This window comes from Sphingomonas sp. (genome assembly GCF_030145815.1).
In the GTDB taxonomy this organism is placed as follows: Bacteria; Pseudomonadota; Alphaproteobacteria; order Sphingomonadales; family Sphingomonadaceae; genus Sphingomonas.
Genome location: NZ_JAIXHL010000001.1, coordinates 225742 through 280749 on the forward strand (window position 1 = coordinate 225742; position 55008 = coordinate 280749).

A 55008-nucleotide genomic window follows, 5' to 3' on the forward strand; every position below is an offset into this window, starting at 1 on the left:
GATGACGAAGAAGCTCGCTTCCTCACCCTCCAGAAACTCCTCGATCACCGCTTCCCCGCCGGGCTTTTCGAAGATCGCGGCGATCGCGGCCTGAGCTTCCCCTTCGGTCATCGCGACGGTGACGCCCTTGCCCGCGGCGAGGCCGTCAGCCTTGATCACCACCGGACGCCCGAAGTCGCGCGCCAGCACCGCGCGCGCGGTGTCGAGGTCTCGCACGCGGACATAACCTGCGGTCGGGATATTCTCGCGCGCGCACAGATCCTTGGTGAAGCCCTTTGATCCCTCCAACTGGGCTGCTGCCCGCGACGGACCGAACACCGGCACACCGGCGGCGCGCAGTGCGTCGCTGAGGCCGTCGACCAAGGGCGCTTCGGGGCCGACCACCACGAAGCCAATGGCGTGGGCGCGGCAAAAGGCGATCACGGCGGCATGATCGGTCAGCGGAACGTCGTGGCAGGTCGCATGATCGGCGATTCCGGGGTTGCCGGGGATCGCATGCAGGCTATCGAGCCGGGGCGATTGCGCGAGCTTCCAGGCGAGCGCATGTTCGCGGCCACCCGACCCAAGCAACAGGACGTTCATGTCAGACCCCTTCGACGACTTCGATAATCCGCGGCTGGTAGCCGAGGGGCAGGAAGGGGACAATGATGCGCCGCTGTCGATCGGCGAATTGTCGCACCGGCTGAAACGGATGGTCGAAGGCGAGTTCGGCCATGTCCGGCTGCGCGGCGAGATTTCGGGGTACAAGCGCGCGGCGTCGGGCCATGTCTATCTGGCGCTGAAGGATGCCGATGCCGTCATCGACGGCGTGATGTGGCGCGGGGCCGCCGACCGCCTGCCGTTCCGCCCGCAGGACGGGATCGAGGTGGTCGCGACCGGCAAGCTGACCATCTATCCCGGCCGGTCGAAATACCAGATCGTGATCGAGCGGATGGAGCTGGCGGGCGAAGGCGCGCTGATGGCGCTGTTCGAGAAGCTGAAGGCGCAGCTGGCGGGCGAGGGGCTGTTCGATGTCGCGCGTAAGCAACCCTTGCCCTTCGCGCCGCGCGTGATCGGCGTCGTCACATCGCCCACCGGTGCGGTGATCCGCGACATCCTGCACCGGCTGGCGGACCGTTTCCCGACCCGCGTGCTCGTCTGGCCGGTCAAGGTGCAGGGCGACGGCGCAGCGGCGGAGGTTGCGGCGGCGGTGCGCGGGTTCGATGCAATGCCGCTGGACGGTCCGGTTCCGCGCCCCGAACTGGTGATCGTCGCGCGCGGCGGTGGCTCGATCGAGGATCTGTGGGCGTTCAATGAGGAGCCAGTCGTGCGTGCAGTTGCTGCGTGCCGCATCCCGGTGATCTCGGCGGTTGGGCATGAGACCGATACCACCTTGTGCGATTTCGCGGCGGATGTGCGCGCGCCGACCCCCACCGCCGCCGCCGAGATGGCGGTGCCAGTGCGCGCGGACCTGTCCCACCATGTCGCGACACTGGCGCTGCGCACGGAGCGGTGCGCACGCCGTTACCATGAGCGGGGAAATGAACGGTTGCAGGCGCTGGTGCGCGTGCTCCCGCGGCGCGACGCGCTGCTCGGGCCGCAGCGGCAAAAGGCCGACGACCTTGCCGCGCGGCTCGATCGCGGGCTTGAGCGGCGCGTGACCGTCGCGCGCGGGGTGCTCGACCGCGCCGCCGGGGCACTGCGCCCTGCCGTTCTGGAGCGCAAACTGGACGGGCTGCGCCATCGGCTGGAGGGCGCGAGCAAGCTTCTTGACGCGGTCAATCCCGACAATCTGCTTCAGCGCGGCTATGTCCGCGTCGGGGCGAAGGTGACCGGCAAGGTGATCGCCAGCGCTGCCGACGCACGCGCCGCCGGGGCGCTGACGCTCCAGTTCGGCGACGGCACGGTGGACGCGCGGGTTGAGCGTGGCAGCGGCAAGGCCTATGCTGACGACAAGCCCGAACAGCCCGGCCTGTTCTGACCCGACCCCGAAGCGAAGAGTGAGCGTAGCCATGCTGATGTCGTCCAATTCCGCCCGTCCGGCACGGCTTCATTATATGGCGAACGGCTTTCGCGTGCTGTCCTCTGGCGATCATGTCGTGTGCGCGGTGAGCGGGGAGAAGATCCCGCTCGACGCGTTGCGCTATTGGAGCGTGGCGGAGCAGGAAGCCTATGCGACCGCGGAGATCGCGACCAAGGCGATGACTGCGACGTGAGGCTGGTCGGGGGGACGATCTTCGTTGGCGCGATGTTCGCGCTGCTGGGCGCTGTCGGTGTGGGGGCGGATCCGTCGGCTGCATCGCCGCCGCAATCGGCGCAGGCGCGTAACGCGTTCCGCTTCGACGGGCCGATGATCCAGGGTGGCGCGGTGCTCGGCACGGCACCCGCGTTGACGAGCCGGGTAAGGCTCGACGGCCGGGACGTGCCGGTTGCGCCCGATGGTCGGTTCCTGATCGCGTTCGATCGCGATGCCCCGGCCAGCGCCGAACTGGTTGCGATCCGGGTCGATGGCAGCAGCCTGCGCCAGACGCTGGCTGTTCAGCCGCGTGCCTGGCGGATCGAGCGGCTGAATACGCTGCCGCGCTTTGCCCAGCCCAGCGCCGAATTTCAACGCCGCCGCCCCGCCGAACTGGCGCAGATTAATGCCGCCCGCGCCAAGTCCCACAACGTGCAGGGGTGGCGGCAGGAGTTCATGTGGCCGGTGACCGGGCGCATCTCCGGCCTGTTCGGATCGCAGCGCATCTACAAGGGCGAGCCGGGTTCCTATCATTCCGGCGTCGATGTCGCACGCCCGAGCGGCACGCCGATTATCGCCCCTGCTGACGGCATCGTCGTCCTTGCCGCGCAGCAGCCGTTCACCCTGGAGGGCAAGCTGCTGATGCTCGACCATGGCATGGCGCTCAACAGTGCGTTTCTGCATTTGTCGCGGATCGATGTGAAGGTCGGCGACATGGTACGGCGGGGACAGCGGATCGGCGCGATCGGCACCACCGGCCGCTCGACCGGGCCGCATCTCCACTGGGGGATGAAATGGGGCGAAGCGCGCATCGACCCGTTGCTGATCGCCGGGTCAATGCCGGTCACGGCTGACTAGGGCCGAGCGCCCTACGCCCACTATGTGACGTTTTTGTCACGGCATGACGACTTTGCGACAGTCCGCGTGTCAAACACTTGTGCGGCATATCGTTACAGACGTATCGATACCCGATCTGCGCGGCGTTTGCCGTGCGTGAACGATGGGGTGTCCAACGCGATGCCCAAAAACGGGGAGCTTCCAATGGTATCAAATGTTCGCAGGCACCTGCTTACCTCGACCCTGCTGATCGGCACTGTGGTCGCAACGCCGGCCTTCGCTCAGACTGAAGAGGCTCCGGCCGAGGGTGAGGCCATCGTCATCACCGGTTCGCGCATCCTGCGCCCGAACCTCGAGGCAAACAGCCCGGTCACGACCGTCACCGGTCTTGAGACCACGCAGAATGCCGACGTGACGCTCGACACGTTCCTGAACACGCTGCCGCAGGTCAATCCGGCCGGCACGACCACGTCGAATAACCCCGGCAATGGCGGTCAGTCGAACATCGACCTTCGCGGCCTGGGCGCCAACCGCAACCTCGTGCTGGTCGATGGTCGTCGTCCGATGGTGTCCGCGTCGAACCAGACGGTCGACCTTAACACCATCCCGCAGGGCCTGATCGAGCGCATCGACGTGCTGACCGGCGGCGCGGGCGCGGCCTATGGCGCCGACGCAATCGCGGGTGTCGTCAACATCATCCTGAAGGACGATTTCGAGGGCGTGGATCTGCGCGCCAACTATTCGAACTCGATGCCGCAGACCGACGCGCGCGAATATCAGATCAGCGGCACGATCGGCGGCAACTTCGCCGAGGACCGCGGCAACTTCGCCCTTTCGGTCGAATATGCCGAGCGTCAGGGTCTGATCAAGGCGCAGCGCCCGTTCGCGGCGCAGGCGACCTCGACCACCGGTTCGTTCCCGACCGGCTCGCTCGTCAACAGCGCGAGCAACCCGTATAGCCAGACGGTCGTCAACTCGATCTTCACCGCCTATGGCGTCCCCACCGCGCAGCTGCCGCTGACCAACCAGCTGGCGTTCAACTCGGATGGCACCCTGTTCGGTGTCGGCACGTTCAACAACCCGCGCGACGTGGTCAACTTCCGCTACGCGCTGAACTCGCCGGCAAACCCGAACCTCAACTATTTCCCTGACTTCTACTCGTACAACTTCGACATCGTGAACATCCTCGTGCTGCCGCTCGAGCGCTATTCGGCGTTCACCCGCGGCAACTACAAGGTGAACGACTCGTTCGAGTTCTTCGTCCAGGGCGCATAAACCAACTACAAGTCGGCAACTGCGCTGGCGCCGACCCCGGTTAGCACCGGTATCGTCAACACCACCAGCACCGCGTCGGGCCTGAACGCCCGTTCCCCACTGGTTGCGCCGGGTCAGCGTATCACCGGTTTCGTCGTGCCGGTCACCAACCCGTTCCTGCAGGCCTCGCCGGATCTGGTCGCGCTGGTCAACTCGCGCACCGGTGACGATCCGCTGCTCACCGGTTCGGGCGCCGCTGAAGGTGTTCGTATCGGCTATCGCTTCCTCGGCACCGGCCTGCGCGAGCAGCAGCTCGAGAACGAAGTCATTCAGGGCCTCGCCGGCCTGCGTGGCGAGATCGCGCCGAACTGGCGTTACGAAGCCTATTACTCGTGGGGCAAGACGGTCATCGACCAGCGCGCCACCGGTAACGTCAACGTCCAGCGCGTCCAGCAGCTGCTCGAAGCGCCCGATGGCGGCGTGAGCCTGTGCGCCGGCGGCTTCAACCCGTTCGGTATCCAGCCCTTCTCGCAGGACTGCGTCGACTTCGTCGACGAAGTGGGTGTGACCAAGACGACCTTCACCCAGAAGATCGCCCAGGCGTACATCAGCGGTCAGCTCGCCGAGCTGCCGGCTGGCCCGCTCTCGGTCGTGTTCGGCGCCGAGAAGCGTGACTTCCGTTACGAGTTCGATCCCGGCGCCCTGTTCGGCCCGATCGCTGGTTTCAACACCAGCACGCCCGACCTCGGCACCAACAGCTTCCTCGACTTCTTCGGCGAAGCGTCGATCCCGATCCTGAAGGACGCTCCGCTGGCCGAAAGCCTTGAGCTGACCCTGACGGCGCGTCATTCAAAGAGCGACTTCAACGATATCCAGAACGGTGTCGATGGTTCGCCTTCGAACGACTGGTCCTATGGTGGCACGCTGACCTGGTCGCCGGTGCGTGAGCTCCGCTTCCGCGCCAGCTATCAGCACTCGGTCCGCGCGCCGAACTTTGGCGAACTGTTCTCGGGCGGCGGCAGCTTCCCGCAGATCTTCGATCCGTGCTCGAACAACTCGAACTTCCGCACGACGCGCGGTGCTGCTGCTGCGGCCATCTGTCAGGCGACCGGTGTGTCGGCGGGCACGATCAACACCTTCGTCGCAACCCCGGGTGCGCAGGCCTTCATCACGGTGACGGGCAACCCGAACCTGAAGCCTGAAAAGTCGGACGCGTTCACGGCAGGGTTCGTGTTCAACGCGCTCGGCTTCACCGGCTCGATCGACTATTACAACATCAAGGTCAGCGACACGATCTTCTCGCCGGACGTCAACGAGATCATCGCGTCGTGCTACGGCTATAACGACATCAACCCGAGCCTGAGCGCGACCAACCCCTATTGCGGTGGCCTGTTCCGCTCGAACAACAACATCGCGGCGATCTTCCTGCCGCCGTCGCTGGGTGGTGATCCGGCAACGGGTTATTTCCAGGCAGTCAACCAGGGGTCGGTCAAGACCTCGGGCATCGACTTCCAGCTTGGTTACAACCTGCCGACCGAGTTCGTCGGGCCGGAATCGTCGATCAGCTTCAACCTGCTGCTCAACTATCTGTTCGACTTCAAGGTCACCGGCCTTGGTGGTCTGCAGACTGACTATGCGGGCACTGCCTCCTATTTCGGCGCTGGTCTCGGCACCAGCTTCCCGGAATGGAAGGGCACGATGAATGTCGGCTTCAATCTGAACAAGGCGTTCTCGCTGCAGAGCCGCGTGCGCTACATCGACGCGATGGAGAACCGTGCGGCGCGTCAGTATATCGGCGAGACGTTCACCGGCCCGGGTTCGGTCTGGTATTTCGACTTCGCCCTGCAGGGCCAGGTCGAGAACATGACGCTGCGTCTGGGTCTGAACAACGCGTTCGACCGCAAGCCGCCGACCTATGCACCGAACGTGCAGTCGGGCACCGATCCGTCGACCTACGACGTCATCGGCCGCCGCTTCTACGTGTCGGCACGGCTCAAGTTCTGATCCAGCCGGATCAGCAGCTTTGGAAGGGCGAGGCGATTGCCTCGCCCTTCTTTTTTGGGGCAAGGTGCGCCGCTTAGGTTTGACAGACCGTGCGCGCGGATGCGGGCACGGTCGCGGTGCGCGGGTTCGGGTAACGGCATGAATATCCAGCAGACTCTGCAACAGGCAGCGGCGCTCTTCGGGCGCGGTGACCCGAATGGCGCACGGCAATTGGGCGAACAGGTGCTAAAGCAGGCACCGAACAACCCGGCTGCGCTCCAGATCGTCGGCATCGCTCATTGCCAGCTCGGTGAGCCGAAACTGGGCGTGCCGCTGCTGCGCCGCGCGCTCAAGGCCGGCGGCGACAATCCCGGGTCGCGCTTCAATCTCGCGCGCGCGCTGGTCGATGCCGGCGAGCTGGCCGAGGCAGAGGCGCTGGCGGGGGCACCGGGTCAGCCGGACGCGATGCGCCGTCTTCATGCCGATATTCTGAAAGCGCTTGGCCGCCCGTGGGAGGCGGCCATGGCCTATCAGCAGATCGTGGAAGCCAATCCGCAGGATGCCGATAGCTGGAACAATCTCGGCAATATCCGGCATGAACTTGGCGAGCTGGAAACGGCCTTGGCCGCGTTGCAGCAGGCCCGGACCCTGCGCCCGGACTCGGCCATCATCTACACCAATATCGGGCGCGTGCTGGCGTCGATGTCGCGCTACGACGATAGCGCACTGGCGTTTCAGGAGGCGGTGCGGCTCGATCCGCGCAATCCGGCCGTGCTGATCGAATTCGGGCACGCGCTGACCCGGCTCGACCGTTCGCGCGAGGCGCTGGTCGCCTATGCCGATGCCGCGCGGATCGATTCGACCAATCCAGAGACGTTTGTTGCGATGGGTCTTGCGTTCATGGACCTGGAGGATCGCGCGCGGGCCGAACAATCCTATCGCTTCGCATTGAATGCCCGGCCCGATTTTGGGCCGGCTTCGCTCAATCTGGGCATCTTGCTCGAACAGGGCAATCGCATCGCGGAGCTGGAAGCGCTCTTGCGCCAGACCGAGTCCCGCGGCGCGAAGGGCGCGGATATCGATTATCTCAAGGCGATGGTGTTGCGGCGTCAGGGGAAGCTCGATGCGGCGCTGGCACTTGCGCGCGATGCGCGGTCGGCATCGATCAACCCGGCGGTGCGGTCGCATTTCGTCGGGCAGGTCGCCGATCAGCTCGGCGAGACCGGGCTGGCCTTTGCGGCGTTCGAGGAGATGCACTGGGCGATGGCGCAGTCCCCGCTGGGGCAGGGAGTCGATCGTCGCGCCTATCAGGCCGAGGTGGAGCAGCTGGCGGCGCGGACGACGCTTGAGTGGTTCGCACGCTGGCCCGCGATCACCCTGCCGACCACGCCAGCCGCGCCGACATTTATGGTCGGTTTTCCGCGTTCGGGCACGACGCTGCTCGACACGATCCTGCTCGGGCACCCGTCGGTCCATGTGCTGGAGGAGGTGCCGATTCTGGCACAGGTTGCCGACGAACTCGGCGGTTTCGATCGCATCGCCGAGATTGGTGAGGACGAAGCGGACCGGCTGCGCGGGCGCTATTTCGAGGAACTGGCGCGGGTTGCGCCGGAGTCAGCGGGCAAGCTGATCGTCGACAAGAACCCGCTGTCGATGATGCGCGCGCCGTGGATCCATCGCCTGTTCCCGGATGCCCGGATCATCTTCGCGATGCGGCACCCGTGCGACGTGGTGCTGAGCTGCTTCATGCAGAATTTCAAGCTGACCCAAGCGATGGCGAGCTTTCTCGACCTCACCAGTGGCAGCCTGCTTTACGATCGCGTGATGGCCTATTGGCAGCAGTGTCGGGGCATTTTTCCGCTCAATGTCCACGAAGTGCGTTATGAAACGATGGTCGCGGATGTTGAGGGCACGGTGCGGCCGGTGTTCGACTTTCTCGGCCTCGAATGGGATCCGGGGGTGCTGGACCATCAGCGCACCGCGAAGGCCCGCGGCTTCATCCGGACGCCGAGCTATGGTCAGGTGACCGAACCGATCTACACCCGCGCGACCGGACGTTGGGAACGCTATCGCCCGCAATTGGCGCAGGTCCTGCCGATCCTGGAGCCCTGGGTCGCCGCGTTCGGATATGGGAGCACCGCGCCGGTCGAGCTTGGTGCGGACGGTTGAACTTGGCACGGAAGTGGTTAGCCTGACCGCGTTTCCAGAGCTTTACGGAGTCGCCCGATGATCCTCACCACTATGGCCCTGTTCGCAGCGGGCATCTCGGACGACCCCGCCAAGCCTGATCCGCAGAAGCGCGTGTGCAAGCAGCAGAAGCAAACCGGCACGCGCTTTACCAAGACGACCTGCCGCACCAGTGCGGAGTGGGAGGCGATTGCTGAAGCGGCGCGCAAAACGGCCGCGGAATCCTTCAACAAGCCGGTCATCAGCATTGAAAAGGGCAGCTAAACGCCGCTGCGGCCGATCAGGACGGGGCGAATGTGCTCTTTCCGATCCAGTCCGGATCGGGCTGGTCGAGATCATAGTATTCGAAGATCAGATGTGTGCGATCGGTTGCGCCGGCGTTGGTCACCGAATGCACACCCATATTGTCGACCTCTGCAGCCTCGCCGATCGGCAGGTGATGCCCGGTGTCGCCCGTATAGAAGGTGACACCGTCGTTGGTTTCGAGCGGCACGTGGATCTTGTGCGGCCATTTCGCGGCCGGATTGGCGTCGCGATGCGGGCGGATGACCCCGCCCGAGCGCATCCGGGCGAGCATGACGCGCGGGAACGCGCCGCGTGCGTAGCCATAGGGTGCGGTGGCAGCCGCCAGTACCGGGTCGAGCAGCGGCTGCCACTCGGCCCATAGCGGGCGATCATGGCTGCGGCGCCAATCATCCACTCCGTCAACGAAGCGGAACACGATGTGGCGCGTCGAATCGAGCGCTTCGAACCGGTTCGGCTTCCCCGCATTCTCCGCGTCCCACAGCGCCTCAGGGATGGCGGCGACGGCAGCACGCAGCGCGGACACATCGACCGGTCCCAGTCGGCGGATTGATGTGGTCTTGCGGGGGTTGGGATACATTGCCGATCCCCTAGAATTCATAACCGAACAGCTCGAGGTCGCGGGCGTAAAGCCGCGCGACGCCGTCGATCAGCGTCTGGTCGTAATAGCTGCGATAATCGCGATGCTCCGACGTATTGGCGCGCCCCAACGGGGTCGAGGGAATGCCGATACGGGCGCAGATCGCGTCATAGCTGCCCTGCATATCCTCGACCCGGCCCAGCTGATCGGCGAGCAGCGTCCCGTCGGGGGCGGTGACGAAACTATGCTGGGGGCGGAAGATTACGTGATGATGCGGCGGGGCGGTGAACAGGAAATGGCGCATGACACCCTGGGGGTCGTGCTTGAACGTCCCCTGCTGGCTGGTCGCGAACGCGCAATAGGACACGAACCGGTCGAACGGATTGCGGACGAAGGCGAATTTGAAATAGTCGGCGAACCGTTCCTCACCCAAAGCGGGGCGCAGTTCCGCGAGGCTGATATGGCCATGTCCCAGCCGGGCGAGTTCGGGCGCAGCCATGCGCTTTTCAACGAACAGCCGCACCTGCTCCTCGTCCGCCTCGCCCAGATGTTCTCGCAAGGCCTGACGGATCGAGTGGGTGCCGGTCTTGGGAATCGCGGTGAAGACGAAGCGGTGACGGTGCGATACGATCATCGGATCACGATGCCAGCGCGATCGGTGCGGATGGAGCCGGATTGGGGGCGGCGACGTCGAAGATGAGTTCGGTCAGCGCGCGGATCAGCGGCACCTGGTTGCGCAAGGGCAGGCTGCCGCCGCCACTCGCCATCAGATCCTGCCGTAGCCCGGCGATCAGTCGGCGATAGTCCGGAAGGCCGGCGGGGTCGGTTTCATACTCGCACCACACCGATGTCCAGGCCGAGGCAAAGCGTTCGAGCCGGTTGAGCACGCCCTCAAGCCGTGGGTCGGGGACGGCATATTCGGCGAGGAAGGCGATGTGGCAGCGCACTTCCCAAGGCGACATGATCTTGTTCATGTCGACCTTCTCGAACCGCAGCGGGCGTGGCGGACGCGGCGCGGGCGCGGGGGCGCCGTTCTGGGCTTCGTCGATCAGGTCACACATCTCTTCGCCATCGACCGTGTCGAGCACGAGATGGACCCGCTTCTCGCTGCCGCCATTGTGCACATTGTGCATGCGGAAGGAGTCGAACAGCCAGCAGCTGCCCGCCTCCATATGCACGCTTTCGTCGCCACAGGTGAACAGCACGCGCGGGTTGGTGATAACCGGGATGTGGATGCGCATATGCGTGCGCCAGTGATAATTCACATCGACATGCGGCGGAACGCTGGCACCCGGGCCGAGCCCCATCAACCGGCTGCGCCCCCACACCGCGCCGATGTCGCCCATCACCTCCATGATATAGGGGCAGGCGCGCAGATGGTCGGTCGCCCCCATCTGTCCGGTGAAGCCGTTGGTCATCTGCCCCTCTGGCGTCACCAGCAGCACGGCATCATTGCCGGGGTAATTGCCCAGATGCGGTAGCCATGCAGCCGCCGGGAGCGCGCGAATTTCCGCGGCGAGTCGATCGGCGTCGAAGGATTTGTGGAGCTTCAGAAAGGGCTGCTTCAGGCGCATGGCGCGTTTTCCGTCATTGGGCGCGGTGAATCAAGGGAGTGCGCGCAGCCAGCCCGTGATTGACAGCCGGGGCCCACCGGCCCAGGGCGTGACCTGGCTGACGCTGTGCTGCTGCGGCACGGCGAACAGGCTGAGCGTGTTGAAGGCCGGGACATAGCCCTCCGCAATCCCGCCGTCGCCGCCGTGGAACAGCAACAGGCCACCCCATTCGGCGCGCCACCGCGAGGTAAGACCGAAGACATAGGCGGCGCGGCGATTCTTGCCCGCCACGCCGTCGTCATGCCCGGTCAGGAAATCGCCTTTGTCGTAATTCGTCGCCTGCGCATCCGCGAAGTTGATGTCGGTCGCGCCGGTAACACGCGCCAGCAGGTCGAGCAGCGGCGCGCTCGCCATGAACCGGGCGAACGCCGCCAGCGGGTCGTCCAGTGTTGCGCGCGCAGCCGCATCGTCGGGCACCCGGATCGACTGGTAACGATACTGGAAGCCATCGCGCGCTGCTGCGTTCATCACCTCTTCCAACCGCGCACGCTGTGCATCGGTGAGCGTTGCGAGGACGGCGGGGACGGACTCATACACCTTCTCCCCCGCATTCATCACCTGCCGCCAGTCGTCGCGCGCGAGCAGATGCGCGGCGAGCGCGGTCGCGTCCGCCTCATCCAGAAACGGGGCGATCTGCACCCGGCCTGTGCGCGCGAAGCGCTCGGCGAGCGCTTCGGCGTCGATCGATGGCGCGAGCGTGAACCCTACCTCGCTCATGCCGGAGTCAGCACCAGACCGCCGTCACCCTCGCTCACCTTGACGGTGGCGCCGTCCTTGACCTCGCCGCGCAGGATCGCGTCGGCGAGCGGGTCCTGGAGGTAGCGCTGTACCGCGCGCTTGAGTGGGCGTGCGCCATAGACCGGGTCGTACCCGACGCGGCCCAGCCAGTCGCGCGCTTCGGGCGTCAGGTCGAGCGTGATCTTGCGGTCCTTGAGCAGCTTGCCCAGCCGAGCGACCTGGATGTCGACGATCGGCGCCATCTCGCTGCGGCCGAGGCGGTGGAACAGCACGATCTCGTCGAGGCGGTTGAGGAATTCCGGGCGGAAATGCGCGCGGACGATCTCCATCACCTGAGGTTCGACGCTCGACACATCCTGTCCATCCTCCAGCTGCGTCAGGAATTGGCTGCCGAGGTTGCTGGTCAGGACGATGATCGTGTTGGTGAAATCGACCGTGCGGCCCTGTCCGTCGGTCAGGCGGCCGTCGTCGAGCACTTGAAGCAGGATGTTGAAGACATCGCCATGCGCCTTCTCGACCTCGTCGAACAGCACGACCTGATAGGGGCGGCGGCGGACGGCTTCGGTGAGAACGCCGCCTTCCTCATAGCCGACATAGCCGGGAGGAGCGCCGATCAGGCGCGCGACGCTGTGCTTCTCCATGAACTCACTCATGTCGATGCGCACCATCGCAGCGCTGTCGTCGAACAAGAATTCGGCTAGCGCCTTGGTCAGCTCGGTCTTGCCGACGCCGGTTGGGCCGAGGAACAGGAAGCTGCCGAGCGGGCGGTTGGGATCCTGCAGCCCGGCGCGGCTGCGGCGCACGGCGGTGGAGACGGCCTTCACCGCCGCCGCCTGTCCGATCACGCGCTTGCCGAGTTGCTCCTCCATCGCAAGCAGCTTTTCGCGCTCGCCTTCAAGCATGCGGTCGACGGGAATCCCGGTCCAGCGGCTGACGACGCCGGCGATGTCGTCGGCGGTCACTTCCTCACGCAGCATCGCAACGCCGGTAGTGGCCTGCGCCGCCTCCAGCTGCTTGGTCAGCGCCGGAATCGTGCCGTAGTTGAGCTCGGCCATCTTGGCGAGGTCGCCGGCGCGCTGGGCCTGTTCGAGTTCGAGCCGGGCGGCGTCGAGCTGCTCTTTGATCTTCGCTTCGCCCGCGATCTTGTCCTTCTCCGCCTGCCAGCGGCCGGTCAGTTCGGCGCTCTGCTGTTCGAGATTGGCGAGTTCGTGGCGGAGGTTGCCCAGCCGATCCTGCGACGCGGCATCGGTTTCCTTGGCGAGCGCCATCTCCTCGATCTTGAGCTGGACGATGCGGCGGTCGAGATTTTCGATCTCCTCGGGCTTGCTCTCCACCTCCATCCGAATGCGGCTCGCCGCCTCGTCCATCAGGTCGATCGCCTTGTCGGGCAGGAAGCGGTCGGAGATATAGCGGTTGGACAGCGTCGCCGCCGCGACGATCGCCGCGTCGGTGATCCGAACGCCATGATGGAGCTCATATTTCTCCTTGAGCCCGCGCAGGATCGAGATCGTGTCCTCGACCGTCGGCTCGCCGATGAAGACGGGTTGGAAGCGCCGCTGGAGCGCGGGGTCCTTTTCGACATATTTGCGATATTCGTCGAGCGTGGTCGCGCCGATGCAGTGCAGCTCGCCGCGCGCGAGGGCTGGCTTGAGCAGATTGCCCGCGTCCATCGCGCCTTCGCTTTTGCCCGCGCCGATCAGCGTGTGCATTTCGTCGATGAACAGGATGATGTCGCCCTCGGCGGCCTTGACCTCGTCGAGCACGCCCTTCAGTCGCTCCTCGAACTCGCCGCGATATTTCGCGCCTGCGATCAGACTGCCCATGTCGAGCGCCATCAGCTTGCGGTTCTTGAGCGTATCGGGGACGTCGCCATTGGCGATGCGGAGCGCCATGCCCTCGGCGATCGCGGTCTTGCCGACGCCGGGATCGCCGATCAGCACGGGATTGTTTTTGGTACGGCGGGCGAGGATCTGGATCGTGCGGCGGATTTCCTCGTCGCGGCCGATCACGGGGTCGAGCTTGCCGTCCTTGGCCGCCTGAGTCAGGTCGCGCGCGAATTTCTTGAGCGCGTCATAGCGATCCTCGGCTCCCGCAGTGTCGGCGGTGCGGCCGCCGCGCAGCTGGTCGATCGCGGCGTTGAGCGCTTCGGGCTTCAGCCCTGCCGCAGCGAGCGCGCGCCCGGCATTGGTGGTCGAGGCGAGCGAGAGGGCGAGCAGCAGCCGCTCGACCGTGACGAAGCTGTCGCCTGCCTTCCCCGCAATCTGTTCGGCCTGATCGAGCACGCGCACGGCGTCATTATCCAGACCGGGGGCCTGCTGCGCGCCGCTGCCGGTAACGGCGGGAACGCGGGCCAGCGCGGCGTCGGTTTCGGCCACGGCGCGCTTGGCATCGCCGCCCGCAGCTTGGATCAGGCCGGCGGCCATGCCCTGTTCGTCTTCGAGCAGTGCTTTGAGCAAATGCTCCGGGCTGATCCGCTGATGGTTCATGCGGATTGCGACGGCTTGCGCCGACTGGAGGAAGCCCTTGGCGCGGTCGGTGAATTTTTCGAGGTTCATGATCGTCCCTGTCTTCTTTCGCCGCCCAACATGGTGTTGCATTTCTGCAACACAAGTGGCGACGACGCAATTCTGTGTCGCGCCGTCCGATGCTGCCGCGTCTATACCGCAGCGACAAGTTGGGAAAACAACGCAGGGTTGCGCGGTGTCGGCAGACCGGTATGTTGTTGCGGTCGATACCTTCCATTGTGGGAACTCTCCGCACCATGAAATCAGCTTTTGTCAGCCTGACCGCGCTTGCGGTCGTGCTCAGTGCCCCGGCCTATGCCCAGCAGGCACCGGCTCCTGCGGTCGCCGCCGTGCCCGTCGCCGACCTCGTGAAGCGCGTGGACATTCCCTATGAGCAGTTCGTGCTGGCCAACGGTCTGCGCGTCATCGTCCATACCGATCGCAAGGCGCCGATCGTCGGCGTTGCCGTGTGGTACGATGTCGGGTCGAAGCACGAGCCCAAGGGCAAGACCGGCTTTGCGCATCTGTTCGAGCATCTGATGTTCAACGGCTCCGAGAACTCGCCGGGCGAGTTTTTCGAGCCGCTCAAGGAAGTCGGCGCGACCGACTATAACGGCACCACCAATTCCGACCGCACCAATTATTTCCAGACCGTGCCGCGCGCGGCGCTGGACCGCGCGCTTTTCCTGGAAAGCGACCGCATGGGCTATCTGCTCGGCGCGGTGACGCAGGGCAAGCTGGATGAGCAGCGCGGCGTGGTGCAGAATGAAAAGCGTCAGGGCGATACCCAGCCCTATGGCCTGCTGCGCTACAAGATCACCGAAGGGCTGTTCCCGGTGGGCCATCCCTATCACCACTCGACCATCGGTTCGATGGCGGACCTCGACGCCGCCAGCCTGGACGATGTGAAGAACTGGTTCCGCCAATATTACGGCCCGAACAATGCGGTGCTGGTGCTGGCTGGCGATATCGACGCCAAGACCGCTAAGCCGCTGGTCGAGAAATATTTCGGCGCGATCAAGGCCGGGCCGAAGACGGTCGAGCCCAAAGTGAAGGTGCCGACGCTGGTCGCGCCGCAGAGCGAGGTGATGAAGGACCGCGTTGCGGTGACCCGCATCTATCGCATGTGGGCGGTGCCGGGCATGCGCGACGCGGATTCGACCGTGCTCGACGCGTCGATCGGCGTGCTCGGCGGCCTCGCCAGCTCGCGGCTCGACAACATCCTGGTCAAGCAGGAGAAGCTGGCGGTCGGCGTTGGCGCGTTCAACCAGAGCCTAGCGCAGGCCGGCATGGTGCTGATTTCCGCGGATGTCCGTCCGGGTGTCGATGCGGCGACGGTCGGCAAGCGGCTGGATGAGATCATCGCCGATTATCTGAAGAACGGCCCGACCGCAGAGGAGCTGGAACGCTACAAGACGCGCACGGCGTCGTCGCGCATCCGCGGGCTGGAGTCGGTCGGCGGGTTCGGCGGCAAGGCTGTGACGCTGGCGTCGGGCGCGCTCTACATGAACGACCCGGGCTTCTATAAGAAGCAGCTCGCCCAGCTGGCGGCGGTGACGCCGGAACAGGCGCGCGACGTGACCGCCAAGTGGCTGTCGCGCCCGGTCTATGCGCTGACGATCGAGCCGGGGCCGCGCGCGGCCTATGCCGAGGCGGCGACTGCGCCGAAGGCAGCGGTCAAGGCGGCGGACGAAGTGGTCAAGGGCACGCGCGGCGAGCTGCCCGGTGTGGCCGAGGTCAAGGACATCGACTTCCCGGCGGTAACCCGCTCCAAGCTGTCGAACGGAATCGAACTGGTCTACGCCCAGCGCGACGCCGTGCCGGTGACTCAGGCGATCATCACCTTCGACGCAGGCACTGCGTCCGACGTGGCGAGCGCGCTCGGCACCGAGGGCATGACGCTGTCGCTGATCGAAGAGGGCACCAAGACCCGCAATTCGGTGCAGATCGCCGAGGCGCAGGAGCGGCTGGGTGCAGGGATCAATGTCGGCAGCAGCGCTGACCGCGCGACCATTTCGCTGTTCACGCCGAGCCCGAACCTCAACGGATCGCTCGACCTGATGGCGGACATCGCGCGCAACCCGAGCTTCCCGCAGCCCGAGATCGAGCGCGTGCGCGGCCAGATGCTGGCGCAGATCGCGCAGGTCCGCGCCAATCCGGCTGGCCTGGCCCAGATGGCGATGCCCGCGCTGATCTATGGTCCGGATTCGCCCTATGCGAAGACCGCCGCGATTGGTGGCGACGCCGAGGCGGTGAAGAAGCTGACCCGCGACGACCTGGTCAATTACTACAAGGCGTGGATCCGCCCGGACAAGGCGAAGATTTTCGTCGTGTCGGACCGTCCGCTGACCGAGGTGAAGGCCGCGTTCGAGGCGAAGTTCGGCGACTGGAAGGGTGAAGGCGCCGCCGGGACGAAGGATTTCGCTGCCAAGCCGCAACAGGCCGCGCCCAAGATCCTGTTGATCGACCGTCCGGACTCGCCGCAGTCGCTGATCCTGGCCGGCCAGATGACTCCGGTCGATCCGTTCGGCGATCCGATCGCGCTGGGCACCGCGACCGAAGTGCTCGGTGGCGATTTCCTGTCGCGCATCAACATGAACCTGCGTGAGGACAAGGCTTGGTCGTACGGCGCGCGCGGCGGCCTGAGCCGGCTGGAGCATGCGGTGCCGTTCATCGTGTCCGCGCCCGTTCAGGCCGACAAGACCGGTCCGGCGATCGCCGAAATCCAGAAGGAGCTGAAAGCGTATCTGGGCGACAAGGGCATCACCAAGCTGGAGTTCGACCGGTCGGTGGTCAGTGCGATTCGCCGTCAGGCGGGCCAGTATGAAACCGCAGGGGCCGTGCTGGGCGCGATGCAGTCGAACGACTTCCTGCGCCGTCCGGACGACTATCAGGAGCAGATCGCGAAAAAATATCGCGCGCTGACGATCCCGCAGGTTGACGCTGCGGCACGCGCGGCTCTGGACCCCAGCAAGCTGGTCTGGGTCGTGGTCGGCGATGCGTCGAAGGTTCGGTCGCAGCTTGACAGCCTCGGCCTGCCTGTCGAGGTGGTGAAGCCCGAAGCCGTCGGCCCCGGCGGCAAGTGAGGCGCAACGGATTACAGGAGAGCAGAACATGGCGAATGTCGATGGAAGCTGGGATACCGTAACCCACTCGCCGATGGGCGATCAGAAGGCGACCCTGACGGTCACCAGCGCTGGTGACAGCTTCACCGGCACTTATGCCGGCGCGATGGGCACGACCGATATCAAGAATGGCAAGGTCGATGGCGACAAGCTCAGCTGGTCGCTCGACATCACCGTGCCGATGCCGATGACGCTGACCTGCGAAGCCACGGTCGATGGCGACGCGATCAAGGGCACCGTTACGGCCGGTGCGTTTGGCAGCTTCCCGATGGAGGGCACGCGCGCCTGATCCGGGCGATGCCGTGAGGTGAAAAGGCCCGCTGCCCGTGAGGGTGGCGGGCTTTTTCTTGGGCGCGGGGCAACTCCAGGCGGTTGGCGCGTTCTCCCGTAGAGGGAGATTTCAGATGCTGCGTGCCGCCTTCATCTTCGCGATCATCGCGCTCGTGCTTGGCCTTCTGGGCTTTGGCGGGATCGCAGGGTTCGCCTGGGATATCGCCAAGATCCTGTTCTTCATCGCGCTGGCGGTGGCCGCGCTGTTCCTGATCCTGGGCGTAACGATCTACAAGAAGGTGACCTGAGCCTAGCGCTTTACCCGGGTTACATGGCCCATCTTGCGACCGGGCCGCGCTTCGTGCTTGCCATAGAGGTGCAGGTGCGCGCCGGGCTCGGCGAGCAGGCCGTGCCACGCATCGACATCGTCGCCGATCAGGTTGCGCATTTCGACCGCCGCGCCGGTCAGCGTGACCGGGCCGAGCGGGAGGCCCAGCACCGCGCGGACATGGTTTTCGAACTGCGAGGTTTCGGCCCCTTCGATCGTCCAGTGCCCGCTATTGTGGACGCGCGGAGCCATTTCGTTGAATACCGGGCCGTCGGGCGTGGCAAAGAATTCACACGTCAGCACGCCGACATAGTCCAGCCGCTGCGAAATCCGGGTGGCAAGCGCGATGGCTGCGGGCGCGTGGTCGAGGATCGCGGCGGGCGCGGGCGCGGTCGAGCGGTCGAGGATGCCGCCGACATGCTCGTTATGCGGCGTTGCGTAGGCGATGCTCGTGCCACCCACGCCGCGCACCAGTAGTACCGAGAACTCATGCGTGAAGCTGACGAACCCCTCAAGCACGCATTCGCGACCGCCGAGCGCATCCCACGCCGCATGGGCATCGCCGGGTGAGGTCAGGCGGAACTGGCCCTTCCCGTCATAGCCTTCGGTCGCGGTCTTGAGGATTGCGGGCGTGCCGATGGTGGCGAGTGCGGCGTCGAGATCGGTACGCGATGCGACCGGATGCCACGGAGCGGGGCGCCCGCCGCATTCCTCCGCCAGCCTTTTCTCGTTCCAGCGATGCGCGGCAGTCTCGAGCGCCGCGCGGCCCGGGCGCACGGGGGCATGAGCCGCAATCGCATCGACCGCGGCAAGATCGACATTCTCGAACTCATAGGTCACGACGGCGCAGTCGCGCGCAAAGGTAGCGAGCGCGGCCTGATCGTCATAGGCGGCGCAGGTGAAGGCGGCGGCGACGTCGCACGCCGGGCCGCTTTCGGGCGCGTAGATGTGGCAGCGATAGCCGAGCTGCGCGGCGGCGACCGCGATCATCCGGCCGAGCTGGCCGCTGCCAAGGATGCCGAGGGTGCTGCCGGGCGGAACTGCGGTCATTCGGGGTCCGTTGCTACGCTCTCGGTCTGGCGCGCGCGCCATGCCTTGAGCCGCTCGGCGAGGTCCGCGTCGCTGGTGGCGAGGATCGCGGCGGCGAGCAGGCCGGCGTTGATCGCGCCCGCCTTGCCGATCGCCAGCGTGCCGACGGGGATACCGCCGGGCATCTGGACGATCGAGAGCAGGCTATCCATGCCCTTCAGCGCCTTGGATTCGACCGGCACGCCGAGCACGGGGAGATGGGTCATCGCCGCTGCCATGCCCGGCAGATGCGCCGCGCCGCCGGCGCCCGCGATCACGATCTTGAGGCCGCGATCGGCTGCGTTGGTGGCGTAGTCGTAGAGGCGCTGGGGGGTGCGGTGTGCGGACACCACTATGGTCTCGTGCGGCACGTCGAGCGCGGCGAGCGTCTCGGCCGCGTGGCGCATCGTCTCCCAATCGGAGGTGCTGCCCATGATGATGCCGACCAAAGGTGTGTCCGCCATTCGCCTGCCCTGAAAGCTGCGGGAAAGCGTCCCCCTAAAGGCGTCGCGCTTTGGACGCAATGCGCGGGAAGCACCGCGCGGAAGATCGGCTATATCGGGGGACATGACCGACGCGATCCTCTCCGATGACGAAGCCTGGGACGCCTTCCAGCGCCGCGACCGCGCCTATGACGGGCGGGTGATCGCGGGGGTGCTGACCACTGGCATCTATTGCAAGCCGAGCTGTCCGGCGCGGCATCCGTTGCGGGCGAATGTCCGCTTCTTTCCCGATGCGGCGAGCGCGCGCGCGACGGGGCTGCGCGCGTGTCTGCGCTGCAAGCCCGATGAGGTCGGACGCGAGCGGGTGGCAGTGGCGAAGGCAGTGGCGCTGCTGGAGGGCGCGGAGGAGGCGATCGGGCTCGACGCACTGGCGGCGGAGGTCGGCTATGCGCCGCACCATTTCCAGCGGCTGTTCAAGCGCGCGACCGGGGTGACGCCGGCCGCCTATGCACGAGGCGTGCGCGCTCGCCGCGCGGCTGCGGCGTTGGATACGGAGGAAAGCGTGACTGATGCGATTTATGAGGCGGGCTATTCCGCGCCCAGCCGCTTCTACGAAACCGCCGCCGACCGGCTGGGCATGACGCCGAGCGCGTGGCGCAATGGCGGGGCGGGGGTGACGATCCGCTGGACGGTCGCGCCGACCAGCCTGGGGCCGTTGCTGATCGCGGCGACCGACAAGGGGCTGTGCCGGGTGGCGTTCGACGAAGATAGCCTGGCGCTGGCGGCGCGTTTTCCCCGTGCGGAGATCGTTGCGGGCGGCGCGGCGCTGGCCGATCTGGCGGAGCGCGTGGTGGGTGAGGTCGAGCAGCCGGGACGCCATGTCGACCTGCCGCTCGACGTGCGCGGGACGGCGTTTCAGGAAGCGGTATGGCAGGCGCTGCGCGCGATCCCGCCGGGCGAAACGCTGAGCTACACCCAACTCGCCATAGCGGCTGGGCGGCCCGGTGCTGTGCGCGCGGCGGGAACGGCATGCGGGGCGAACAGCGTCGCGGTCGTCATCCCGTGCCACCGTGCCCAGCGCAGCGATGGCAGCATGGGCGGCTACGCCTACGGCATCGAGCGCAAGAAGGTGCTGCGCGCGCGGGAAGGGGTGGATGAAGCCTAATCGATGGCGCGGCGCATGCGGTAGGTGTCGGGGCCATATCCGCCTGCTTCGACGATGGTGAACCCTTGAGTCGTCCAAAAGGCTTCGGCACCGTTGACCGCGACCAGCGTCACGTCGCGAAACCCTGCCTGCCGTGCACGTTCGAGGACGAGCGCTGTTGCGGCGCTGCCCGCGCCCTGGCCGCGTGTCTCAGGCAGGAGCGCGATGTCGTGGAGGTAGAAGCTGTCGGCGTCGGGCGGGATTGTGCCGAGCAGTGCGCCGAGCGCGGGCGAGCTGGCGCGATACCATGGATGCGTGACGAGGAAGCCGGCGACGGCGTCGCCTTGCTGCCAGACGAAACAGCCTTCCGGCCACAGTGCCAGCCGCTCGGCATAGACCGCCTCCGACTCGGCATAGCGACCGTGGACCGCCGCCGAAATCTGCGTGACCGCCGAAAGGTCGGCGGCCGTCATCGCGCGCCAGCCCATCAGCCCGCCGGCTTGCAGCTATAGACCAGGCGCTCGTTGAAAATCTGGGGCAGGGCGGTGCGGATCGACTGCTGGCGCGTGGCGAGGTCGGCGCGCGCGGCGGGATCGGTCGAGCAGGATTTGACCTTCACATCGGCGCGGCGCTTGCGGGCCGTGTCCATCTGCGCGGCGGAGAGCAGATAGCGCGTGGTGGAATAGGTCCGCGTGGTCGGGGCATATTCTAGCACCGATACGGTCGCTTCATCGTCCGGGACCAGGATGCGCTGCCAATTCTGCCCGGCCTCGGCATATTGGGTGCGACCGTTGACGCAGCCATCGGGGTTGATGTCGATCGTCACATCCTTGGTGTCCGACACGGTCACGCGCGAGCGGACGGGATCGATGGTGCAGACCATCTTGCCAAGGCCACCCGGCTGCGCGACGGGCGGGGGCACGGCGACGCGCGCGGCGCCATCGATCGCGCTGGGGTCGAAGGCGGGGCGCAACACGAAGGTCGCGATCGACGCGACGATCAGCGCGCCGCCGCCGACTGCAGTCATGATCGCCTCGCGCTTCTGTTCGCGGGTCAGCAGCAATCCGGCGACGCCCAGCGCAAAGGCGCCCAAGACCAGCAGCAGCGCTGCCCCGGCCATATAGTTTTCGCGCGTCACGATGTTCTCGCTGCGCGCCTGCTGAATGGCATCCTCGCGATCCGCCGCAGCCTTGGCGGCGGCCTCGCGCGCGCGCTGTTCGTCGGCCGCGCGCGCCTGTTCAGCGGCGGTGCGGTCCTGCGCTAGCCGGTCGGCGATGCTGGTGCAGACGACGCCGTTGGAGGGCATGGGCTGCTTCGCTTCGCGCAGGAATGCCGCAACCTCTTCATTGCTGATGGCGAAGCCGAAGCTCGCATCTCCATCGTCGGCGCGGGTCAGCGCGGCGTTGACGCCGAGCACGCGCCCGCACGGATCGAGCAGCGGACCGCCCGAATTGCCGCGCGCGATTCCCGCCGTGTGGAGCAGCACTTTCACCCCCTGCAGGTCGCGACGGCCGGAGAACACACCCTGTGACCGGACCGGAGTAAGCGGAGTGATGAAGTCGGCGGCGGTGCGCGCGGTGGCCAGATCGACATTGCCCGGATAGCCGAGCGCGATCATGGCATTCCCCTCGCTGATCGGCCCAGAATAGAAGGTCAGCGCGGGCAAGCGGATGCCGGTGAATTCGATCAGTGCGAGATCGCGGTCGCTGTCGATCGCGATCAGGCGGCCCTGAAACGACTTGTCGCCCTCTGACGGCACGACGCCGATCAGGACGTTGCCGGGATAGCGCTCCGCCGCCTCCACCACATGCGCGTTGGTCAGCACGCGATTGGGCGCGACGGCAAAGCCGCTGCCATGGCCGAACCCGACGACCTCACCCTCGACCGTGGCGATGGTGACGATCCGCACTACGCCGCGCCCGGCGGCGGAAATGTCGTCGTCCGCGTGTGCGGGGCTGGCGGACAGCCCGACGACCAGCGCAAGCGCCAGCAGCAGGCGGTGAAACAGAGTGATCGTCGGCATCACCCGCAGTCCTGCGCGAAACCGTGTGCCGCGCGCAAGCCCGCTATTGCGCAGCAGGCTTGAGCGGTTTCGCGCCGTCGGCGGCTTCCTTCTTGGCCAGCAAGCGCACGAGCATTTCGCGCGGGGTCTCGCGGTCGATATCTTCGCCCGCCTCGCGATATTGTTCCTGCACGCGTTCGCGCCGCCGCTTCTCCCGGTCGGTCTCGTCCGCGATGCCGAACGCGAGCGGGCCGATCGTCGCAATCGCTTCGTCGATCATGCCGCGCTGCTCGAAATCGGCGGCGACCATGTAGCGCAGCGTGCCTTCGCGCGGGATCAGAAACATCGCGTCGACCAGCGCATTCTGAGCCGTTGCCGGGGGCAACATGCCGCGCCGCGAATAGCTCTCATAATAAGCGCGGGCGAAGCGCGGCTCGGTCGGGATCGCCTTCATTGCAACGGCGATGCGTGCCCGCGCGGCGGCCCAGGCCGCGTCGTCGGTCGATTTGGCCTTGACCAGCATGGACGTCTCGATCTCGCCCTTGAAGTAATTCGCCCACGGGTCAGCCGGTTGGGTGGCGAGCCAGCGATCGGCCAGCGCCATCGCCGCCGCGTCGTTCCCGGCCAGATACTCGGCATCAATCAGGATCCGCCGCGCATAGGGATCGTCGGGATAGGGTCGGGCAAGGTCGCGCACCCGGTCAGCAAAGCTCTGCACGCGCTTTGCCGCGACGCCCGAGCTGAGTGAGATCTGGATCGGAAGCAGCGCGTCCTCCGCCGGCGACAGGGGCCGCACGTCAATCGGTCCGACATCGAGATTTTCATAGCGGATCGCGGTCGCATCCAGCGTCGAGCGACGCGAATAGGCGCGGACTTCGCGATCGAGCGCGTCGATATCGCCGAACACCTTGAGCGCATCGCCAAAGGTCGCGCCGCGGCTGATCGCGGTGAGATAGGCGTTCAGCATCTTGCGCCCTTCAGGAGTGCTGTTGAGGTAATGGACCGTGATCCAACCCTGCGAATAGACGGCAAAGCCAGGGCCGGGCTTGCGCGGATCCGGGTTCATCAACTGGCGCAGCGGGACCCATTCCGACGTCCGCAGCGATGCCGCGCGGTCCTGCAGGAACAGGCCGAGCTTGACCACATTGGCGTCGTCGATCTCGATCGCCCCGGCATAGTCGGCAAACCCTTCCGTGTACCAGGCGGGATAGGCCGTGGTGAAATATTGGAAGGTGAAATGGTGGGTCAGCTCATGCTGCAGAATCGCCTTGGCAGACAGGGTGAGACCGCGCTGGCGGCCATCGCTCGGCGCCCGCGCGCTGATCCGCGGCATGACCGTGAACGGGCCGCGCATGGTCGTGTTGTAATAGCCAGCCACGCCATACGTCGGGAACGGCAGTGTTTCCTGAACCTCCTCCGTGGTGCGCATGAAATAGACGGTGATCTTGACCGGCACCTCGCGCGGACGCTTGGCGCCGGTCAGCGCCTGAAGGATTAGCCCGAATTTCTCCAGGTCGGCGACGCGCTTCTTGAGATCGTCCGCACTGCCCTCGCTATAGGCGATGAAATTGCGGGATTCGGCGCGGGTCCATTCCGCCTGCGCCGTCATCGGCGTGAGCAGGGCAAGCAGGATCAGCATATGGCGGAACATTGAATCGGCTCCCTTTTGACCGGAACCTAACCGATCGACCGGCACGGACAAGCGGGCATAGGCCACGCTCCATCGGTCGATCCAGCGCCGCCGCCATGCGCGCTGCGCACGGCCGCGGCGCTGGCATCGTCAGCCGCGCCGTTTGTCTTCCGGATCGCGATAGTTCGGATCGGCGAGATAGGGCTGCAGCTTGGCCATCGCCCCGGCAAGGTCATTCTTGTCGATCAGGTCGATCAGTTTGTTCGCGACGGATTTGCCGGTTCCGTGCGGGTTGTAGGCAATGACCTGCAACGCCGAGCGGGCGGCCTTGGGATCGTTGCGGCCCAGCATCACATAGGCCACGTCAAACAGCAGCGTGCGATCGTGCGGCACGAATTCGGCCGCCTGCAGCAGCCCCTCCTCAGCATTTTTGGTCGGCCGTTCGCCTGCGGCCAGGAAGCTGCGATAATAGTGCAGCAGCGGCTCGGCATCATAGGGGTCCGCCTTGTTCGCGCCGACGAACCATGACCGCGCCTCGCGCCAGATCTTGACGTCGGTCGTCTTGGCCGCCCGGGCGAGTTCGAGCTTTGCGAGGCCGAGATAGATCAGCCCCTTGGTCGATTTGGGATTGGCGTCCACGACGCGCTGTGCTGCGGCAGCGGCCTCGGCATATTTCTTCGCGTCATAAGCGGCTTCCGCCAGGACAAGCTGAGCAGCGGGGTCATTGGGATAGGGCGCGGCGGCGCGGACGGCAGCCTCATAGACTTTAGGCGCCTCATTCTCCGAAACCCCGGCCTTTGAGCGGATGCGAACCGACATCGTCGCGGCTTCCGCCGGCGAGAGCTTGCGCATCACCGGCGCTGCAGTGTTTAGCGACGCTGCCGGGACGGCGAACACCGTGCGGCTCTTGGCATTGAGATAGCGCTGCATCTCGCCGGCTAGCGAATCGACATTGCCGAACGCAGCGACCGCTTTTTCCAGCGGCTCGCCGCGGTTCACCGCGCTGATGTAATCGCCGATCAGCTTGGGCCCGCCGGGCGCAAAGGTGAAATAATGCGTCGCGAGCCAGCCATAGGCATAGATATGCGAAACCTGGCATCCGCCCAGTTTGCGCAGGTCCGAGGTCCGCAACACCAGCCCGACCGAGCACGCATCGGTATATTCGAAGTTTGCCGCGCGGTAGAGCGGGATGCGGCCAAAGCGCACGCTACCATCGGGCAGGTCTTCGGCCGTGGCGTGGAACTCGGCAAAGCCTTCGGTCAGCCACATCGGCAGGGCGGCGGCGCTGAAATTGTTGAACATGAAGTGGTGGCCATATTCATGGCGCAGCACCTGGGTCGGGTTCAGCTCGAAGCGTTCGTCCACCCGCATCCGCGATCCGGGGTTGGGCTTGCTCCCCTCCTTGATCGTGAAGGCGACCGAACCGCCAGCGCGCGGAATATAGAAACCGGCGGCACCATCGCGGCCAAGATCGGCCATCGAACTGATGCCGGGCAGCATGTAGATGGTGACGCGATCGACCGGCGCGATCTCGCGGTCCTCGACGTTGCGGAATTTGCGCATCGCCAAATCGAAGCGTTCGAGCGCAGCGGTATAGCGTTCGATGAACTTGGGATCGTCATTGGCATAGAGCACGAAATGCTTGGTACTGGCCTCATACCATTCCGCCGATGCGGTGGCGGGAATGAGGAATAGCGCTGCGCACACTGCGCCGCGCAACGCGGCGCGAACGCCGCGAATGGAAAGAAGCGACATCACGAACCCCCTATTGTTCGATCGGTCGATGCTAACGCGCCGAAACCGGATGTCGAGACGTTACGCGCGTAACGATCACAGGAAGTTGTAGGGATCGACATCCACCACCACGCGCACCTTTGCCGGCCAGTCGAGTGCGCCGAGCCAGTCGCGGATGACGTCCTGCACATCCAGCGCGCGGCGGGCGTGGACCAGCAGGCGGAAGCGGTGGCGGCCCCGCAGCATCGCGAGCGGGGCGGGGGCCGGACCGAACACCTGCATCGCCTCCACCTGCGGCGCGCTGCGGCCGATCAAGCGGGCGGTGTCGAGCGCGGCGTCCTTGTCCTCGCTCGACACGATGATCGCGGCGAAGCGCCCAAAGGGTGGCGCGCCGGCCTCCCGCCGCGCTTCGGTCTCGGCGGCGTAGAAGCCCTCGGCATCGCCGCTGACCAAGGCGCGCATCACCGGCGCCTTGGGGCTGTGCGTCTGGATCAGGACATGGCCGGGTTTCTCGCCGCGCCCGGCGCGCCCCGCGACCTGACAGATCTGCTGGAAGCTGCGTTCCGCCGCGCGCAAATCGCCGCCCTCCAGGCCGAGATCGGCGTCGACCACGCCGACCAAGGTGAGGTTGGGGAAGTGATAGCCCTTGGTCACCAGCTGCGTGCCGACGACGATGTCGATGTCGCCCGCCTCCATCCGCGCGACGAACTCCGCCGCCTTGGCTGGGGACCAGATCGTGTCGCTGGTGACAATGGCGGTCTTGGCGTCCGGGAACAGCGCGGCGACCTCATCCGCGATACGTTCGACGCCCGGGCCGCACGCGACCAGGCTGTCCTCGCTGTCGCATTCGGGGCAGGCGCGCGGGGTGGGGATGGTGTGGCCGCAATGGTGACAGGCGAGACGGTTGATCAGGCGATGCTCGACCATCCACGCGGTACAATTGGGGCATTGGAAGCGATGCCCGCAGGTGCGGCACAGTGTCAGCGGGGCATAGCCGCGGCGGTTGAGGAACAGCAGCACCTGTTCCTTGCGCTCCAGCGTCGCGTCGATGGCGCGGACCAGCTTGGGGGCGAGCCAGCGGCCGCGCATCGGCGGGTCGGCGAGCAGATCGATCGCTTCGATCGCTGGCATCTCGGCCACGCCATAGCGGCCGGGCAGCTTGAGTTCGGTATAGCGGCCCAGCGCAACCTGTTGCCGGGTTTCGATTGCCGGGGTGGCGCTGGCGAGCACCACCGGACACCCCTCGAAATGCCCGCGCATCACCGCGACGTCGCGCGCGTGATAATGGACGCCCTCCTCCTGCTTGAAGCTGGTCTCGTGCGCCTCGTCGACCACGATCAGGCCGAGATTGGGGTAGGGCAGGAAGAGGGATGAGCGCGCGCCGACGGTGACCAGCGCTTCGCCATTGGCAATGGCGCGCCAAGCGCGGCGACGTTGCGACTGACGTAGCCCCGAGTGCCAGGCGACCGGCTCGACCCCGAAGCGGGCGTGGAAGCGTTTGAGGAATGGCTCGGTCAGCGCGATTTCGGGGAGCATCACCAATGTCTGGCGACCCGCGCGGATCGCTTCGGCGACCGCTTCGAAATAGACTTCGGTCTTGCCCGATCCGGTGACGCCGTCGAGCAGGAAGGGCTGGAATTCCCCGTCGCGCACTGCGGTGCGGAGCGTTGTCGCAGCGTCGGTCTGTGCATCCGACAATTCGGGCGGGCCGAATGCCGGGTCGGGCGCGGGATAGGGGGTGTCGAGCGCGACCGTCACCCCTCGGATCGCGCCGACCTTGACCAGCCCGCGGATCACCCCGTCCGACACATCAGCGATCGTTGCGAGTTCGCGGATCAGGCCCTGTCGGTCGCCGATCCGCTCGAGCGCCTGTTCGCGCTGCGCGGTCATGCGTGACGGCACTTCGCCGGTCGCGCGATATTCGACGATGGTCTTGCCGCCCTCCAGCGCCGAGGTCGAGCTGAGCGCCATGCGCAGCACCGAGGCGAGCGGGGCGAGATAATAGTTGGCGGTCCATTCGACCAACCGACGCAGCGGCGCGGGGATCGGCGGCGCATCGGCAACGGCGAGCAGGTTGCGCAGCCGGTTGTCGCCAATCTCCTCGGTCGGCAGCCGTTCGGATTCCCACACCACGCCGATCAGCTGGCGCGGCCCCAGCGGCGCGACGACGATCGACCCCGGCTCGACCGTCATTCCCCGGGGAACGCGATAGTCGAGCGGGCCGAGCGCTGAGTTGAGGACGATGACACGGGCGCGGGACATGTACGACCCATATCGGCATTCCCGAGTCTGTAGGAAAGCGGTATCGCACCGACAAAGGAGATCGCCGATGTTCCTCGCCGCCGCCCTGCTGCTGCAAGCCACCCCGCAATGCACCGCAACCGATACGGCGCTGCCCGCCAATCTGTCGGGTTGGACTGCTCCCGCTGACGGGTTCGGGGTCAACAAGGCGGTGATGCTGGACGCGGGCGATGTCGCGAAGCTGCCCAGTTTTCCTGCGGAGGTAAAGCCGGGCGGTGCAGTGATGATCGGCTTTCGGATCAAGACCGCGGGGCGCTACGGCATCGCGCTCGACCAGCGTGGCTGGGTCGACGTGGTGCTGAGTGTTGCCGGCGGCGAGGCGCTAAAATCGACCGTCCATGGCCATGGTCCGGATTGTTCGTCGATCCGCAAGATCGTGCGCTTCGACCTCCAGCCCGGAATCTACCGGCTTTATGTCACCGGGTTGGCGACGCCCTCCGTCAAAGTGATGCTCGTCGCGCCTTAGAGCTTGACGGCAAGGCCGAGTGTCAGGGCATGCTCCATCCGGTCCGGCGCGGTGCGGTTGAAGCGATATTGGTTGAGGTAGCCGACTGCCGCGTCAACCTTGCCGGTCAGCGGAAAGCCGATCTCGACGAAATTGCGCATCCGCTCATGCCCGGCGCGTTGGCCGAAATCGGTGGTGTTGAGGTTGAAATAGCTTTCATGCCCCAGCTCCAGATCGACCGTGTCGCTTAGCGGCAGGGTGTAGCTGATCTCGGGGCGGACGCGGTGGCCGACATCGTCGCCATCGCTGCGAAACCGTTGTTCGAGCCGGATGCGACCGCTGAGCGCGCCCTTGCCCAGGGTGAGATCCGGGAAACCCAGTTCCTGTCGCGGGCGCCACTCTGTGTTGTCGACGCGACCGTCCTCGACCGCAACGACGCGGTTCAGGCCGCCGGTCAGCTTGAAGCCACCGCCGATATCGACGCCGATCTTGGCGACATACTGGCTTTCATACAGGCCACCGTCGGCATTCCCCAGCCGCTGATTGGTCTCGAGCTCAAGGTCGACGCCATCCGACAAAGCGGTTTCCGCCGAGAGCTTGATCCACAGCTGCTCGTCCTCGACCTGCGCGTGGGCAGCGGGGGTGGCGGCGGCGAAGAGCAATGCGCAGGCCAGGAATCGCAACGTCGTCGTCTCCAAAGGGTGCCGCAGCGCGATGCGGCGCGTATAAGCGCCCCGATTCGACGCCGCAGCGCCCGTAGCACAGGCGCCCGTGAATTGGCGTCATCAAAACGTCATATGCGCGCAAAGGAATTGTCATGAAGTTTTTCGCCGACACCGCCGACACCAACGATATTCGCGAGCTGGCGGATGCCGGGCTGCTCGATGGCGTGACCACCAACCCGTCGCTGATCCACAAGGCGGGGCGCAACTTCCTGGAGGTCGTCGCTGAGATTTGCGAGATCGTGGACGGCCCGGTGTCGGCCGAGGTCGTCGCGCTCGATTATGACGGGATGATGCGCGAGGCGGAGATCGTGCGGAAGATCGCCGACAATGTCGCGGTCAAGCTGCCGCTGACGATCGAGGGGCTGAAGGCATGCAAGGCGCTGACCAGCGACGGGACGATGGTCAATGTGACTTTGTGCTTCTCGGCGAATCAGGCGTTGCTCGCCGCGAAGGCCGGGGCGACCTTCATTTCGCCGTTCGTCGGGCGGCATGACGATATCGGGTTCGACGGGATGGACCTGATCGGCGACATCCGCCTGATCTACGATAACTATGCGTTCGAGACCGAGATCCTGGTCGCCAGCGTGCGCCACCCGATCCACATCCTTGAGGCCGCCAAGCTGGGCGCCGATGTGATGACCGCGCCGCCGACGGTGATCCGCCAGCTGGTCAAGCATCCGCTGACCGACAAGGGGATCGAGGGCTTTCTGTCCGACTGGGCCAAGACGGGACAGACGATCGCCTGATTGCGACCGCGTGAGTTGAAAAAGGGCCGCCCCGGGATGCCGGGGCGGCCCTTCTTCGTTGGCGTCACTCGGCGAGGAATGCTTTCACCTCCGCCGCGAAGCGCTGAGGCTGGTCGAGCATGATGAAGTGGTAGCTGTCGGGGACCGCGACCAGCTTGGCCGGGGTGCCGGCATAAGCGGGTTCCCACACGGCCCTGGCCTGCGCCTCGCCCATTCCGGCGGCGTAGAGGATGGTGAAGGCCTTGGCCGTGACCTTGCCCAGTTCCGGGCCGATATCGGTGACGATATCCTCGTACAGTGCCTGGGCGACGGCGCGCTGGTCGGCCTTGAGGCCCCAATTGGCGACCTTGATCCGGCCCTCGGGGGTGTTTGACCAGATGCCACCGGGGTCGCTGGTGACGACGGGCATCGTCTTCATCCGATCGGCTCCCGCGACGGTCATGGCGCGGAGCTGCTCGGCGCGCGGCGCGATGCTCGCCGGAGTGGCGGCGGGGTCGAACAACCTGCCGAAGAACGGCAATGTGTCCACGACCAGCAAGCGACCGACGCGGCCGGGGTGGCGGGCGGCGAGCATCATGCCGATCAGCCCGCCATAGCTGTGGCCGATCACGGCGGGCCGCTTGGCACCGCGCTTGGCGGCATCGGCGAGGATGTCGGCGATGATGCCGTCAGTCATGCCGGACTTGCCATTGTCGCCCAGCGCATCACCGCCAAAGCCGTTGACCTGGACCAGCAGCACCTGTCGCTCCTTCGCCAGATCCGGGGCGATGCCGTCCCACACGTCGCGGGGGCTGGACAGGCCGGGAATGAGATAGACCGGCTCGCGGCCTTTCTTCGCTTCGCCAAGGGCGACGATGGAAATATGTGCCATCCGCTGTTCGGCGGAGGCGGCTTGTGGCGCGGTCTGTGCGGTGCTGGCTGCGGGAGCAGCGGCGACGGCGATCAGGGCTGCCGTGAAGAAACGAATGATCATGTCGAGACTCCTCGAAATCGAAATTGGAGTATTTTAGCGGCAGGAACGCGCGGCCTGTGCCGCTTCGTCGGCGATGCGATCGGCGATTGCGACGTCGATCGGACCCAGAAGTGCGCCGTCGCCCAGACCGTGGCCCTTGTCCGGATGGATGGTGATGCGGGCATTGTTCCCCAGCGCGGCGCGGAGCGGCGGTTCCTGAAGGTGCGGGGCAGTCTGTGAATCGACCGTGCCCCAGTGCAGGAACACCGGCACCTTCCACCGCGCCAGCATGGTCGCCGGGCTGGCAGCATCGGTGAACCAGCTCTTCCACCAGCTCGCTTTTGCCATCGGCGTGTCGGCATTCGGATAAGGGGCATCGTCGGCAAGGTTGAGGGCGGCGGTCTTGTGCAGACCATAGGCTGTAGCCTGTGCCCCGCGCACGGCCGCGATCTGCTCCGGCGTCCAGGCCTGGCCGTCCGGCGGCAGCAGCGGGGTGATGGTCCCGGCGAAGGAGGAGGGCGTCTGCTTCCAGCGCGCCTCCACCTCTGACTTGGTGACGCGGCCGTCCCCGTCGGCGTCCATTTGTTCGAGCGAATAGGCGTCGCGGCCGCTGATCTGCCAGCGCACCGTTTCGAGTGGCGAGATGCCGACTGCGCCGAGCCCGATGACTGCGAGCGGTGCCGGTGCGCCGCTTTCCGCCAGCCGGGCGATGTGCAGCGTGCCTTCCGAATGGCCGAGCAGGATCACGCAGCGCGCGCCCAGTCCCTGCTTTGCCAAGGCCCAGCGATAGACGGCGTTGAGGTCGTCGCGCTGGCTCTGTGTAGTGGACGAGCCGGAGACCGGCTTGTCGAGCAACTCGGCGCCGGACTTGCCGAAATTGACCCCGCGGCGGTCGTAGCGGACTGCGGCAAGCCCGCGGGCCGTGAAACGCATCGCCAGATCCTTGAACAGCCGGTCCCGCTCGGTCCCGGAGGCGCCGAAACGCACATCGCGGTCGAACAGGCCGGTGCCGGCGGACATCACCACTGCGACACGCGGTTTGCCGCCGCTGGGCAGGTCGGCCTGGCCGTGGATGCTGGTGCCGTCGGTGGACTGCACGGTGAATTCCTGGACAATCGGTTCTTGAGCGCCGACGCTGGCGAGCAGGGTGGCGGCGAGCAGAATTGCCTTGGCCATGGCTCAATCCTCCTTCGAGGGATTGGTGAATATGTCTTCGATCGTCAGGCCGAACAGGTCGGCGATCTTGAAGGCCAGTGGCAGCGAGGGGTCGTAGCGGCCGGTTTCGATCGCATTGACGCTCTGTCGGGACACTTCGAGGCGCTCGGCTAGGTCCTGCTGACTCCATTCGCGTTCGGCGCGGAGGACGCGGAGGCGGTTCTTCATGCGTCGTCCTCCGACTTGCGGTTGCGCAGGGCGGAGACGCACTGGCTGACGCCCCAGATGCCGCACCAGATCGGAAAGCCCAGCATCGTCGGGAAATGCGGGACTGCGCCGCCGAACTCGAGGAAGCCCCAGATGCTCATGATCGCCAGCAGGCCGCCCAGGCCGATCATCATGTGGCGGACGATCTGCGCCCGGAGATATTCGTCGGTCTCTTCAACAACATAGAGGCCGAGGACGGCGATGATGCCGACCAGTGGCAGGGCCGGCAGGACCGAGAGCAGGCCGAGCAGCGCGCCGGTGGGCTGGCTGTCGCGGATCACCCAGGTCGTGATGAACAGCGTGGCGACATAGACCGCGATCAGCGGCATGAACCGGGCGATGTAGCGCCGACCGGCGGGGGTGGTGTTGCGCATTGGAAAGCTCCCTTGTTCAAATGACAAGTGAGCTTTACGCCGATTCGCTGCGAAGTGTCAACCGAGCTTTACAAAAAGATTGCCTACCTTTCCAAATCGTCGAGGATGCTTTGCGCGATCTGGCTGAGCGTGTCGTCCCTTGCCCCCATGATGACGATGCGATCACCGGGCCTCGCGATCGCGGCGAGGTGGGCGGCGGCGGCGGCGCGGTCGGGGATGTGGCGGGCGTCGCGGCCGGTGGCGGCGATGTCGGCGATGATGTCGGCGCTGGTCACTTCACGCGCGACGGTGCCGCCCTGATAGACCGGATCGGGGAGGATCAACTGGTCGTCGGCGCCCAGTTTTTCGGCGAACATCGCGACGAGTTCGCGGCGCATCACCTTGAGCGGCCCGTAGCCGTGCGGCTGGAACAGCGCGAGGACGCGACCGGGAAAGGCGTGGAGCGTGTCGAGCGTCGCGCCGATCTTCTCGGGGTTGTGCCCGAAATCGTCGATCACCGCGACGCCGTTGGCGGTGCCGACCAGCTCGAAGCGGCGGCGCAGGCCGGTGAAGCCCTGGATCGCATCGCATACGGCGTCGGGGTCGAGTCCGGCGGCGATGCATGCGCCGATCGCGGCGAGGGCGTTGGCGACATTGTGGGTGCCGGGGACCGAGAGGCGGATGCGGCGGGTGGTGCCGTCCATCGTCAGGTCGAAGCTGATCGCAAAGGGCTCGGGTGAGAGATTGCGGGCGGACAGGTCGGCGGCGGCATCGACCGCGAAGGTCCGGGTGCGGGCCGGGTCGAGCGCCTTGGCCAGCGCCGCGCTTTCGGTATCGCCGATGTTGACGATGGTGGTGCGCGCCTTTCCGGCGAAATCGCCGAATAGAGCGCGCAATTCCTCGAGGCTCTTGTGGTCGAGGCTGACATTGTTGAGCACCGCGACGTGCGGGGTGTAGAGCGCGATCGATCCGTCGCTCTCGTCCACCTCGCTGACATAGAGGTCGCCGCCGCCGACCAGGGCGCTGGCGAACGGTGCCTCGGGCCGGACGAAATTCTTCATCACCGCGCCGTTCATCACCGTTGGATCGCGGTCGAGGCTGTGCAGGATCCACGCGATCATGCCAGTGACGGTCGACTTGCCGCTGGTCCCGGCGACGCCGATCGACAGCGGGGCGGCGTTGAACAGCTTTGCGTTCAATTCGGCGCGGGTCATGCGCGGGCAGCCGAGCTTGGCCGCCTGAACCATGTCGGGGACGGTGTCCTCCACTGCGGCGGAGGCGATCACGACCTGATCGGGCGAAGTGATACCGCTGCCGTCCTGAGCGAACAGGTCGATGCCGAGCGAGCGCAGCGCGTCGAACTTGGCGGGGAGGCGGCCGGAATCGAGGCTGCGGTCCGAGCCGGCGACGCTCGCGCCCTGGCCAGCGAGGATCATCGCGAGCGGCATCATGCCGCTGCCGCCGATCCCGACGAAGAAATGGGGTTTGCCGTTGTGCATTGTCACAGGCTATCGCGGGTTCGGAGACAGGGGGCAAGCATGTCCCACGTCCGCTCGCCCTGAGCTTGTCGAAGGGCCGTTCTTCTTCGACGGATCGAGCAGAAAGAACGGTGCTTCGACAAGCTCAGCATGAGCGTGAACAAGCGAGGGAAGCTATGCGGATCGGCGTCGTCGCACCGGCACGGACAGTCAGCGCGGAATCGGCGGCGCGGATGCAGGCGTTCATGGCGCTGTATTGGCCGGCGCACGAGATCGTGTTCCATCCGCAATGCTTCTTGACCGAGGGGCATTTCGCCGGGCCGGACGAGGTTCGCGCGGCGGCGTTTCTGGAATTCGCCAATGACGCAGGCTTCGACGCGATCTGGTTCGCGCGGGGTGGATACGGCTCCAACCGCATCCTCGATGTCGCGATGCCGCAGCTGGGGGCGGCGGCGAAGACCAAGACCTATGTCGGTTACTCCGACATGGGGTTCATGCTGGGTGCGCTCTATGCGCGGCGGATCGGGCGGCAGGCGCATGGATCGATGGCGAGCGCCATGGGGGTCAACGACAAGGGCACCGACGCGGGCTGGGTGCTGAGCTGGCTGATCGACGGCAAGCGCGACGGGCTGGAGCCGACGCTGGACGGGCGCCCGGCGGCGGCGTTCAACCTGTCGATCCTGGCGGCGATGATCGGCACGCCGTGGCTGCCCGACCTGACCGACCATGTCCTGCATATCGAGGAGGTCGGCGAACCGATGTACCGGATCGACCGGATGCTGTTCCAGATGGCGCATGCCACCCAGTTGCAGGGCATCGCTGGAGTGCGGCTGGGCGCGGTGACCGACATGGTCGATAATGACGTGCCGTTCGGCGAATCGCTGGAACAGGTCATCATCCGCTGGTGCCGCGAGATGGGGGTGCCGTATCTGGGGCGGTCGGGCATCGGGCATATCGCGCTCAACCGGGTGGTGCCGTTCGGGGTGATTTGAGGTCGGGGCTGACAGCTGCCGGACGAAGCGGACAAGAATAAGCGTGTTTCGGGGTGAAGCGACCGCGAGGGGACGGGTTCGCGCCGGGTGGGCGACTGTGACGCGACAGCTGGGCGACGGGCTGACACCAGCGGCGCGACTTTGGCGCGCCGGGTAGGCGACTGCGATACGACCGGTTCGCGACCGCGACGCGACACCGGGGCGACGGGTGCGCGACCGTGGAGCGTCGCGTTTTAGGCGGGTGTTTTCGGGCGGGGTGCGCATCGACCAGTTTATGCGCTTTTTGGGGGTTTGTAGGAAAGGGAGTTCGGCGGCGAGGCCAAACCTTCCGTCGCCCCGGCCTTAAGCCGGGGGCTAGCTGCCTTGGCCGGTCGAAGAAGCCGGGCCCCGGGTCAAGCCCGGGGCGACGATAAGGGATCGGTAAACCTGCTGAGCCTCGACCGCCGCGCTTGTGGCGGGGTGCGCCCCGGCATGGGGACCGTGGTGACCATGGGGCTGTGATCGCGCTCAGGGTTTGAAGAAGCCGAAGCAGAAGAAGACCCTCCCCAACCCCTCCCGCAAGCGGGAGGGGCTAGCGATTAGTCGCAGAGTATGTCCGTTGGCTCGCCCAGCGCTGCGACCAGCGCCTTCAATTGCCGGTAGTCCGCGTTGAGGGTTGCATTGTCCGGTGGTTCGAGCGCCTTCGAGCCAGACGCCTCGACGCCATTGCAGCAGAAACAGACCGAAACCGTGCCGATCTGTTTGCCGCGCGCATCATAATAGCGGAAGAAATGGTGCGGGATGAAGCACATCATATCGTATTCGGGCGCGGCGGTGATCTTCAGGCTATCTTCGAACGCCTTGCGTTGCGCGGCGTTGAGTCGGACGCCGTTGCGCTTGTTGAGGATTGGCTTGTTGTCCTTGGTGTAGCTGACCTCGACGAACAGACGGACTTCGGTTGCGCCGGGGAAGGGGTTGGTGACGCGGCGATCCTTGAACGGCTGAACGATCGAGGCGGTCGCATTTGCCTGTTCCGGTTGGGCGAGCGTGTCGACCTTGCGCTCGCAGCCGGCGATCGCGAGCGCGGCGGCGAGGAGCGGGAGGATGCGGGCTGTGCTCACGCTTCCCGCCCCACGCGCACCAATGTGCCGTCGGGGTCGCTGACGGCGAATTCGTACATGCCCCAAGGCTTCAAATGTGGCGCGCCGGGTTCGATGATCTGGTCGCGGACGCGGTTGGCGATGGCGTCGACGTCTTCGGCGTAGAGGTAGAGGCTGAAGGGGTTTTCGGGGGCTTGGGGCGTGGTGGGTTCGTGGCGCAAATGGAGGTGCCAGCCCTTGCCGTCGCTGAGCATGCGGTAATGGCCCCAGTCGCTGTCGAGGATGAGGCCGAGGCGCTGGTAGAATTCGGTGCTGGCGGCGAGGTCGCGGCAGGGGAGGATGGTGACGATGTGGTGGTCGGACATGGGTGAAGGGTAGCGTGGGGGCGGGGGAAGAAGAAGGGTGATTCACGCGAAGGCGCTAAGGCGCGAAGAAGGGTGTTCACGCGGAGGCGCGGAGGCGCGGAGATGTTGTCTTGCTTTGCGGCGTCAGCCGCTCTTCTCGGCGTTGCGTCTGTTGGCGGCGGTTGGAATGGAAGGCCGCTGGCGCGGCAAGCGATCCGTCTCTGCGCCTCCGCGCCTCCGCGTGAACAAATCTTCTTCTTCTTCTTCTTCTCTTCGCGTCTTCGCGTGAACAACTCAAAATCAGCCCGGCCCCGGCTCAAGGCCGGGGCGACGAAGGGGGACTAGCGATGCGGAGCTGCTTGCCCTATCTGCGTCGCATGGCCGTTCGTTTCGCCAGCACTACCACCACTACTCCCGCCGCGGCGGGAGGGTTTGGCGTGCGCGGCTAGAGCCGCACCGCCGCCCTCTTGCCCGGGATCGGGTGAGATGGCGCTGCTCCCCTACGATCCTGCCTCTTTTCTAGCGTCGCCGTGGCGTGCATAGGCACGTCAAACATGCAGGACTGATATGGCGCAGCTTCTTTCGATCACGCTTCCCGATGGCTCCGTGCGGCAGGTCGTGCCGGGGACTACGCCTGGCGACATTGCCGCTGCGATCGGCCCGGGGCTGGCCAAGGCGGCGATTGCCGCGCGGGTCGATGGTGAGCTTCGCGATATCAACCGGCCGCTGGAGGCGGATGCGAACCTTGCGCTGGTGACGGCGCGGGACGAGGCGGATGCGCTGGAGCTGGCGCGGCATGACTTTGCGCACATTCTGGCCGAAGCGGTGCAGGAACTGTTCCCAGGGACGCAGATTACCTTTGGCCCGGCGACCGATGACGGGTTTTACTATGACGTGATGGCTCCGGCGCCGCGTGCGCCCTTCTCGATGGAGGATCTGCCCGCGATCGAGGAGAAGATGCGCGAGATCATTCGCGCCGACAAGCCGCTGCGCCGTGAGGTGTGGAGCCGGCAGGCGCTGATCGACCGCTGGACTGCGCAGGGCGAGCGCTTCAAGGCGGAATGGGCGAAGGAACTGCCCGAGGGCGAGGAACTGACGGTCTATTGGTCGGGCGACGACTGGCTGGACATGTGCCGCGGGCCGCATCTGGCATCGACCGGGAAGCTCGATCCGCAGGCGTTCAAGCTGATGCGCGTTGCGGGAGCCTATTGGCGCGGCGACCAGAAGAATGCGCAGCTGACGCGCATCTATGGCACGGGCTGGCTCAACAAGAAGCAGCTCGACGCGCATCTTCACAAGCTGGAGGAAGCGGCCAAGCGCGACCATCGCAAGCTGGGCGCGGAGATGGACCTGTTCCACCTGCAGCAGGAAGCGCATGGCAGTGTGTTCTGGCACCCCAAGGGATACATGGTGTGGCGTCAGCTCGAGGCGTATATGCGCCGCGCGATCGACGCGGCGGGCTATCGCGAGGTCAAGACGCCGCAGGTGATGGACGCGCGCCAGTGGGAGCAGTCGGGCCATTGGGGCAAGTATCGCGAGAATATGTTCGTGATCCCCGACGAAGTGCCGAACGTCGACGATGAAGGCCCGGTGATCAGCGGCGAGGCCGACTGGATGGCGCTCAAGCCGATGAACTGCCCGGCGCATGTGCTGATTTTCCGGCAGGGGCTGAAGAGCTATCGCGAGCTGCCGCTGCGGCTGTACGAGAATGGCTGTTGCCACCGCAACGAGCCGCATGGCGCGCTGCACGGGCTGATGCGGGTGCGGCAGTTCACGCAGGACGACGCGCATATCTTTTGCCGCGAGGACCAGATCGTCGCCGAGGTGCAGGCGTTCTGCGAGCTGGCGGATCGGGTGTATCGCGATTTCGGCTTTACCTATTCGATCAAGCTGGCGCTGCGCCCGGAGAAGCGCTTCGGGTCGGATGCCGACTGGGACAAGGCGGAGAATGAGCTGCGCGACGCGGTGGTGCGCGCGGGGCTGGCGACCGAAGAATATGGCTGGGAAGAACTGCCGGGCGAGGGGGCCTTCTATGCGCCGAAGCTGGAATGGCATCTGACCGACGCGATCGGGCGGACGTGGCAGGTCGGCACGATCCAGTCCGACCGCGTGCTGCCCGAGCGGCTGGATGCATCGTACGTTGGCGAGGATGGCGAGCGGCACCGGCCGGTGATGCTGCACCGCGCGATCTTTGGGTCGTATGAGCGGTTCATCGGTATCTTGATCGAGCATTTCGCCGGGCGGCTGCCGGTGTGGCTGGCGCCGGTGCAGGCGGTGGTGGCGACGATCGTGTCGGATGCCGACGACTATGCGAAGGATGCGGTGGCGAAGCTGAAAGCGGCGGGCATCCGCGTCGAGAGCGATCTGCGCAACGAGAAGATCAACTACAAGGTGCGCGAGCATTCGCTGGCCAAGGTTCCGTATTTGCTCGTGGTCGGCAAGCGCGAGGCGGAGGAGGGGACGGTCGCCGTCCGCACGCTGGGCAGCGAGGGGCAGAAGGTGATGAGCCTCGATGATGCCATCGCGATGCTTGCGGATGCGGCGCTGGCACCCGATATGAAGGCGTAACTCGCGCGCCACAGCGTGTGGCTTTTTCGTCAGGATCGCGCGGCGGGGCTACCCGTCCGCGCGTTCATGCGTTATCGTAAGTCGTCGAAATTATAACAGGAGCTGTTCCTATACGTCCCCCCATGTCCCGGCGCGGTTTCGCGCCCCCGGTGCCGACCGGCCCGCGCTTCAACGAATTCATCCAGTCGCCCAAGGTTCGCGTGATCGACCATGAAGGCGAGAATCTGGGCGTGATGTTCACGCGTGAGGCGATGGAACAGGCGCAGGCACTGGGTCTCGACCTGGTCGAAGTGTCCCCGAACGCGGACCCGCCGGTCGCCAAATATCTCGATGTCGGCAAGTACAAGTACGAGGCGCAGAAAAAGGCGAACCTCGCGCGCAAGTCGCAAAAGACGCAGGAGATCAAGGAGATCAAGATGCGTCCGAACATCGACGACCATGACTATGAGACCAAGATGAAGGCGGTCCACAAGTTCATCGGCGAGGGCGACAAGGTGAAGATCACGCTGCGCTTTCGCGGTCGTGAGCTGAGCCATGGGCAGCTGGGCATGAATTTGCTCAAGCGCGTGCAGGAAGACGCCGCCGAAGTGGCGAAGGTGGAAAGCTATCCGCGCATGGAAGGCCGCCAGATGCTGATGGTGCTGTCGCCCAAGTGAGGGCGGCGGCGCTTCTGCTGCTGGCGCTGGGCGTGCCGCTGCCGGCGGCTGCGCAGGTGGTGCACAGCCCCGCGATCACCGCCGGGACGGACGAACCGCTCGTCCGTCCGGCGGACGCGAAGCTGGTGTGGTCGGACGAGTTCGATGTCGACGGCCTGCCGGACCCGAAGCGCTGGGCCTATGACACGGCGCTCAACAAGCAGGGCTGGCATAACGAGGAAAAGCAATATTACGCCGCCGCGCGGCCGCAGAATGTGCGGGTCGAGAATGGTCGGCTGATCATCACGGCGACGCGGGAGCGGCTGTCCGACAAGCCCGATCATGGTGGGCAGGATTATGCGTCGGGCAAGATCTTCACCAAGGGGATTGCCGACTGGCGCTACGGCTTTTTCGAGATCCGCGCGAAGCTGCCGTGCGGGCGCGGTATCTGGCCCGCGATCTGGATGCTGGCGTCGGACGACAGCAAGGGCTGGCCCGCAATGGGCGAGATCGACATCATGGAGCATGTCGGCTGGGACAATGGCCGCGTCCATGGCACGGTGCATACCGGCGCGTACAACCATGTCGCGCAGACGCAAAAGGGCGCGCATGTCGTGCAGCCCGATGTGTGCGAGACGTTTCACACCTATCAGCTCGACTGGAACGAAGACCGTATCCTCGTGGGGATGAACGGGCGCGCCTATATGCGGTTCGAGAATGACAAGAAGGGTGATCCGCAGACCTGGCCGTTCGGAACGCCCGAATATCTGATCCTGAACGTCGCGGTCGGCGGCTGGGGCGGGCAGAAGGGGATCGATCCCAGGGCGTTCCCGGCGGCGATGGAAGTGGATTATGTGCGGGTGTGGCAGAGAAAATGATGCGGGTGTGGGCCTCGCGACTTGCGATCGCCACCATCGTATTCGCACTCGTCGTTGCCACGGGTTGGGTGGCGGTGATGGAAGTGTTTCTGTTTGCATTTCAACCGACACCGCTGGTTCAGTTCCTGTTGCCCGTGGTGCTGGCGCTGAGCTGGCTCGTAGGATGGCAAATTGTGTTGTCGCTCCGCCGGTGGGGCGCTTCTCCCACTGTGGTAGAAATGGACTCCTCTTTGTCGCCCCGGGCTTGACCCGGGGCGGGGCTTTTCTTCTCAACGTTAAAAAGAAGAAGCCTTGGCCCGGCTCAAGGTGGGGTGGCGCGGTTCAATCCTCCCCCGCCAGGGGGAGGTGTCAGCGTAGCTGACGGAGGGGGCGGAAGCACGACGGTCGAGAGGACGCAGCCGTCCTCCCCCTCCGTCGCCTTCGGCGCCACCTCCCCCTGGCGGGGGAGGGTTTTAGTCGCCGCCACCACCGTCCCCGCCGCCGCTGCCCGAGTCGCTGTCGCTGTCAGTGCGGTCGCGGTCGCCGGTGTCGCTGGCGTAGGTCGTGCCGCCGTCGCCGCTGTCCTTCTTGCGCTTCGCCGTCTTCGCCGCATTGAGCGAGATGAACACCGTCATCAGCGCAATCGCCACCGCGCCGAGGGCGATCCACACGGCGGTCATGCCGGCGGCTCCCACAGTTCGATGGCGTTGCCTTCGGGATCATGGATGCGTGCGAATTTGCCGACTTCCGGCGAATCCCATTCGGGTTTGGTGATGATGTCGATGCCGGCGGCGTTGAGCTGTTCGAGCATCCCTTCGAGGTCGCGAACGCGCAGGTTGATCATGAATTGCTTGTCGTCGGCGAAATAGTCGGTGGTCGCCTTGAACGGCGCGAACACCATCGGGCCGCCTTGCGTGTGCCAGGTCCACTCATTGACCTCGCCCCCGCTATCCTCGGCGACGCAGCCCGCGCCGACGCCGAGATATTCGCGATACCATGCGGTGAGCGCGTCCGGGTCCTTTGCCCGGAAGAACAGCCCGCCCATGCCGAGTACGCCCATGTCATGTCCCCCGTGGTGGTGGGGGGAGTGTAGGGCGGCGTCTGCGATGGCGGAAGCACTCAAATCCTCCCCAGAACGGGGAGGTAGCAGCGCGTAGCGCTGACGGAGGGGGCCCGAGGCGAGCGATTCCGGTGCCTCGGGCCCCCTCCACCATGCTGCGCATGGTCCCCCTCCCCGTTCCGGGGAGGATTTACGCCGCGCTCGCGAACTCGCCCAGCCCGGTCGCGGCATCCAGCAACCGGCGTTCGAGTGACTTCAACCGCAGCACCGCGGTGATCTTGTCGCCGGTCAGATCGGTCACATAGAAGGTATCGACTGCGCGCTCGCCATAGGTGGCGACGTGTGCGCTGTGGATCGTGACCTTTGACTGGAACAGCGCGTAGGCGAGATGGTGGAGCAGCGCCGGGCGGTCGCGCGCCTGCACCTCGATCACGGTGAAGCGGTTCGATGCCTTGTTGTCGATCAGCACATTGGGTTCGATCGTGAAGGCGTCGGCGCGCAGGCGGGGGAGCGGCTTGGCGGCGAGGCGTTCGGTGAGCTTGGCGCGGTTGGCCAGCGCCTCGGCAATGCCGGTTTCGATGCGGGCGAGCTGGCCGGGATCGTCGAACGGGCGGCCGAGCGGGTCCTGCACCAGGAAATTGTCGAGCGCCATGCCGTCGCGCGTGGTGTGGATGCGCGCGTCGATGATGTTGCCGCCAGCGGCGTGGATCGCGCCGGCGATGCGGTAGAAGAGCCCTGCATGGTCGGCGGCATAGACGGTGACGAGCGTCGCGCCGCGATCGGGATAGACCGTCGCCTCGACCGAGAGCTGGGCGTTGCCGACGCGGGCGATGAAGCGGGCGTTGCGTTCGATCACATCCTCGGGCTCGGCGACCCAATAGGGGTCGGCGAGGCGGCGGACGAAATCGCCGACATCGGCGCCGAGGGCATCGCCCAGCGCCGCCTGTTTCGCGGCGATCCGTTCGCCGCGGCCCTTTTGCTTGTGGCCGAGGCGCAGGACTTCCTCGGCGCTGTCGAAGAGGTTGGTGAGCAGCTGGCGCTTCCAGCCGTTCCACACGCCGGGTCCGACCGCGCGGATATCGACCACGGTGAGGATCAGCAGCATCATCAGCCGCTGCGGCGATTGGACGACGGCGGTGAAGTCGAGGATCGTCTTGAAGTCCGACAGGTCGCGCTTGAACGCGGTGGCGGACATCAGCAGGTGATAGCGGACCAGCCACGATACCGTCTCGGTCTCCGCCGCGGTCAGGCCGAAGCGCGGGCAGAGCTTGAGCGCGATCTCGGCACCGATCACGCTATGGTCGCCGCCGCGGCCCTTGGCGATGTCGTGCAGCAGGACCGAGACATAGAGCGCGCGGCGCGAGGCGACCTGATCGAGGATGCCGCTGGCGAGGGGGTGATCCTCCTTGAGGTCGCCCTTTTCGATGCGGTTGAGCAAGCCGACGGCGCGGATCGTGTGTTCGTCCACCGTGAAGTGGTGGTACATGTCGAACTGCATCTGTGCGACGACACGGCCGAAGTCCGGCACGAACTGGCCGAACACCCCGGCCTCGTTCATCCAGCGCAGCACGGTTTCGGGATCGCGCGGGGACGTCAGCACGTCCATGAACAGCGCATTGGCGCGCGGATCGTCGCGCCAGTCGGCGATCAGCTTGGCATCGCGGTTGGCGGCGCGCATCGCGAGCGGGTGGACTTCGAGGCCGTGCAGGTCGGCGAGCTGGAACAGTTCGACCAGCCGGACGGGATCCTCGCGGAAGAAATCGTCGCTGGGGAGCGCGAGGCGGCCGCGATCGAGGACGAAGCCCTTGAGCTTGCGGGGGCTCCGGCGGATGCGGGGGAGGCCGAAGCGGCTGCCGCGCGCGGCGAACTTCTCATCCAGATGCGCGAGGAAGACGCCGGTCAGGTCGCCGACCATCTTCGCCTGGAGGAAGTAGAAGTGCATGAAGCGCTCGACCTTCGACTTGCCCGGGCGGTCGGCGTAGCGCATCCGTTCGGCGATTTCGCGCTGATAGTCGAAGGTCAGGCGGTCCTCGCCGCGCCCGGCAAGATTGTGGAGGTGGCAGCGCACCGCCCAGAGAAAGTTCTCGGCGCGGCGGAACTGGCGATATTCGAGCTTGGTGAGCAGACCGACCTCGACCAGATCGGCGGGTTCGCGCACGCCATGGGCGTATTTGCCGATCCAGAAGAGGGTGTGGAGGTCGCGCAGGCCGCCCTTGCCCTCCTTGACGTTGGGTTCGACGACATAGCGGCTGTCGCCCATCTTGCGGTGGCGTTCGTCCCGCTCGGCGAGCTTTTGCGCGATGAAGTCGCGCGCGCTGCCATTCTGGATCTCGGCCTTGAAGCGGGCCGCCGCCTCGTCATAGAGCGCGGTATCGCCCCAGATATAGCGTGCCTCGAGCAAGGCGGTGCGCACGGTGATATCGCCGCGTGCCTCCCGCACCATTTCGTCGAGCGAGCGCGAGCTGTGGCCGACCTTCAGCCCCATGTCCCAGAGCGAATAGAGCATCGATTCGATGACCTGCTCGCTCCACCCGGTCTGTTTCCAGGGGGTGATGAAGCCGATATCGACGTCGCTGTGCGGCGCCATCTCGCCGCGCCCATAACCGCCGACCGCGATCAGCGTCATGCGTTCGGCGGTGCTGGGATTGCTGTTGGGATAGAGGCGGGTGAGGGTGAAGTCCCACAGGGTGCGTAGCAGCTGATCCATCAGGAACGCGCCGCTCGCCGCGCTTTCATGCCCCTTGGCGGGGTGGTCCAGCAGGCGGCGGGCGATTTCGGCGCGACCGTCCTCCAGCGCTTGCTTGAGCCGGAGCGCGGCGGCCTGACGCAGCCGCATCGTATCGGGCGCATCGAGCGCGGCGAGATCGTCCGCCAGCGCCCGCCGGTCAACGATCGCGCGGCGGTGGGGGATGGAGTCAAAGCGGCCGGACATGAGGGGGAGATAGGGGAGATGTGGGGCGGGCGCTAGGATGGTTTCAGGAGAGCGCGCGGGTCAGGATTCAAATCCGACCTGAGCGTCCACATACGTACACGCTACCGCTCCAGTGTGACGAGTTCGCCCCCGACAAGGGCCTTTCGGGGCGGCTCTCCGCGCAGGAAGGTGACGTCTTGCGACTCGCGCCTTCCCTGCCAGTCCACCCAACAGGTCAGCGTGCGCCGCTGCACGCGGCAGCCGTCGACGGTCACATCGTAGGTTCCGACATATCTGCGCGCGTTACGGATCAAAACAACGCCCTGCCGTCCATGCCGGGACACTGGATTGGTCCAGTCGTAGAAATACAGATCGTACCGGTTCTTCGGACTATGGATCGATCCGATCCAGCGGAACTGTCGCGGCGGCGGGTCGAGGGGGCGCCAGAACCCTTGGCTCCTCAGAAGCCGCTTCACGGCCTCGGGAGCCAAGGCCGGTTCTGCCGCCGCAGCCGGGGCCGCCAGCGCCATAAGAGCGATGGCGGCCACTATCCGGATCAATCCGGCTTCTTTGCTACACCCACCAGCGCCGGGCGGAGCAGGCGGTCGCGGATCATGTAGCCGGACTGGATTTCCTGGACGATCGTGCCGGGTTCGGCGTCGGCGCTGGGCATTTCCATCATCGCCTGGTGGCGGTTGGGGTCGAGCGCTTCGCCGAGCGCGCTGATCTTCGAGATGCCGTGGCGGGCGAAGACGCTGTCGAGCTCGCGCCCGGTCGCTTCGAGGCCGGTGATCAGCCCCTTCATCTTGTCGTCCTCGCGCAGCTCCTCCGGGATTGCGGCGAGCGCGCGGCCGAGATTGTCGGCGACCGACAGGATGTCGCGGGCAAAGCCGGTGGCGGCATAGTTGCGCGCGTCCTCCGCCTCCTTCTGCGCGCGGCGCAGCAGGTTCTGCGCCTCGGCGCGGGCGTAGAGGGTTGCGGACTTGGCTTCGGCGAGTTCCGCCTCGAGCGCGGCGACGCGGTCCTGTTCGGCCACTTCGGGGGCGGCCTCGGCGGTTTCCTGACGGAGGTCTTCGGTCGCTTCGGTCTTGGGTTCTTCGGTCATGGTTCCTGCGTGTTTTCTTATGGTTCAGGCCAGCAATCTGGCCAGGGTCGATGCCGTGAAATCCACCATGGGCACGACGCGCGCATAGTTCAACCGGGTCGGGCCGATAACCCCAACCACGCCGACCACGCGGCCGTCCATCGCGCGCACCGGCTTGGCGATGACGGAGGAGCCGGACAGGGCGAACAGCTTGTTCTCCGAGCCGATGAAGATGCGGGCCGCGTCGGCCTCACGCGCGCTGTCGAGCAGGCGGGCGATTTCCTCCTTGCCCTCCAACTCGTCGAGCAGGCGGGTGACGCGGTCGAGATCCTCGGCCAGCGCGGATTCGAGCAGGCGGCCCTGACCGCGCACGATCAGCACAGGGCGATCGTCGCCATCCTGCGACCAGACGGCGAGGCCGCGTTCGACCAACGCGCGCGCGGCATCGTCGAGGGCGGCGCGCTCGCTGGCGATCTGATTGGCGATGCGGGTGCGGGCCTGCGACAGCGTCAAGCCGCCGAGCGTGGCGGTGAGGTAGTTGGCGGCCTGTTCCAGCGTTGCCGGGGGCAGGCCGGGGGGCAGCTCGACCACGCGGTTTTCGACCGACCCGTCCTCACCCACCAGCACGGCAAGCGCGCGGTCGTTGCCGAGCGGCACGAAACCGAACTGGCGCAGCACGCGCTCCGCCTTGGGGACGAGGACCATGCCGGCGCAGGCGGAGAGGCCTGAGAGCGCGGCGGTGGTGCTGGCCAGCGCCTCCTCGACCGGGCCACGCGTTGCGGCGCGCGATTCGATCGCGGCGCGTTCCTCCGCCGAGGGTTCGTTGGCCTGCATCATGCCATCGACGAACAGGCGCAGGCCGAGTTCGGTCGGCATGCGCCCCGCGCTGGTATGGGGCGCGGCGAGCAGGCCGAGCTCCTCGAGGTCCTGCATGACGTTGCGGATCGAGGCGGGGGAGAGGTTGAGGCCCGGCGCGCGCGAGATGGTGCGCGAGCCGACCGGCTGGCCGGCGTCGAGATAGGATTCGACGACGACGCGGAAGATGTCGCGGGCGCGGTCGGTCAGCTCGGTGATCGGCGGGGTGGTCATTCGGTCGCAATCTAATGTCGTCGCGCCAGAATTACACGTTCGTCGTCCCTGCGAAAGCGGGGAGGGGGTGCTGAAGATCATCCTCCCCCTGGCGGGGGAGGATATAGGAGGCCGCGCCAACGCTAGGGCCGCTCCCCGATCAGCGGGGCGAGGGCGGGGATCAGGTCGGGGGCGTTGCCGATGGCGTCGGCCATGGCGCGGTTGGTCTCCATGTCGCAGCCGAAATAAAAGGAGAGGCTGCTGTTGCCCGTCGGGCCGGTCCAGCTGATCTCGGCGCTGGGCATATCCGTGGCGGCGCGTTCGCAGCCCTTTTCGCCATGCGCGTAACGGCGGCTGGTGCCGGGCTTGGGGCGGTAGGGGGCGAGCGCGGTGGCGAAGCGGTCGAACTGGGCGCGCGTGAGTTTGAAGGACTTGGTGCCGCCGGTCTGGGTGAAGCGCTTCCCCTCGAAGCTGCCGTCGCCGTTGGCCTGGACGGTGAAGGCGTAGACCGGGCAGGCGCCGAAGCAGGGGCCGGTGCTGTAGCTGATCTGGGTCACTGCGGCGGCGGGGGGCGGGGTCTCCGGCGCGTGCGTGCGTGCGCAGCCTGCCACTGCCAGACCGAGCGCCGCGATTAATCCAAGCCGTTTCATGCCATTTCTCCGACGGAGCGAAGCGCAAGACTGGCGCGTTGGTTCCCGTGCGTCTAGGTCCGCAGCGAAACGAACCTTGGAGACTATTCTATGCGCCCCAGCGGCCGCGCCCCCGATCAGATGCGTGCGATCAGCATCGAACCGAACTTCACCATCCATGCCGAGGGTTCGGTGCTGGTGAGCTTTGGCAATACCAAGGTGCTGGTGACCGCGAGCGTCGAAGAGCGGTTGCCGCCATGGCTGCGCGGCAAGGGCGAGGGCTGGGTCACGGCCGAATATGGCATGCTGCCCCGCGCGACGCATACCCGTGGCAATCGCGAAGCGGCGAAGGGCAAGCAGTCGGGGCGGACGCAGGAGATCCAGCGGCTGATCGGGCGATCCTTGCGCGCGGTGACCGACCTTAAGGCGCTGGGCGAGCGGCAGATCACGCTGGATTGCGACGTGATCCAGGCCGATGGCGGCACGCGCACGGCGGCGATCAGCGGGGCGTGGGTCGCGCTGCGGCTGGCGGTCGACAAGCTGATCGCGCAGGGCAAGCTGACCGGCGATCCGATCCTGCAGCAGGTCGCGGCGGTGTCGTGCGGCATCTATCAGGGCAATCCGGTGCTCGACCTCGACTATGACGAGGACAGCGCGGCGGATGCGGATGCGAACTTCGTGCTGCTGGCGGACGGCAAGATCGCCGAGGCGCAGGCGACCGCCGAGGGCGCGACCTATGACGAGGAAGGGCTGCTGCGGCTGCTGCGCCTCGCCCGGATCGGCTGCGGCGAGATTTTCGCGGCTCAGTTGAAGGCCGTGGGACGGTGAGCGGGGAAGGCGACGTCCCGCAGGCGATCCGCAAGCTCCAGCCGGGCAAGCTGGTCATCGCCAGCCATAATGAGGGCAAGGTGCGCGAGATTCGCGACCTGCTCGCCCCCTATGGCATCGAACCGATCAGCGCGGCGTCGCTGGACCTGCCCGAGCCGGAGGAGACCGGCACGACCTTCGTCGCCAATGCCGAGCTGAAGGCGATGCAGGCGGCGGACCTGTCGGGGTTGCCCGCGCTGGCCGATGACAGCGGGCTGTGCGTCGAGGCGCTGGGCGGCGATCCGGGGATTTTCTCGGCGCGCTGGGGCATGGCCGATCCGGGGATTGATGGCATCGAGCCGGTGACCGGCGAGGGCCGCGATTTCGATCTGGCGATGCGGCGGGTGAACGCCAAGCTGGAGGCATTGCCCGAAGGGACGTCGCGCGCGGCGCATTTCGTGTGCGCGCTGGCGCTCGCCTGGCCTGATGGGCATGTCGAATGGTTCGAAGGGCGCGTCGATGGCACGCTGATCTGGCCGCCGCGCGGGGACAAGGGCTTTGGCTATGACCCGATGTTCGTGCCTGAAGGCCATGAGCGCAGCTTTGGCGAGATGAACCCGGCGGCGAAGCACGCGATGAGCCACCGCGCCGATGCCTTCGCGCAACTGGTGGCGGCGGTGTTTTAAACCACCAGGTCGCGCAGGACCGTGTCGAGCAGGAGGACGAGGGCGGCATCGGTGCGCGCCTCCTCGTCACGCGAGACGGTCAGCGTGCGGACCAGTTCGTCCTGATTCATGCGCCGGGCTAGGCCGATCGCGGTTTCATAGCTGACCCGTTCGGCCTGCTTTCCCTTGCGGAACGCGCCGACCAAAGCCGTGTCGCGCAGCGGGCCCGGGGCGATCGTGTCGGCGTCGCGCGCAGCATCGTCGAGGATCGCGCGCAGCCAGATATTGGGTGGACCCTCGACCTCGCCATCCAGGGCTGTGATTGCGGACGTCAGTCGCCCGGCTTGCGCCTGTGCGGCGCGCGCCTCTTCGGCGAGATAGGTGCCGATCCGGTAGGATGCGTTACGTTGCAACTCTGCCGACCGTTCGATCCATGCCAGTTCGGCATCATACAAATCCTGGAGCGCGACGATCAGTAACGCGCGTGGTGTATCGGTGTCAGCCATGGTCGCAGAACGTCTGACGGCCCTGTGCGGTCCCTAACAAAATCGGTCAAATGCTGGCGGGTGGGACCTGCGCACGATACGCAGGGGGCATGGCCACATTCGTCCATTTGACCAGCCATCGCAACCTGCCCGGCATCCGGCGCGGGGGGATCGCCTTCGTGAAGCGGGACGGATGGCGGCCCGACCGCATTTATGCGTTGCCGGTGACGCGGGAGTTCAACATCGCGCATCAATGGCTGCGCGAGTTGCGGCGGATGGGCGGGGGGACGATCGCGGGGGTCTATTTCCGCATCCCCGATGACGAGATGGTCGAGGTGTCGCACTATAACGGCACCCCGGTGACGATGCGCGCAGCCGAGGCGGTTGCGCTGATGCTCGCCGCCGAGCAGCGCGACCCGGCTGCGGCCCGGGCGGCGGACAAGGCGTCGAAGGCAGTGCAGCGCGGGCGGGCGCTGCCGTCTTCGCCCGAGGGGTTTCAGGTGACGATTGCGCGTCCGATCGCGCGGAGCGAAATCCTGCGCTTCAAGATGCTGCCGCAGGTTACGGGCTGGCGCTACATGCCCGGCGCGAACGGGACGGCGCCGTGCGGGTGCGTGTGCTGCATGAAAGGCAGTTTCGGCGTCCGCAAGCTGGAGCGGCGGCTGGAGGCGGATGAGGCGGCGGGGCGGACGTCGAAAGTACAGATGTTCGGGCGCGAGGAGGCTTCGTTTGCGCGGGTGGCGCGGTTGAGGGCGCGGGCGGGGCGGGATTGAACTCCCCCGATCCGTTTGCCCTGAGCTTGTCGAAGGGCCGAAGCCACCGCTGTCTGGGATCGCCCTTCGACAAGCTCAGGGCAAACGGTGGTTGGATTGTCCCATCCCCGACCCCACTACGGCAACGCCACCTGTCCCATCACATTGCCTGCCGGGGAATAGCGGCAGACCAAAACATCCTCGCGCGCGTTGCTGGCGAGGGCGCAACCGACGCGGGTGGTGCGCGACCAGATGATCTGGGCATAGTGACCGGCATCGACGAAGCGACCGGTGGCGCTGATGTTCGGGATCGGGCGGTTGAGATAGTCGCGCTTCTCCGCGACCCAATGACCGGCCATTTCTTCGTAGCGATAGGCGCTTCGGGTGCCTTTCCAGAGATTTTCGCCCTGTGCCGCCGGGCCGCGCGGTTGTTTGGCGTGCTCGAACTTGCCGCTGCGGGCGAGGTCGCGGGCGTAGCTGGCGGCATCGCGGGCGAGGGCTTCGTCCCAGGTCAGCGGCGGCACCTTCACCGCGGCGCGGGCGGCGTTGTGCGCGTCGAGCATCGCGGTGCGGAGGCGTTCGGCGCCGCGCGGGGCGGGTTCGAGCGACTCGCGGCGCTCGACGAACTGCCTCGGCGCTTCGTTCTGCGGCGGCGCGCCCGGGGGCAAGCAGGCGGCGAGGAGCAGGAGGGGGAGGAGCAGCATCTTTCGGAAAACCTCGTTTCCGCGCATAGCGCGCGCAACATGAATGGTTCCGAACCGAATGCTGCGGCTCCGCTGGCGCTTTACGTCCACTGGCCGTTCTGCGTGTCCAAATGCCCCTATTGCGATTTCAACAGCCATGTCCGCGAGGTGGTGGACCAGGATGCGTGGCGCAATGCGCTGCTCGCCGACCTGGGTTATGAGGCGGCGCTGCTGCCCGGGCGGCGGCTGGGGTCGATCTTTTTCGGGGGCGGCACGCCGTCGCTGATGCCGCCCGAAACGGTGGCAGCGGTGATCGACGCGGCGGTGGCGGCGTGGTCGCCGCAGGGCGATCTGGAAGTGACGCTGGAGGCCAATCCGTCATCGGTCGAGGCGGCGCGCTTCGCCGATCTGGCGGCGGCGGGGGTCAATCGCGTGTCGCTGGGGTTGCAGGCGCTCGACGGTGATGCGTTGGCGTTTCTGGGGCGGGCGCATGGCGTGGCCGAGGGGCTGGGGGCGCTGGCGACGGCGCAGCGGCTTTTCGGGCGGGTGAGCTTTGACCTGATCTATGCGCGGCCGGGGCAATCGGTGGCGGATTGGGAGGCGGAGCTGGCCCGCGCGCTGAGCTTCGGGACCGAACATCTGTCGCTGTATCAGCTGACGATCGAGCCGGGGACGCGCTTTGCGACGCTGGCGGCGAAGGGTGATCTGGTGATCCCGGATGCGGATGCGGCGGCGGATCTGTGGGATGTCACGCAGGCGCTGACCGGCGCGGCGGGGCTGCCGCTGTACGAAGTGTCGAACCATGCGCGGCCGGGGGCGGAGAGCCGGCATAATCTGAGCTATTGGCGCTACACCGATTATGCCGGGGTTGGGCCGGGCGCGCATGGGCGGCGCGGCGGGTGCGCGACGGTGCGACACAAGAAACCGGAGAACTGGCTGAACGCCGTCACGCGCAACGGGCATGGGGTGCAGGAAGAGGTTGTGTTGGCCGCCACCGAGCGCGCGACCGAGGCGCTGGTGATGGGGCTAAGGCTGGCCGAGGGGGTCGATCTGGGGCGGATCGGGGTGGAGTATGTCGATCTTCCCGCTGTGGAGCGGCTCGCGGGGCACGGGTTGATCGTGCGCGAAGGCGATCGGCTGCGGGTTACCGCCGCCGGGATGCCGGTGCTAGAGGGGATCTTGCGGGAGGTGGTCCGCTAAATTCCTCCCCTGCGCCGCAGGGGAGGTGGCAGCACGCAGTGCTGACGGAGGGGCCGCCGCTGCAAGCGGCGGTGTTTTGCCGAGCTGTCTAACGGCCGCCTGCGCGGCCGCCCCTCCACCACCCGCTACGCGGGCGGTCCCCCTCCCCCAGCAAGCTGGGGGAGGAATTGCGCTTACCGTCCGAACCCCTGCGGCGCAGGCGACACCGTCACGGTGGTGCCACCGCGGATTTCCTGCACCTCCAGCGCGCGTTCGGCGACGCCGTCGCGGCCGAAGCGGAAGGCTCCGTCGATGCCGCCGAACCCGCCTTCGTCGCTGAGGCGACCGGTTGGGAAATTGTCGCCCGGGCGCCAGTCGCGCGCGATCCGCACGGTGAGCAGCACTGCATCATAGCCGAGCGTCGAGAGGCGATAGGGCGCGGCGCCAAAGCGGGCGCGATACTTGTTGGCATAGGTGCGGTAGAGCGTGTCCGACACGCTTGCGAACCAGCTACCGTTGAGCGCGGTCATGCCGCCAACGGCCGAATCGCTGTTCCACAATTCGGTGCCGAGCACCTTCGCATTGGCGTTGGCGCGGCGGATGCCGGGGACGGCGGTGACTGCGCCGCTCGCGCTGTCGGCGATCAGCACTGCCTGGAACGGCGAGCGGGCGAGGCGGGCGATTGCCGCGTTCATCGCGGGCGCGCCGCGATTATAGGTTTCGAGCGCGGTGACCTTGCCGCCCGCACCCTCGACCGCGCGGAGGAAGGCGGTGCTGGCGCGGTCGCCATAGAGGCCGGTCGGCATCAGCCCGGCGAATTCGGTGACGCCGCTGCGGCGCGCATAATCGACCACGCGCTCGATCGACTGGGCGGGGGTATAGCCCATCACATAGGTGCCGTTGCCGGCGACGCCGGTGTCGTTCGAGAAGCTGAGCACCGGCACTCCGGCGCGGCGCGCGAGCGGGGCGATGGCGCGGGCGTCTTCGGCAAGCAACGGCCCCAGGATCAGCTTGTTGCCATCTGCCAGCGCGCGGGTCACGGCGGCAGTCGCGCCGAGCGCGGTGTCATAGGTGGTGATGCGGACATTGTCCGCCTTGAGATCGAGGATCGCGAGTTGCGTCGCGTTGGCGAGGCTGCGGCCGATCCCGGCATTGGTGCCCGACAGCGGCACGAGCAGGGCGACGCGGTGCCGCTCCGTATCCGCTTCGGGCAGGCCCGGGCGGACCGGGGGCGGGGTGGTCGGGCGGACCGGCTGGGTCGGGCCGGGGCGCACCGGCTCGGGCGGCGGGGCCGAGGGGCGGACGCAGGCGGACAGCGCAAGCGCGGCGCCGATGACGATTCCCCGAATGATCCGCGACATGCCCGGTTGGCGTTTCGCTGCTGCCTCTGCCATGACGTTCCCCAATGACTTCTGTTCTCGAGCCCGGCCTCTACATCGTCGCGACGCCGATCGGCAATCTCGGCGATCTTTCCCCGCGTGCGTCTGAAATACTCCTGAACGCCGATGTGGTTGCGGTTGAGGACTCGCGTGTGACAGCGGGGCTGTTCCGCCACCTGGGCGCAAAGCGGCCGATGACGCCGTATCACGACCATAATGCGGAGGCGGTGCGGCCCGGCCTCGTGGCGCGGATGGCGACGCAGGCGGTGGCTTTGGTGTCGGACGCGGGGACGCCGCTGATTTCCGACCCGGGCTACAAGCTGGTGCGCGATGCGCGCGCGGCGGGGCATGCGGTGGTGACGATTCCCGGGCCGTGTGCGGGGATCGCGGCGCTGACGCTGGCCGGGCTGCCGACCGACCGGTTTTTGTTCATGGGATTTTTGCCGAGCAAGCAGCAGGCGCGGGCCGAGGCGATTGCCGAAGTGGCGGGGGTGCGCGCGACTCTGGTCTTCTACGAAAGCGGGCCGCGGTTGTCGGCGGCGCTGGCGGCGCTGGCCGAGGGGCTGGGGGATCGCGAGGCGGCGGTGGCGCGCGAGATCACCAAGAAGTTCGAGGAATGCGTGACGGGGTCGCTGACCGAGCTGTCGGCGCGCTATGCCGAGGGCGGGCCGAAGGGCGAGATCGTCGTGGTGGTCGCCCCGCCGGGCGAGGCGGCGCCGGCGAGCGCCGAGGATGCCGATGCGGCGCTGGCCGAGGCGCTGACGCGGCTGCCAGTGTCGAAGGCGGCGGGCGAGGTGGCCAAGCGGCTGGGGCTGGACCGCAAGGCGCTGTACGCGCGGGCGATGGAACTCAAGGGGTGAGGGACCGCCGCGCCGCCGAACAGTCCGGCCGCGATGGGGAGACGCGGGCGGCGTGGTATTTGCGGCTGCGCGGGTGGCGGATTCTGGATCGGCGGGTGCGGACGCCGGCGGGGGAGGTCGATCTGGTGGCGAAGCGCGGCAAGCTGGTGGCGTTTGTCGAGGTCAAGGCGCGCAAGTCTGCGGCGGAGCTGGACTTTGCCATCGACGAGCGGCGGCTGGCGCGGGTTGCGGCGGCGGCGGAATATCTGATGCCGCGTTTTGCCGCGAACGGCGAGGATATCCGGGTCGATGTCCTGTTGCTCGCGCCGGGCGTGCGGCCGCGGCATATCGAGAATGCGTGGATTGGGTGACAAACCCTCATGTCGTTCCCATCTCCCGCTCACGCTGAGCTTGTCGAAGCGTCGTCCTTTATTTTACCGGGGCGCTCAAGAAAACCTGCCCTTCGACAAGCTCAGGGCGAACGGAGGTGTGGTTCGTGACCCGACAATTGACCGTCGCCGTGCAGATGGACCCGCTCGATTCGATCAACATCGCGGGCGATTCGACCTTTGCGCTGATGCTGTCGGCGCAGGTGCGCGGGCATCGGCTGTT

Annotated in this window: 56 protein-coding genes (2 of these 56 cut by a window edge); 25 read left to right on the forward strand and 31 right to left on the reverse strand. The window is 66.4% G+C overall.

The window, feature by feature from the left end; genetic code table 11:
* Positions 1 to 582 carry the 5' end (the start) of a phosphoribosylamine--glycine ligase gene (gene purD / locus KYX69_RS01125; RefSeq protein ID WP_300492690.1) on the reverse strand. The gene continues 687 nt to the left of window position 1, outside the view, so 582 of the gene's 1269 nt are visible here — the first part of the coding sequence; its start codon is at positions 580 to 582; the stop codon falls past the left edge of the window.
* Here purD and xseA point away from each other — a divergent pair.
* The 7 genes from xseA (at position 581) to KYX69_RS01160 (ending at position 8740) form a co-directional block, all read left to right on the forward strand.
* Positions 581 to 1960 (forward strand): exodeoxyribonuclease VII large subunit, encoded by a 1380-nt coding sequence (xseA, locus tag KYX69_RS01130; RefSeq protein WP_300492691.1) that lies wholly within the window; start codon positions 581 to 583, stop codon positions 1958 to 1960. The two genes, purD and xseA, sit on opposite strands and share 2 nt — an antisense overlap.
* A gap of 34 nt (positions 1961 to 1994) precedes the next feature.
* Positions 1995 to 2195: a DUF2093 domain-containing protein gene (locus KYX69_RS01135; RefSeq protein WP_300492861.1), complete on the forward strand. Its 201-nt coding sequence runs from the start codon at positions 1995 to 1997 to the stop codon at positions 2193 to 2195.
* Entirely contained in the window at positions 2192 to 3073 is an 882-nt protein-coding gene (locus KYX69_RS01140; RefSeq protein ID WP_300492692.1) for a M23 family metallopeptidase, read from the forward strand. The genes KYX69_RS01135 and KYX69_RS01140 overlap by 4 nt, the downstream gene beginning before the upstream one ends.
* Before the next feature lie 183 nt (positions 3074 to 3256).
* Positions 3257 to 4327 carry a TonB-dependent siderophore receptor gene (locus KYX69_RS01145; RefSeq protein WP_300492693.1) on the forward strand — a complete coding sequence of 357 codons (1071 nt, stop codon included), beginning with the start codon at positions 3257 to 3259 and terminating at the stop codon, positions 4325 to 4327.
* Positions 4328 to 4462: 135 nt separating this feature from the next.
* Positions 4463 to 6310: a TonB-dependent receptor gene (locus tag KYX69_RS01150; RefSeq protein WP_300492694.1), complete on the forward strand. Its 1848-nt coding sequence runs from the start codon at positions 4463 to 4465 to the stop codon at positions 6308 to 6310.
* 138 nt (positions 6311 to 6448) lie between these two features.
* Complete coding sequence (locus tag KYX69_RS01155) at positions 6449 to 8458, forward strand: tetratricopeptide repeat-containing sulfotransferase family protein (protein WP_300492695.1); 2010 nt, start codon at positions 6449 to 6451, stop codon at positions 8456 to 8458.
* A 57-nt stretch (positions 8459 to 8515) separates the two neighbouring features.
* A complete protein-coding gene (locus KYX69_RS01160) occupies positions 8516 to 8740 on the forward strand; it encodes a hypothetical protein (RefSeq protein WP_300492696.1) in 225 nt (74 codons plus the stop codon).
* A gap of 16 nt (positions 8741 to 8756) precedes the next feature.
* Here KYX69_RS01160 and KYX69_RS01165 read toward each other — a convergent pair whose 3' ends face one another.
* Genes KYX69_RS01165 through clpB form a run of 5 tightly spaced genes read right to left on the reverse strand, consistent with a single transcriptional unit; the run spans position 8757 to position 14265 of the window.
* Positions 8757 to 9359 (reverse strand): aspartyl/asparaginyl beta-hydroxylase domain-containing protein, encoded by a 603-nt coding sequence (locus KYX69_RS01165; protein ID WP_300492697.1) that lies wholly within the window; start codon positions 9357 to 9359, stop codon positions 8757 to 8759.
* A gap of 10 nt (positions 9360 to 9369) precedes the next feature.
* On the reverse strand, positions 9370 to 9993 hold the full coding sequence (locus KYX69_RS01170; protein ID WP_300492698.1) for a sulfotransferase family 2 domain-containing protein: 624 nt from the start codon (positions 9991 to 9993) through the stop codon (positions 9370 to 9372).
* Positions 9994 to 9997: 4 nt separating this feature from the next.
* Positions 9998 to 10933, reverse strand: a complete 936-nt coding sequence (locus tag KYX69_RS01175) for an aspartyl/asparaginyl beta-hydroxylase domain-containing protein (RefSeq protein ID WP_300492699.1) — start codon at positions 10931 to 10933, stop codon at positions 9998 to 10000.
* A gap of 30 nt (positions 10934 to 10963) precedes the next feature.
* A complete protein-coding gene (locus tag KYX69_RS01180) occupies positions 10964 to 11689 on the reverse strand; it encodes a 2OG-Fe(II) oxygenase family protein (protein ID WP_300492700.1) in 726 nt (241 codons plus the stop codon).
* A complete protein-coding gene (gene clpB, locus KYX69_RS01185; protein ID WP_300492701.1) occupies positions 11686 to 14265 on the reverse strand; it encodes an ATP-dependent chaperone ClpB in 2580 nt (859 codons plus the stop codon). Before clpB ends, KYX69_RS01180 begins: the two co-directional genes overlap by 4 nt.
* 206 nt (positions 14266 to 14471) lie before the next feature.
* On the opposite strand from clpB, the gene KYX69_RS01190 reads away from it, so the two are divergent.
* The 3 genes from KYX69_RS01190 to KYX69_RS01200 all read left to right on the forward strand — a co-directional run bounded on the left by KYX69_RS01190 (position 14472) and on the right by KYX69_RS01200 (position 17917).
* Entirely contained in the window at positions 14472 to 17300 is a 2829-nt protein-coding gene (locus KYX69_RS01190) for a pitrilysin family protein (RefSeq protein WP_300492702.1), read from the forward strand.
* A 28-nt stretch (positions 17301 to 17328) separates the two neighbouring features.
* Positions 17329 to 17628 (forward strand): hypothetical protein, encoded by a 300-nt coding sequence (locus KYX69_RS01195; protein ID WP_300492703.1) that lies wholly within the window; start codon positions 17329 to 17331, stop codon positions 17626 to 17628.
* 115 nt (positions 17629 to 17743) lie between these two features.
* Positions 17744 to 17917, forward strand: coding sequence for a DUF1328 domain-containing protein (locus KYX69_RS01200; protein ID WP_082737790.1), 174 nt, complete (start codon positions 17744 to 17746; stop codon positions 17915 to 17917).
* A gap of 2 nt (positions 17918 to 17919) precedes the next feature.
* Here KYX69_RS01200 and KYX69_RS01205 read toward each other — a convergent pair whose 3' ends face one another.
* Together KYX69_RS01205 and purE are read right to left on the reverse strand one after the other, a co-directional pair.
* Positions 17920 to 18987: a 5-(carboxyamino)imidazole ribonucleotide synthase gene (locus tag KYX69_RS01205; protein WP_300492704.1), complete on the reverse strand. Its 1068-nt coding sequence runs from the start codon at positions 18985 to 18987 to the stop codon at positions 17920 to 17922.
* The gene (gene purE / locus KYX69_RS01210) at positions 18984 to 19469 is read right to left on the reverse strand and encodes a 5-(carboxyamino)imidazole ribonucleotide mutase (RefSeq protein ID WP_300492705.1); all 486 of its coding nucleotides are present in this window, start codon (positions 19467 to 19469) and stop codon (positions 18984 to 18986) included. Before purE ends, KYX69_RS01205 begins: the two co-directional genes overlap by 4 nt.
* Positions 19470 to 19572: 103 nt before the next feature.
* On the opposite strand from purE, the gene ada reads away from it, so the two are divergent.
* Complete coding sequence (gene ada, locus KYX69_RS01215) at positions 19573 to 20613, forward strand: bifunctional DNA-binding transcriptional regulator/O6-methylguanine-DNA methyltransferase Ada (RefSeq protein WP_300492706.1); 1041 nt, start codon at positions 19573 to 19575, stop codon at positions 20611 to 20613.
* Here the strand turns inward: ada and KYX69_RS01220 are convergent.
* The 5 genes from KYX69_RS01220 to KYX69_RS01240 form a co-directional block, all read right to left on the reverse strand.
* The gene (locus tag KYX69_RS01220) at positions 20610 to 21065 is read right to left on the reverse strand and encodes a GNAT family N-acetyltransferase (protein ID WP_300492707.1); all 456 of its coding nucleotides are present in this window, start codon (positions 21063 to 21065) and stop codon (positions 20610 to 20612) included. The two genes, ada and KYX69_RS01220, sit on opposite strands and share 4 nt — an antisense overlap.
* Before the next feature lie 14 nt (positions 21066 to 21079).
* On the reverse strand, positions 21080 to 22615 hold the full coding sequence (locus KYX69_RS01225) for a trypsin-like peptidase domain-containing protein (protein WP_300492708.1): 1536 nt from the start codon (positions 22613 to 22615) through the stop codon (positions 21080 to 21082).
* 43 nt (positions 22616 to 22658) lie between these two features.
* Positions 22659 to 24245, reverse strand: a complete 1587-nt coding sequence (locus KYX69_RS01230) for a hypothetical protein (RefSeq protein WP_300492710.1) — start codon at positions 24243 to 24245, stop codon at positions 22659 to 22661.
* A 129-nt stretch (positions 24246 to 24374) separates the two neighbouring features.
* A complete protein-coding gene (locus KYX69_RS01235) occupies positions 24375 to 25979 on the reverse strand; it encodes a hypothetical protein (protein ID WP_300492712.1) in 1605 nt (534 codons plus the stop codon).
* Between the two features lie 75 nt (positions 25980 to 26054).
* A complete protein-coding gene (locus KYX69_RS01240) occupies positions 26055 to 28220 on the reverse strand; it encodes a primosomal protein N' (protein ID WP_300492714.1) in 2166 nt (721 codons plus the stop codon).
* 67 nt (positions 28221 to 28287) lie between these two features.
* Between KYX69_RS01240 and KYX69_RS01245 the strand changes: the two genes are divergently transcribed.
* Positions 28288 to 28725 (forward strand): hypothetical protein, encoded by a 438-nt coding sequence (locus tag KYX69_RS01245; RefSeq protein WP_300492716.1) that lies wholly within the window; start codon positions 28288 to 28290, stop codon positions 28723 to 28725.
* Here the strand turns inward: KYX69_RS01245 and KYX69_RS01250 are convergent.
* Entirely contained in the window at positions 28722 to 29387 is a 666-nt protein-coding gene (locus tag KYX69_RS01250) for a DUF2490 domain-containing protein (RefSeq protein ID WP_300492717.1), read from the reverse strand. The genes KYX69_RS01245 and KYX69_RS01250 overlap by 4 nt on opposite strands.
* A gap of 134 nt (positions 29388 to 29521) precedes the next feature.
* Here KYX69_RS01250 and fsa point away from each other — a divergent pair, with 134 nt between their 5' ends.
* Positions 29522 to 30175, forward strand: coding sequence for a fructose-6-phosphate aldolase (gene fsa / locus KYX69_RS01255; RefSeq protein ID WP_300492719.1), 654 nt, complete (start codon positions 29522 to 29524; stop codon positions 30173 to 30175).
* 64 nt (positions 30176 to 30239) lie between these two features.
* On the opposite strand, the gene KYX69_RS01260 is transcribed toward fsa, so the two are convergent.
* The 5 genes from KYX69_RS01260 to murC form a co-directional block, all read right to left on the reverse strand.
* Positions 30240 to 31148 carry an alpha/beta hydrolase gene (locus KYX69_RS01260; RefSeq protein WP_300492721.1) on the reverse strand — a complete coding sequence of 303 codons (909 nt, stop codon included), beginning with the start codon at positions 31146 to 31148 and terminating at the stop codon, positions 30240 to 30242.
* Between the two features lie 33 nt (positions 31149 to 31181).
* Positions 31182 to 32303 carry an alpha/beta hydrolase gene (locus tag KYX69_RS01265; protein WP_300492723.1) on the reverse strand — a complete coding sequence of 374 codons (1122 nt, stop codon included), beginning with the start codon at positions 32301 to 32303 and terminating at the stop codon, positions 31182 to 31184.
* A 3-nt stretch (positions 32304 to 32306) separates the two neighbouring features.
* Entirely contained in the window at positions 32307 to 32510 is a 204-nt protein-coding gene (locus KYX69_RS01270; RefSeq protein WP_300492724.1) for a helix-turn-helix transcriptional regulator, read from the reverse strand.
* The gene (locus tag KYX69_RS01275) at positions 32507 to 32923 is read right to left on the reverse strand and encodes a hypothetical protein (protein ID WP_300492726.1); all 417 of its coding nucleotides are present in this window, start codon (positions 32921 to 32923) and stop codon (positions 32507 to 32509) included. The genes KYX69_RS01270 and KYX69_RS01275 overlap by 4 nt, the downstream gene beginning before the upstream one ends.
* An 83-nt stretch (positions 32924 to 33006) precedes the next feature.
* Positions 33007 to 34401, reverse strand: coding sequence for a Mur ligase family protein (murC, locus tag KYX69_RS01280; protein ID WP_300492727.1), 1395 nt, complete (start codon positions 34399 to 34401; stop codon positions 33007 to 33009).
* Between the two features lie 155 nt (positions 34402 to 34556).
* On the opposite strand from murC, the gene KYX69_RS01285 reads away from it, so the two are divergent.
* Positions 34557 to 35372 (forward strand): LD-carboxypeptidase, encoded by an 816-nt coding sequence (locus KYX69_RS01285; RefSeq protein ID WP_300492728.1) that lies wholly within the window; start codon positions 34557 to 34559, stop codon positions 35370 to 35372.
* 578 nt (positions 35373 to 35950) lie between these two features.
* On the opposite strand, the gene KYX69_RS01290 is transcribed toward KYX69_RS01285, so the two are convergent.
* On the reverse strand, positions 35951 to 36472 hold the full coding sequence (locus KYX69_RS01290; RefSeq protein ID WP_300492729.1) for a hypothetical protein: 522 nt from the start codon (positions 36470 to 36472) through the stop codon (positions 35951 to 35953).
* Positions 36469 to 36816 carry a VOC family protein gene (locus tag KYX69_RS01295; protein ID WP_300492730.1) on the reverse strand — a complete coding sequence of 116 codons (348 nt, stop codon included), beginning with the start codon at positions 36814 to 36816 and terminating at the stop codon, positions 36469 to 36471. The genes KYX69_RS01290 and KYX69_RS01295 overlap by 4 nt, the downstream gene beginning before the upstream one ends.
* A 546-nt stretch (positions 36817 to 37362) precedes the next feature.
* On the opposite strand from KYX69_RS01295, the gene thrS reads away from it, so the two are divergent.
* From thrS to KYX69_RS01315, 4 genes are all read left to right on the forward strand, one after another.
* Positions 37363 to 39363 (forward strand): threonine--tRNA ligase, encoded by a 2001-nt coding sequence (gene thrS / locus KYX69_RS01300; RefSeq protein WP_300492732.1) that lies wholly within the window; start codon positions 37363 to 37365, stop codon positions 39361 to 39363.
* A 122-nt stretch (positions 39364 to 39485) separates the two neighbouring features.
* On the forward strand, positions 39486 to 40019 hold the full coding sequence (gene infC, locus KYX69_RS01305; protein ID WP_066659927.1) for a translation initiation factor IF-3: 534 nt from the start codon (positions 39486 to 39488) through the stop codon (positions 40017 to 40019).
* Entirely contained in the window at positions 40016 to 40876 is an 861-nt protein-coding gene (locus tag KYX69_RS01310; protein ID WP_300492735.1) for a glycoside hydrolase family 16 protein, read from the forward strand. Before infC ends, KYX69_RS01310 begins: the two co-directional genes overlap by 4 nt.
* Entirely contained in the window at positions 40876 to 41124 is a 249-nt protein-coding gene (locus tag KYX69_RS01315; RefSeq protein ID WP_300492737.1) for a hypothetical protein, read from the forward strand. Before KYX69_RS01310 ends, KYX69_RS01315 begins: the two co-directional genes overlap by 1 nt.
* 204 nt (positions 41125 to 41328) lie before the next feature.
* On the opposite strand, the gene KYX69_RS01320 is transcribed toward KYX69_RS01315, so the two are convergent.
* The 7 genes from KYX69_RS01320 to KYX69_RS01350 all read right to left on the reverse strand — a co-directional run bounded on the left by KYX69_RS01320 (position 41329) and on the right by KYX69_RS01350 (position 47628).
* Positions 41329 to 41535 (reverse strand): hypothetical protein, encoded by a 207-nt coding sequence (locus tag KYX69_RS01320; protein ID WP_300492738.1) that lies wholly within the window; start codon positions 41533 to 41535, stop codon positions 41329 to 41331.
* Positions 41532 to 41915 carry a VOC family protein gene (locus tag KYX69_RS01325; RefSeq protein ID WP_300492739.1) on the reverse strand — a complete coding sequence of 128 codons (384 nt, stop codon included), beginning with the start codon at positions 41913 to 41915 and terminating at the stop codon, positions 41532 to 41534. Before KYX69_RS01325 ends, KYX69_RS01320 begins: the two co-directional genes overlap by 4 nt.
* A 190-nt stretch (positions 41916 to 42105) precedes the next feature.
* The gene (locus KYX69_RS01330; RefSeq protein ID WP_300492741.1) at positions 42106 to 44847 is read right to left on the reverse strand and encodes a [protein-PII] uridylyltransferase; all 2742 of its coding nucleotides are present in this window, start codon (positions 44845 to 44847) and stop codon (positions 42106 to 42108) included.
* Positions 44848 to 44948: 101 nt separating this feature from the next.
* Complete coding sequence (locus KYX69_RS01335) at positions 44949 to 45374, reverse strand: hypothetical protein (protein WP_300492742.1); 426 nt, start codon at positions 45372 to 45374, stop codon at positions 44949 to 44951.
* An 8-nt stretch (positions 45375 to 45382) separates the two neighbouring features.
* A complete protein-coding gene (grpE, locus tag KYX69_RS01340; protein ID WP_300492743.1) occupies positions 45383 to 45931 on the reverse strand; it encodes a nucleotide exchange factor GrpE in 549 nt (182 codons plus the stop codon).
* A gap of 24 nt (positions 45932 to 45955) precedes the next feature.
* Entirely contained in the window at positions 45956 to 46999 is a 1044-nt protein-coding gene (gene hrcA / locus KYX69_RS01345) for a heat-inducible transcriptional repressor HrcA (RefSeq protein ID WP_300492745.1), read from the reverse strand.
* Positions 47000 to 47121: 122 nt separating this feature from the next.
* On the reverse strand, positions 47122 to 47628 hold the full coding sequence (locus KYX69_RS01350; protein ID WP_300492747.1) for a DUF6438 domain-containing protein: 507 nt from the start codon (positions 47626 to 47628) through the stop codon (positions 47122 to 47124).
* Between the two features lie 90 nt (positions 47629 to 47718).
* On the opposite strand from KYX69_RS01350, the gene rph reads away from it, so the two are divergent.
* Both rph and rdgB read left to right on the forward strand, forming a co-directional pair.
* A complete protein-coding gene (gene rph / locus KYX69_RS01355) occupies positions 47719 to 48435 on the forward strand; it encodes a ribonuclease PH (RefSeq protein WP_300492748.1) in 717 nt (238 codons plus the stop codon).
* A complete protein-coding gene (gene rdgB, locus KYX69_RS01360) occupies positions 48432 to 49100 on the forward strand; it encodes an RdgB/HAM1 family non-canonical purine NTP pyrophosphatase (RefSeq protein ID WP_300492750.1) in 669 nt (222 codons plus the stop codon). Before rph ends, rdgB begins: the two co-directional genes overlap by 4 nt.
* Here rdgB and KYX69_RS01365 read toward each other — a convergent pair.
* Positions 49097 to 49585 (reverse strand): DUF892 family protein, encoded by a 489-nt coding sequence (locus KYX69_RS01365; protein WP_300492751.1) that lies wholly within the window; start codon positions 49583 to 49585, stop codon positions 49097 to 49099. The two genes, rdgB and KYX69_RS01365, sit on opposite strands and share 4 nt — an antisense overlap.
* An 89-nt stretch (positions 49586 to 49674) precedes the next feature.
* On the opposite strand from KYX69_RS01365, the gene KYX69_RS01370 reads away from it, so the two are divergent.
* Positions 49675 to 50337 carry a hypothetical protein gene (locus KYX69_RS01370; protein ID WP_300492753.1) on the forward strand — a complete coding sequence of 221 codons (663 nt, stop codon included), beginning with the start codon at positions 49675 to 49677 and terminating at the stop codon, positions 50335 to 50337.
* Between the two features lie 116 nt (positions 50338 to 50453).
* Here the strand turns inward: KYX69_RS01370 and KYX69_RS01375 are convergent, their stop codons facing one another.
* The gene (locus KYX69_RS01375; protein ID WP_300492755.1) at positions 50454 to 51020 is read right to left on the reverse strand and encodes a CAP domain-containing protein; all 567 of its coding nucleotides are present in this window, start codon (positions 51018 to 51020) and stop codon (positions 50454 to 50456) included.
* A gap of 39 nt (positions 51021 to 51059) precedes the next feature.
* Between KYX69_RS01375 and hemW the strand changes: the two genes are divergently transcribed.
* Positions 51060 to 52199, forward strand: a complete 1140-nt coding sequence (gene hemW, locus KYX69_RS01380; RefSeq protein ID WP_300492756.1) for a radical SAM family heme chaperone HemW — start codon at positions 51060 to 51062, stop codon at positions 52197 to 52199.
* Positions 52200 to 52372: 173 nt separating this feature from the next.
* Here hemW and KYX69_RS01385 read toward each other — a convergent pair whose 3' ends face one another.
* Positions 52373 to 53572, reverse strand: coding sequence for a penicillin-binding protein activator (locus tag KYX69_RS01385; RefSeq protein WP_300492758.1), 1200 nt, complete (start codon positions 53570 to 53572; stop codon positions 52373 to 52375).
* Between the two features lie 11 nt (positions 53573 to 53583).
* Between KYX69_RS01385 and rsmI the strand changes: the two genes are divergently transcribed.
* The 3 genes from rsmI to gshB form a co-directional block, all read left to right on the forward strand.
* A complete protein-coding gene (gene rsmI / locus KYX69_RS01390) occupies positions 53584 to 54417 on the forward strand; it encodes a 16S rRNA (cytidine(1402)-2'-O)-methyltransferase (protein WP_300492759.1) in 834 nt (277 codons plus the stop codon).
* Positions 54414 to 54767 carry a YraN family protein gene (locus KYX69_RS01395; protein ID WP_300492760.1) on the forward strand — a complete coding sequence of 118 codons (354 nt, stop codon included), beginning with the start codon at positions 54414 to 54416 and terminating at the stop codon, positions 54765 to 54767. Before rsmI ends, KYX69_RS01395 begins: the two co-directional genes overlap by 4 nt.
* A gap of 125 nt (positions 54768 to 54892) precedes the next feature.
* Positions 54893 to 55008, forward strand: partial view of a glutathione synthase gene (gshB, locus tag KYX69_RS01400; RefSeq protein ID WP_300492762.1) — the 5' portion only. It continues 847 nt past the right edge of the window; 116 of the gene's 963 nt are visible here — the first part of the coding sequence; the start codon lies at positions 54893 to 54895; its stop codon lies off the right edge, out of view.

Excerpts from the sequence above, each read along its gene's own strand:
- xseA (WP_300492691.1), top strand. The coding sequence starts at position 581 with ATGTCAGACCCCTTCGACGACTTCGATAATCCGCGGCTGGTAGCCGAG.
- KYX69_RS01145 (WP_300492693.1), top strand. The coding sequence starts at position 3,257 with ATGGTATCAAATGTTCGCAGGCACCTGCTTACCTCGACCCTGCTGATC.
- KYX69_RS01155 (WP_300492695.1), top strand. The coding sequence starts at position 6,449 with ATGAATATCCAGCAGACTCTGCAACAGGCAGCGGCGCTCTTCGGGCGC.
- KYX69_RS01160 (WP_300492696.1), top strand. The coding sequence starts at position 8,516 with ATGATCCTCACCACTATGGCCCTGTTCGCAGCGGGCATCTCGGACGAC.
- KYX69_RS01165 (WP_300492697.1), bottom strand. The coding sequence starts at position 9,359 with ATGTATCCCAACCCCCGCAAGACCACATCAATCCGCCGACTGGGACCG.
- KYX69_RS01170 (WP_300492698.1), bottom strand. The coding sequence starts at position 9,993 with ATGATCGTATCGCACCGTCACCGCTTCGTCTTCACCGCGATTCCCAAG.
- KYX69_RS01175 (WP_300492699.1), bottom strand. The coding sequence starts at position 10,933 with ATGCGCCTGAAGCAGCCCTTTCTGAAGCTCCACAAATCCTTCGACGCC.
- KYX69_RS01180 (WP_300492700.1), bottom strand. The coding sequence starts at position 11,689 with ATGAGCGAGGTAGGGTTCACGCTCGCGCCATCGATCGACGCCGAAGCG.
- clpB (WP_300492701.1), bottom strand. The coding sequence starts at position 14,265 with ATGAACCTCGAAAAATTCACCGACCGCGCCAAGGGCTTCCTCCAGTCG.
- KYX69_RS01190 (WP_300492702.1), top strand. The coding sequence starts at position 14,472 with ATGAAATCAGCTTTTGTCAGCCTGACCGCGCTTGCGGTCGTGCTCAGT.
- KYX69_RS01195 (WP_300492703.1), top strand. The coding sequence starts at position 17,329 with ATGGCGAATGTCGATGGAAGCTGGGATACCGTAACCCACTCGCCGATG.
- KYX69_RS01200 (WP_082737790.1), top strand. The coding sequence starts at position 17,744 with ATGCTGCGTGCCGCCTTCATCTTCGCGATCATCGCGCTCGTGCTTGGC.
- KYX69_RS01205 (WP_300492704.1), bottom strand. The coding sequence starts at position 18,987 with ATGACCGCAGTTCCGCCCGGCAGCACCCTCGGCATCCTTGGCAGCGGC.
- purE (WP_300492705.1), bottom strand. The coding sequence starts at position 19,469 with ATGGCGGACACACCTTTGGTCGGCATCATCATGGGCAGCACCTCCGAT.
- ada (WP_300492706.1), top strand. The coding sequence starts at position 19,573 with ATGACCGACGCGATCCTCTCCGATGACGAAGCCTGGGACGCCTTCCAG.
- KYX69_RS01220 (WP_300492707.1), bottom strand. The coding sequence starts at position 21,065 with ATGACGGCCGCCGACCTTTCGGCGGTCACGCAGATTTCGGCGGCGGTC.
- KYX69_RS01225 (WP_300492708.1), bottom strand. The coding sequence starts at position 22,615 with ATGCCGACGATCACTCTGTTTCACCGCCTGCTGCTGGCGCTTGCGCTG.
- KYX69_RS01230 (WP_300492710.1), bottom strand. The coding sequence starts at position 24,245 with ATGTTCCGCCATATGCTGATCCTGCTTGCCCTGCTCACGCCGATGACG.
- KYX69_RS01235 (WP_300492712.1), bottom strand. The coding sequence starts at position 25,979 with ATGTCGCTTCTTTCCATTCGCGGCGTTCGCGCCGCGTTGCGCGGCGCA.
- KYX69_RS01240 (WP_300492714.1), bottom strand. The coding sequence starts at position 28,220 with ATGTCCCGCGCCCGTGTCATCGTCCTCAACTCAGCGCTCGGCCCGCTC.
- KYX69_RS01245 (WP_300492716.1), top strand. The coding sequence starts at position 28,288 with ATGTTCCTCGCCGCCGCCCTGCTGCTGCAAGCCACCCCGCAATGCACC.
- fsa (WP_300492719.1), top strand. The coding sequence starts at position 29,522 with ATGAAGTTTTTCGCCGACACCGCCGACACCAACGATATTCGCGAGCTG.
- KYX69_RS01260 (WP_300492721.1), bottom strand. The coding sequence starts at position 31,148 with ATGATCATTCGTTTCTTCACGGCAGCCCTGATCGCCGTCGCCGCTGCT.
- KYX69_RS01265 (WP_300492723.1), bottom strand. The coding sequence starts at position 32,303 with ATGGCCAAGGCAATTCTGCTCGCCGCCACCCTGCTCGCCAGCGTCGGC.
- KYX69_RS01270 (WP_300492724.1), bottom strand. The coding sequence starts at position 32,510 with ATGAAGAACCGCCTCCGCGTCCTCCGCGCCGAACGCGAATGGAGTCAG.
- KYX69_RS01275 (WP_300492726.1), bottom strand. The coding sequence starts at position 32,923 with ATGCGCAACACCACCCCCGCCGGTCGGCGCTACATCGCCCGGTTCATG.
- murC (WP_300492727.1), bottom strand. The coding sequence starts at position 34,401 with ATGCACAACGGCAAACCCCATTTCTTCGTCGGGATCGGCGGCAGCGGC.
- KYX69_RS01285 (WP_300492728.1), top strand. The coding sequence starts at position 34,557 with ATGCGGATCGGCGTCGTCGCACCGGCACGGACAGTCAGCGCGGAATCG.
- KYX69_RS01295 (WP_300492730.1), bottom strand. The coding sequence starts at position 36,816 with ATGTCCGACCACCACATCGTCACCATCCTCCCCTGCCGCGACCTCGCC.
- thrS (WP_300492732.1), top strand. The coding sequence starts at position 37,363 with ATGGCGCAGCTTCTTTCGATCACGCTTCCCGATGGCTCCGTGCGGCAG.
- infC (WP_066659927.1), top strand. The coding sequence starts at position 39,486 with ATGTCCCGGCGCGGTTTCGCGCCCCCGGTGCCGACCGGCCCGCGCTTC.
- KYX69_RS01315 (WP_300492737.1), top strand. The coding sequence starts at position 40,876 with ATGCGGGTGTGGGCCTCGCGACTTGCGATCGCCACCATCGTATTCGCA.
- KYX69_RS01320 (WP_300492738.1), bottom strand. The coding sequence starts at position 41,535 with ATGACCGCCGTGTGGATCGCCCTCGGCGCGGTGGCGATTGCGCTGATG.
- KYX69_RS01325 (WP_300492739.1), bottom strand. The coding sequence starts at position 41,915 with ATGGGCGTACTCGGCATGGGCGGGCTGTTCTTCCGGGCAAAGGACCCG.
- KYX69_RS01330 (WP_300492741.1), bottom strand. The coding sequence starts at position 44,847 with ATGTCCGGCCGCTTTGACTCCATCCCCCACCGCCGCGCGATCGTTGAC.
- grpE (WP_300492743.1), bottom strand. The coding sequence starts at position 45,931 with ATGACCGAAGAACCCAAGACCGAAGCGACCGAAGACCTCCGTCAGGAA.
- hrcA (WP_300492745.1), bottom strand. The coding sequence starts at position 46,999 with ATGACCACCCCGCCGATCACCGAGCTGACCGACCGCGCCCGCGACATC.
- KYX69_RS01350 (WP_300492747.1), bottom strand. The coding sequence starts at position 47,628 with ATGAAACGGCTTGGATTAATCGCGGCGCTCGGTCTGGCAGTGGCAGGC.
- rph (WP_300492748.1), top strand. The coding sequence starts at position 47,719 with ATGCGCCCCAGCGGCCGCGCCCCCGATCAGATGCGTGCGATCAGCATC.
- KYX69_RS01365 (WP_300492751.1), bottom strand. The coding sequence starts at position 49,585 with ATGGCTGACACCGATACACCACGCGCGTTACTGATCGTCGCGCTCCAG.
- KYX69_RS01370 (WP_300492753.1), top strand. The coding sequence starts at position 49,675 with ATGGCCACATTCGTCCATTTGACCAGCCATCGCAACCTGCCCGGCATC.
- KYX69_RS01375 (WP_300492755.1), bottom strand. The coding sequence starts at position 51,020 with ATGCTGCTCCTCCCCCTCCTGCTCCTCGCCGCCTGCTTGCCCCCGGGC.
- hemW (WP_300492756.1), top strand. The coding sequence starts at position 51,060 with ATGAATGGTTCCGAACCGAATGCTGCGGCTCCGCTGGCGCTTTACGTC.
- KYX69_RS01385 (WP_300492758.1), bottom strand. The coding sequence starts at position 53,572 with ATGGCAGAGGCAGCAGCGAAACGCCAACCGGGCATGTCGCGGATCATT.
- rsmI (WP_300492759.1), top strand. The coding sequence starts at position 53,584 with ATGACTTCTGTTCTCGAGCCCGGCCTCTACATCGTCGCGACGCCGATC.